The 48,228-nt window shown below is 58.4% G+C and carries 34 protein-coding genes and 10 pseudogenes; 28 read left to right on the forward strand and 16 right to left on the reverse strand.

Features of this window, described 5'->3' with window-relative positions; all coding sequences use genetic code 11:
* Positions 1-1,824 (reverse strand): annotated as a pseudogene (locus GGI60_RS29790) (hypothetical protein); the annotation flags it as partial.
* Between the two features lie 1,034 nt (positions 1,825-2,858).
* Here GGI60_RS29790 and GGI60_RS29800 point away from each other — a divergent pair.
* Complete coding sequence (locus GGI60_RS29800; RefSeq protein WP_183934982.1) at positions 2,859-3,047, forward strand: hypothetical protein; 189 nt, start codon at positions 2,859-2,861, stop codon at positions 3,045-3,047.
* A gap of 174 nt (positions 3,048-3,221) precedes the next feature.
* On the forward strand, positions 3,222-4,109 hold the full coding sequence (locus GGI60_RS29805) for a host specificity protein (protein ID WP_183920007.1): 888 nt from the start codon (positions 3,222-3,224) through the stop codon (positions 4,107-4,109).
* Between the two features lie 134 nt (positions 4,110-4,243).
* Here the strand turns inward: GGI60_RS29805 and GGI60_RS32310 are convergent.
* Positions 4,244-4,514 (reverse strand): annotated as a pseudogene (locus tag GGI60_RS32310) (nuclear transport factor 2 family protein); the annotation flags it as partial.
* A 765-nt stretch (positions 4,515-5,279) separates the two neighbouring features.
* Here GGI60_RS32310 and GGI60_RS29810 point away from each other — a divergent pair.
* Positions 5,280-5,859: pseudogene (locus GGI60_RS29810) on the forward strand (radical SAM protein); the annotation flags it as partial.
* Between the two features lie 210 nt (positions 5,860-6,069).
* On the opposite strand, the gene GGI60_RS29815 reads toward GGI60_RS29810, so the two are convergent.
* The 8 genes and pseudogenes from GGI60_RS29815 to tssK form a co-directional block, all read right to left on the reverse strand.
* A complete protein-coding gene (locus tag GGI60_RS29815) occupies positions 6,070-7,080 on the reverse strand; it encodes a LysR substrate-binding domain-containing protein (RefSeq protein WP_183920015.1) in 1,011 nt (336 codons plus the stop codon).
* A 192-nt stretch (positions 7,081-7,272) separates the two neighbouring features.
* Positions 7,273-7,599: pseudogene (locus GGI60_RS29820) on the reverse strand (carbamoyltransferase N-terminal domain-containing protein); the annotation flags it as partial.
* Between the two features lie 851 nt (positions 7,600-8,450).
* Positions 8,451-8,690 (reverse strand): annotated as a pseudogene (locus GGI60_RS29825) (SIR2 family protein); the annotation flags it as partial.
* Between the two features lie 99 nt (positions 8,691-8,789).
* A complete protein-coding gene (locus tag GGI60_RS29830) occupies positions 8,790-10,406 on the reverse strand; it encodes a hypothetical protein (RefSeq protein ID WP_096772076.1) in 1,617 nt (538 codons plus the stop codon).
* A 296-nt stretch (positions 10,407-10,702) separates the two neighbouring features.
* Entirely contained in the window at positions 10,703-14,308 is a 3,606-nt protein-coding gene (tssM, locus tag GGI60_RS29835; RefSeq protein WP_183920003.1) for a type VI secretion system membrane subunit TssM, read from the reverse strand.
* A 9-nt stretch (positions 14,309-14,317) separates the two neighbouring features.
* Positions 14,318-15,607, reverse strand: coding sequence for a type IVB secretion system protein IcmH/DotU (gene icmH / locus GGI60_RS29840; RefSeq protein ID WP_183919993.1), 1,290 nt, complete (start codon positions 15,605-15,607; stop codon positions 14,318-14,320).
* Positions 15,607-16,788 (reverse strand): type VI secretion system-associated FHA domain protein, encoded by a 1,182-nt coding sequence (locus GGI60_RS29845; RefSeq protein ID WP_210314612.1) that lies wholly within the window; start codon positions 16,786-16,788, stop codon positions 15,607-15,609. Before GGI60_RS29845 ends, icmH begins: the two co-directional genes overlap by 1 nt.
* 7 nt (positions 16,789-16,795) lie before the next feature.
* Positions 16,796-18,151, reverse strand: coding sequence for a type VI secretion system baseplate subunit TssK (gene tssK / locus GGI60_RS29850; RefSeq protein ID WP_183919989.1), 1,356 nt, complete (start codon positions 18,149-18,151; stop codon positions 16,796-16,798).
* A 659-nt stretch (positions 18,152-18,810) separates the two neighbouring features.
* Between tssK and GGI60_RS29855 the strand changes: the two are divergent.
* The 3 genes and pseudogenes from GGI60_RS29855 to GGI60_RS32320 all read left to right on the forward strand — a co-directional run.
* Positions 18,811-19,371 (forward strand): annotated as a pseudogene (locus GGI60_RS29855) (transposase); the annotation flags it as partial.
* An 809-nt stretch (positions 19,372-20,180) separates the two neighbouring features.
* Positions 20,181-21,176: a hypothetical protein gene (locus GGI60_RS32315; protein WP_246720528.1), complete on the forward strand. Its 996-nt coding sequence runs from the start codon at positions 20,181-20,183 to the stop codon at positions 21,174-21,176.
* A 283-nt stretch (positions 21,177-21,459) separates the two neighbouring features.
* On the forward strand, positions 21,460-21,864 hold the full coding sequence (locus GGI60_RS32320) for a hypothetical protein (protein ID WP_246720529.1): 405 nt from the start codon (positions 21,460-21,462) through the stop codon (positions 21,862-21,864).
* Between the two features lie 1,140 nt (positions 21,865-23,004).
* On the opposite strand, the pseudogene GGI60_RS29870 reads toward GGI60_RS32320, so the two are convergent.
* Positions 23,005-23,225, reverse strand: a pseudogene (locus GGI60_RS29870) (IS3 family transposase); the annotation flags it as partial.
* 123 nt (positions 23,226-23,348) lie between these two features.
* Here GGI60_RS29870 and tssA point away from each other — a divergent pair.
* The 7 genes and pseudogenes from tssA to tssG all read left to right on the forward strand — a co-directional run.
* The gene (tssA, locus tag GGI60_RS29875; RefSeq protein ID WP_183919982.1) at positions 23,349-24,341 is read left to right on the forward strand and encodes a type VI secretion system protein TssA; all 993 of its coding nucleotides are present in this window, start codon (positions 23,349-23,351) and stop codon (positions 24,339-24,341) included.
* Between the two features lie 33 nt (positions 24,342-24,374).
* A complete protein-coding gene (tssB, locus tag GGI60_RS29880) occupies positions 24,375-24,929 on the forward strand; it encodes a type VI secretion system contractile sheath small subunit (protein ID WP_183919980.1) in 555 nt (184 codons plus the stop codon).
* 2 nt (positions 24,930-24,931) lie between these two features.
* Positions 24,932-26,419 carry a type VI secretion system contractile sheath large subunit gene (gene tssC, locus GGI60_RS29885; RefSeq protein WP_183919972.1) on the forward strand — a complete coding sequence of 496 codons (1,488 nt, stop codon included), beginning with the start codon at positions 24,932-24,934 and terminating at the stop codon, positions 26,417-26,419.
* 115 nt (positions 26,420-26,534) lie between these two features.
* A complete protein-coding gene (locus GGI60_RS29890; RefSeq protein WP_007636660.1) occupies positions 26,535-27,068 on the forward strand; it encodes an Hcp family type VI secretion system effector in 534 nt (177 codons plus the stop codon).
* Positions 27,069-27,152: 84 nt separating this feature from the next.
* Positions 27,153-27,659 carry a type VI secretion system baseplate subunit TssE gene (tssE, locus tag GGI60_RS29895; RefSeq protein ID WP_183919970.1) on the forward strand — a complete coding sequence of 169 codons (507 nt, stop codon included), beginning with the start codon at positions 27,153-27,155 and terminating at the stop codon, positions 27,657-27,659.
* Positions 27,659-29,545: a type VI secretion system baseplate subunit TssF gene (gene tssF, locus GGI60_RS29900; RefSeq protein WP_183919969.1), complete on the forward strand. Its 1,887-nt coding sequence runs from the start codon at positions 27,659-27,661 to the stop codon at positions 29,543-29,545. Before tssE ends, tssF begins: the two co-directional genes overlap by 1 nt.
* Positions 29,509-30,480 (forward strand): annotated as a pseudogene (gene tssG / locus GGI60_RS29905) (type VI secretion system baseplate subunit TssG); the annotation flags it as partial. The gene tssF and the pseudogene tssG, both read left to right, overlap by 37 nt.
* Before the next feature lie 105 nt (positions 30,481-30,585).
* Here tssG and GGI60_RS32690 read toward each other — a convergent pair.
* A pseudogene (locus GGI60_RS32690) lies at positions 30,586-30,723 on the reverse strand (CoA ester lyase); the annotation flags it as partial.
* 550 nt (positions 30,724-31,273) lie between these two features.
* Here GGI60_RS32690 and GGI60_RS29910 point away from each other — a divergent pair.
* On the forward strand, positions 31,274-33,301 hold the full coding sequence (locus tag GGI60_RS29910) for a type VI secretion system Vgr family protein (protein ID WP_096772086.1): 2,028 nt from the start codon (positions 31,274-31,276) through the stop codon (positions 33,299-33,301).
* A gap of 468 nt (positions 33,302-33,769) precedes the next feature.
* On the opposite strand, the gene GGI60_RS32560 is transcribed toward GGI60_RS29910, so the two are convergent.
* Positions 33,770-33,898 carry a hypothetical protein gene (locus tag GGI60_RS32560; RefSeq protein WP_281414078.1) on the reverse strand — a complete coding sequence of 43 codons (129 nt, stop codon included), beginning with the start codon at positions 33,896-33,898 and terminating at the stop codon, positions 33,770-33,772.
* A 499-nt stretch (positions 33,899-34,397) separates the two neighbouring features.
* Between GGI60_RS32560 and GGI60_RS29920 the strand changes: the two genes are divergently transcribed.
* The 6 genes from GGI60_RS29920 (at position 34,398) to GGI60_RS29950 (ending at position 39,174) form a co-directional block, all read left to right on the forward strand.
* A complete protein-coding gene (locus tag GGI60_RS29920; RefSeq protein ID WP_097622224.1) occupies positions 34,398-34,703 on the forward strand; it encodes a hypothetical protein in 306 nt (101 codons plus the stop codon).
* 47 nt (positions 34,704-34,750) lie between these two features.
* Positions 34,751-34,894 carry a hypothetical protein gene (locus GGI60_RS29925; RefSeq protein WP_176439509.1) on the forward strand — a complete coding sequence of 48 codons (144 nt, stop codon included), beginning with the start codon at positions 34,751-34,753 and terminating at the stop codon, positions 34,892-34,894.
* Positions 34,895-36,653: 1,759 nt separating this feature from the next.
* Positions 36,654-37,025 carry a hypothetical protein gene (locus tag GGI60_RS29935; protein WP_088397077.1) on the forward strand — a complete coding sequence of 124 codons (372 nt, stop codon included), beginning with the start codon at positions 36,654-36,656 and terminating at the stop codon, positions 37,023-37,025.
* Positions 37,026-37,033: 8 nt separating this feature from the next.
* Positions 37,034-38,032, forward strand: a complete 999-nt coding sequence (locus tag GGI60_RS29940) for a caspase domain-containing protein (RefSeq protein WP_088397078.1) — start codon at positions 37,034-37,036, stop codon at positions 38,030-38,032.
* Between the two features lie 3 nt (positions 38,033-38,035).
* Positions 38,036-38,299: a hypothetical protein gene (locus GGI60_RS29945; protein ID WP_088397079.1), complete on the forward strand. Its 264-nt coding sequence runs from the start codon at positions 38,036-38,038 to the stop codon at positions 38,297-38,299.
* A gap of 281 nt (positions 38,300-38,580) precedes the next feature.
* Positions 38,581-39,174, forward strand: coding sequence for a hypothetical protein (locus GGI60_RS29950; RefSeq protein ID WP_088397080.1), 594 nt, complete (start codon positions 38,581-38,583; stop codon positions 39,172-39,174).
* Between the two features lie 605 nt (positions 39,175-39,779).
* On the opposite strand, the gene GGI60_RS29955 is transcribed toward GGI60_RS29950, so the two are convergent.
* A complete protein-coding gene (locus GGI60_RS29955) occupies positions 39,780-39,983 on the reverse strand; it encodes a cold-shock protein (RefSeq protein ID WP_007636633.1) in 204 nt (67 codons plus the stop codon).
* A gap of 642 nt (positions 39,984-40,625) precedes the next feature.
* Between GGI60_RS29955 and GGI60_RS29965 the strand changes: the two genes are divergently transcribed.
* The 8 genes from GGI60_RS29965 (at position 40,626) to GGI60_RS29995 (ending at position 47,533) form a co-directional block, all read left to right on the forward strand.
* Positions 40,626-42,212: an MFS transporter gene (locus GGI60_RS29965; RefSeq protein WP_183920013.1), complete on the forward strand. Its 1,587-nt coding sequence runs from the start codon at positions 40,626-40,628 to the stop codon at positions 42,210-42,212.
* Between the two features lie 375 nt (positions 42,213-42,587).
* On the forward strand, positions 42,588-44,225 hold the full coding sequence (locus GGI60_RS29970; protein WP_183920011.1) for an MFS transporter: 1,638 nt from the start codon (positions 42,588-42,590) through the stop codon (positions 44,223-44,225).
* Between the two features lie 119 nt (positions 44,226-44,344).
* The gene (locus GGI60_RS32565) at positions 44,345-44,473 is read left to right on the forward strand and encodes a hypothetical protein (RefSeq protein ID WP_280950648.1); all 129 of its coding nucleotides are present in this window, start codon (positions 44,345-44,347) and stop codon (positions 44,471-44,473) included.
* Positions 44,474-45,092: 619 nt separating this feature from the next.
* The gene (locus tag GGI60_RS29980; protein WP_183920017.1) at positions 45,093-45,263 is read left to right on the forward strand and encodes a hypothetical protein; all 171 of its coding nucleotides are present in this window, start codon (positions 45,093-45,095) and stop codon (positions 45,261-45,263) included.
* A gap of 178 nt (positions 45,264-45,441) precedes the next feature.
* Positions 45,442-46,065: a DUF3991 domain-containing protein gene (locus GGI60_RS32330; protein WP_312863480.1), complete on the forward strand. Its 624-nt coding sequence runs from the start codon at positions 45,442-45,444 to the stop codon at positions 46,063-46,065.
* A gap of 20 nt (positions 46,066-46,085) precedes the next feature.
* Positions 46,086-46,538, forward strand: a complete 453-nt coding sequence (locus GGI60_RS32335; protein WP_246720530.1) for a toprim domain-containing protein — start codon at positions 46,086-46,088, stop codon at positions 46,536-46,538.
* Positions 46,535-46,816, forward strand: coding sequence for a hypothetical protein (locus GGI60_RS32340; RefSeq protein ID WP_246720531.1), 282 nt, complete (start codon positions 46,535-46,537; stop codon positions 46,814-46,816). Before GGI60_RS32335 ends, GGI60_RS32340 begins: the two co-directional genes overlap by 4 nt.
* Before the next feature lie 216 nt (positions 46,817-47,032).
* On the forward strand, positions 47,033-47,533 hold the full coding sequence (locus GGI60_RS29995; RefSeq protein ID WP_183919965.1) for a hypothetical protein: 501 nt from the start codon (positions 47,033-47,035) through the stop codon (positions 47,531-47,533).
* On the opposite strand, the pseudogene GGI60_RS32345 reads toward GGI60_RS29995, so the two are convergent.
* Positions 47,454-47,669 (reverse strand): annotated as a pseudogene (locus GGI60_RS32345) (zincin-like metallopeptidase domain-containing protein); the annotation flags it as partial. The gene GGI60_RS29995 and the pseudogene GGI60_RS32345 overlap by 80 nt on opposite strands.
* A gap of 262 nt (positions 47,670-47,931) precedes the next feature.
* Positions 47,932-48,228: hypothetical protein (locus GGI60_RS31735; RefSeq protein ID WP_210314614.1), on the reverse strand; the 297-nt coding region annotated here is incomplete at its 5' end.

Here is a 48,228-nt window from a genome sequence, read left to right on the forward strand (position 1 = left end):
CTCGTCGCCCAGGCGCAGATGATAATGGGCTATCAGGGGATCGATAAGCCGCGTCCTGGCGGCGAGATCCGGATCGTTTCGCTGCAAGTCCTGCAATAGCAGCTCATAATCCGTCTGGATATGCTGGTCGCCCAGCCATTCGGTATGGTCGAGCGACAATCCGCTGCGGCCTTCGATCGGTGGATCAACCTGCTGCAGCGGCGAACTTGATCTGGACTCGGCACGTGGATCCGAACGGCCGTTCGGACCGGCCGGTTCCCGGATACCTGCCTGCTCAGGGGACAACCCCGACGCTGCGTTCGCCTCAACGACTTGCTGGTACTGCCGAAGCCGCTTGAAAGACATAGTGAGTTTTTTTCCCATGGCTTCGCTGAAGTCTTGGTAATCTATTTTCAACGACCATTGCTGCTGATCACTGCCGTTGAGCCGGCTCGCTATGCTCTCCCTACCCCTGGTTCGCAGCCAATCACTAAACCTCCGTTGATTGCTGGCCATATTCCGGGCAACTTGCCTCTTGGAAGTCGAGTCCGATCCGAGCTTGCTCAGCTCTTCGTTGGCGCAGCCATCAATCATGCGGACGTCGTCGGGATAAGGATCATGCTGTTTCAACTGCGACTCGGCGCCTAGATACTGCCGCAGCCGGTCGAAACTCACGACCACTTTTTTTCCTTCATCCTTGGTAAAGGCCCTAAAATCGTCCTTCAACGACTGTTGCTGCTGATCAGTACCCGTGAGTCGGCTGACTATGCTCCCCCTGCCCGTCCTTTTGAGCCAATCGCTAAACTTTCGTTGGTTACTGGTATTTTTCTGAGAATTCGGCACCGGTCCGAACTTACTCAGCTCTTCCTTGGCCAAGCCATCAATGACGCGGGCGTCGTCGGGATAAGGATCATGTATCTGGCGCCCCATCAGGCGCGGCCCAGGTCCAACGGCTTGGAGTTCTTGCCCCTCAGACGCGAGCCTCCTGAAATGAGACAGTGCTGAGTTAAGACGGTTCTGATCATCCCCACCGCTTTCCCAATAATCCGCGATATCAACGGCTAGTGAATCTGGATCGTTTAAAAACCGAGAAGCCATCGAATCTCTGTTCGCTGCTCGGAGCCAACGAGCGAACCCCCTAAGAATACCTAAAATGGGCGCCAAGGTACCCTCGGGAACCCTTCCGTCCCCTCGGCCGATGCTACCGTCGGGTAGAATTTCGTAGTCTCGGACTGCTTCCGCGAACTGGTTGATGCGGGACTCGTCATCGGGATGCATGTCCCGGTCGGCGGGGCGACCACGCTTGGCGTAATCGACGCGAACCTTGGTTGAGACCACGTGAGTCTCCGTTGCGGCATCGACGTCTTGCTGCCCCGAACCCCGCGACGACGTCTTGCCGCTGCTCAATCCGAACGCCTTCTTGAACCCTGACGCCATGCGCGACTTAAATCCGCGGCGTTTGCCCTGCGGCGCCGCGGCGACTTCGCCCGCCTCCGCCATATTGCTCGATGTCTTGCCCCCCGAGCCGCCGAATCGCAAGCTGCTGGAGCCCGCCCGAGAGACGTCTATGCTGTGGCGGGCGCCGCTCAACGAGTTCTCCGGCGCCAGCGACTGCGGCGTCACTCGCATCGAACCGCCCACGGATCTGCGACGCGGCACACGATCGCCGGCGTCACTGTCGTGCGAACCGAGGCGCAAGTCGCTCAGATCCTGTTCCACGTCTCGTCTCAGTGAATAGTAGTCCCGGATCCAGGCGTCCGTATCGAAAGCTCCGGTCACGCCTTCGATCCACTCACTTACTTCGCGAGAATCGTCATCGCGCGGCTGGTTCCGTCTTGGGTACATCGATGCCGTCCTCCGGAAATCAAATTTGGAACCTCCATCCTAATGCCTGCCGACCGCCGCCCAGCATGCAAAAGCCAGATCCGATCATGCCCTCAAGGCATGGCCGAACACCTTATGCGACGGCTTGCCGACAGTCGTCTGCACTCGACCATCAGGCCGGTACATGGCTTGAGAGGCTCGCCAGCTTGCCGCTTGCCATGCGGAGCCCGCCAGAATTGGCCTTAATTTAAGCAGTTTCGAGTGATGTGTGGGACATGCAGCGTGAAGGGTGCCGTCAGCATTTCCGATTCCAACCAATCTTTCCGCCGGCCTTTCTGATTTCGCCGCCTCAGTGCGCGGCGACAAACAAGGTGAGACTCAGCCAGATTGTCGCTCTACAGAACCCACTCGGCCTTCCGTGATCATTCAACTTTTGAGGCTCATTCCCGCACCCGTATCTGTCTACACTTCAGCCCCCCCGTTACCGCGACGCCCGCAAGACTCGCCCCGGCTTCGCCGCTGTGACTTTGGCCGGATGGGACTTGCGCCGCCAAGCAGCTATCAGCTTGGCATGACGTATTCCCGAGCGGAGGTCCATCATCTCATTGGTCATCAGTGGCCTTGTATCGGGCTGTGCTTGAACAACCAGACCCTGCCGAAAAACCACTGATGCCCACCTACTCCTCAGAACCTTCACCACCTAAGGGGACTCCGTGGATCCGCTTTTCCAAAGCATTTTGGAATATCGATTTTGCATGATGGCGGCCAGTCCGGTTGCACTAGCATATGCGTAATCTGCAATTGGAGACCAACAACGGTGAACACAGAACAGGCCCGCGGGGCGGTAAATCCTCCGAGGACACCTCTAACATTCAAGCTAATCTTAGCCCTGCCGCGGCGCAGACACCTCCGACGGACTTCGACGATGGTTTGGCGAAGGGACCACGCTTTCACGAATCCTCGAGGCTTGGGCTGAGGAAAGGGATCAGGAGGAGACGAGGAGAGGCTGGAGGCGGTAAGACGAACTATAACGTGGATGGACGCTGGCGATGTTAATGCAACTACAATCACTGCGGCTGGCCAAGCCGCCGGCACTGTTCCGCCAGAGCTCCAGAAGCTCGCGGACGACAACCGGCTGTGAGCAGCTTCTCGAGCGGGTCCGGACGACGCTGGCAGAACCAGTGATCGCATCGGGCTATATGGGCCCCGCAGGTCGTCTTTCCGCCCAGTTCGCGGAAGTTTAGTCCCCTCTAGGCGAGACCAGGAGCCGCGCATGCAACGCGTACCCCCCGCTTCATCGAAGCTTAGCAGTCACGTATCCGCTTTATAGGCCGGACATGTGAGCGCACCGTTCCCACATGTGAAGCGACTGAAAAGGATGCGCTTCATCACACCTTTCACTCTCAGGAGAGACCGCCATGGATAACTCAGAACGATCGCTGCGCTACAACATTTCCGAGGAAGATGATCGCACCCGGGCCATGGCGGGGTGGATCGAGAATATGACCGGGGCACAAACACTTACGGGCATGCCGTCCCGATCAACGTCAGATCCCCATGCTCGTTCGCCTTCGTCGCCAACGCGGCCATACTCGCTCTCTTCCGAACCTCCAATTAAGGTGCTCGACAGATCGACATTTGCCAGAAAAGTGAGGGAATTTTACGGTGATGATATCAAGCACATTTCCGTCAATCCACAAGAGTACTCGCCCTTCGTGTCCTCTAAAGCCCTGCGTACGGCTACCATCGCTCGACTCTACGGCGGCACCGACATTGATACGCCCAGCGCGCGATATTTCAGCTATGATCTGGGAGAACGAAGCGTTGGGCTTTTAAGAACAGAGGATGGATTTAGCATCGAAAACGAGGCGTGGCGGGAACTATTTCCCGGTCGAAAAAGAATCACTTCGATTGTAGACCTTCGCGTTACTCATCCGCTTGTCGAGAACGCAGGCGATATTCTGCTCGAACATCAACTTCAACTCGACGGCGAACAGCCGTTAATCATGTCACGTCCCGCTTCGCCAGAGATGGGAGCCCGTCTAGAGCAGATGGGTTTCGTTGACGTGGGTCAAAATCGCTGGGTGCTCGACCCTACGCAACATCCGGACAAGTGGACAAAGAATAGCAAGGGTGGATGGCAGCGCGCAGGCAAACCTTGGAGTTATCTCTCTAAAACCGTGGACTATCTTAGCGACGATGAAGCAGGTGTCGAGGGGCATTCGAGTGAAGCCAGTGTCGAGACAGATTCATCCGATGATGACCCGTCTTGGTACTTCGAACACCTCAATTTGAACCGCGAATAAAAGCTTGCCGTCATCGTGATGACTTTTTGCGCCGCCGGCCGAGTTGATACGCCCCTCTATTACGAGGACGCAGGCGAAGATTAGAGACTGCAATCTTGCTGCGACTGTCTGCGACGGCCCGCCTCATGCTGCACTGTGAAGTAGCTCTCGACAGCTGCTTCAGTCGGGCTGATAAACTCAATCAGAACTTTCGTGATCTGGTGGATGTTGGGCGGTTCGGTCTTGAAGACACCAAGCGCGAACTCAATGAAGCCTCGGCGGAGCCCGTATCCGCTCCGTGATTGTCCTGCGCATCGACCCAGAAGGAGCTGCGCAGCGCCGCCTCGTCCGCCCGCGGCAATACCGATAGAGACAGTCGCGGATCGTTTCGCGATCATGCAATTCGACCATTTTCTTTTGGTCCATGGCCCGTCGCAAGTCTAGTCTTGAGTTGAAAGTGGCGTTCGGTGCATCTGCGAACGGACATTCGCGCCGTCGGCGCTTGACCTGGCCTCGCAATGCCGCTTCCCAGGGAACGTCTGTGAACTTGAAACCGCGTGCGTAGGACAGCAACTCTCGCGCAATCAAGGACCATTGCTCCGTTGGATTTTGCCTGCAAGAACAGCCAGTGCCTCTCTGCGCTTGTGTGGAAGGGAGCTAACGGTCCATTCGGCAACAATGCGATTGACGAGTTCGCCAGAAAGAGCCCAATGTCGACTGAATCCCGTTTGCGGCCGCCGGGCGCGCCGGCGCCTGCCTCGGCGAAGCCTCCTCCAAAGCCTGTGATCCGAACGATCCTGCCTGACTCGCAATCGGTGCGCGTCTGACCGAGCGGGAACGGCTGATCGACGCGATGGAGAAATCTGGGTGGGTTCAGGCCAGGCGGCTCGCCTCTCGGCTTAACCCCACCTTAGGTTGGTTATGCCATCCGCGGGCATCAAATCGGGGTGAAAGAAAGTTCTAAGCCTGGTGTGGTCGAACGGCCCGACCTGCCCTCCTCAACTCATGCACTCGAGGCGAGCTGCCATTTTACCGGTGTCTGTCTATTGTCAAATGCCTGACAACTTTATGTCGGGTCGCAAATGGAGGGAACCGGACAAAAAACGCTAACATATTGAAAAAAAGTAGTGATTTTCATTGGCATGACCCTTGCTTCTTGAACCGCGACGTTAAGCAGCAACGGAACCTTCAATGTCCCCACCAATGATTCCGCACAAGAGCCTGACCAGCACGACAACCATGAACCGGCTGCTGGCCACAGCGAAGTCCACTGCTTGCGCCGCGTCATTGTGCGGTTCGTCCGCAAAGCCGGCCGACATGGACCAAGCTATCTGGGCGAAGATCAAAAACCACCCCTGCTATTCAGAAGAAGCTCACCATTATTTCGCGCGCATGCATGTCGCGGTCGCACCAGCCTGCAATATCCAGTGCAACTATTGCAACCGTAAATATGACTGCGCCAACGAAAGCCGGCCTGGGGTAGTCTCGGAAAAGTTGACGCCAGACCAAGCGGCGCAAGGTCATTGCCGTCGCCAATGAAGTGCCGCAGCTTTCCGTGCTCTTTATCGCCGGAACAGGCGATGCCTGTTATGACCGGAAGAATACAAAGGCAACATTTGAACGCGGAGCCACAGAGAACCCCGCTATCAAGCTGTGTCTTTCAACGAACGGTCTGGCACTGCCGGACCGTCTCGGAGAGCTTGCTGACATGAATGTTGATCACTCGACGATCACCATCAACATGGTCGATCCGAGAGTCGGCGCGAAGATATCCGCGCCACTGCCGGGCCGTGCCGCAGCTCAGCAGAAGCCCGGACACAAGCAGGCCCCGCGAGCACATAGGCAGCCAAGTCTCGATATTCGTCCAACATGCCTGGCACTCTCGGTCGCAGCAGCGCTGGGGCCTTGGTCATCTCCCCGCGCAAAATGCCCGGTTGCTCTCTTTGATGCTTCAGGAGCATCCCGATCACCGCTTCTTGTGTCAGTCCGCTCCCGTCTCCAACGCGGCGGCGACCTCCTTGCGCAGCCATTTATGCTGCGGGTCGTGATGGCACCGCTCGTGCCAGATGAGCATGACCTTATACGGTGCCGGCTCGAGGGGTGGATCAACAACCCTAAGCGGCAGCATCGCGGAAACTTGGGTCGCAACGCGGCGCGGGACGAGCAATACCAAATCCGTTGCCGAAGCTACCACCGCTGCCGTGAGAACGCCGGAAAACAGTATGGGACTACGATCCGCTCGCAGGTTGGGCAAGTGGTCGTAGATCGGGCCGAAGTGGTCGGGGGAGTCCGTACTGATGGCAGCGTGACGCAAGGTCGCGAAGTTGTCGATCGTCCATTCCTGCGCCAGCGCTGGATGGTCGTGGCGCAACAAACACGCGAAGCGGTCTGTATAAAGACTGCGCCGAAAATAGCCAGGCAGTTGCACGTCGATATGCCCAACGGCCAAATCAATATCACCTTGCTCAAGCCCCCGCACGGCACGATCAAATGGCAAACAGGCGAGTGTGTCGAGATGAGGGGCACGCTCGCGTAACCACGGCAGGAGGCGCGGTAGTACAGCCAAAGCTTGATGATCGGGGATCGCCAGCGTTGCCCCCCTCCCCGATTCTTTTGAGATTACGCTGCGGCTTGTCACCATCTCTCGGATCGTACGCAGTGCCGACGGCAGCCTTTGAGCCAAATGTTCGCCTTGCGGCGTTGGGATCAAACCCGTTGAAGACCGCACCAGGAGATCATCATTGAACAAGCCGCGCAGCCTTCCCAGTGCGCGGCTCATCGCCGGTTGACTCCGCCCGATGTGCTGGCCCGCGTGCGTCACGTTCCGGTATTCGAGCAGAGCCTCGAGCGCCACCAGGAGGTTGAGGTCTATTGATGCTAGGTTTATCTGGTGTCCAGTGAGGCGCTCTCCTCTCCAATCTTGCAACATCTTTCGCCTATAAGCGAGTTGATCCGTCACCTCTTGTTCTACATTGCGTTTCATGAAGTTCATTCCTCAACAATCAATTCCGGGTCCAACGTTTTCGAGTTCATCTCGGCGGTGGAGCGTGGGTGACAACCTCCATGGCATTGTGCCAACACGCGTCCAATGGGCGGCCAGATCTGTGTGACGATGGCGATCACATGGAACATCGGGGTGTCCCACAGGAATATAGAGCCCGTGTCGACCTCCCCGAGCCCGTTGCAACAGCCTCGCATCCGATACTGGGGTGCTTGGGTGAGAGAGGCGCACGCGCTCGAGCACAGCGTTGCAATAGGCCTCGGTTGCATAATACGCGATGCGGTCGATGTCGCTGAGCTGAACACCTGCAGATGCGAGGCAATATTGAATCGAACGAATTGGTAGCGTGTTGGAGTGCTTGATTCGGTTAGGCCGTTCCTCTTCGACAGCCGCTATCACTCGGCCGTCGCGAACGCGAACCGCAGCCCCATCGTGCATAAAGCTGTTCGGTAGATCGAACGAATTTTCGTAGACTCTGCTTAGACGCCCACTCAGCCCTAGACACAGCATGTTGCTCTCCAGTCCGTTTCGAAAGGTAGGTCGCTCTGGCCCGACCGCCGGCTTTCGTAAGTTCAAAGCTTGTGTTTGACGTGTCAGATAGAGCTCACAGGCGAAGCCGATACTAATAGCGACCGGCTCGGCGACATTGCCGACAATCGATGCTGCGCAACCTTCTTGATGCTATAGTTGCGACGCCGCACGGAAACCCTGACCGAAGCATTTGCAGCAGAACTGCCACGTAACCTATCCACATTACTCAGTCCTTCATATTTCGGCCCGACAGCCGCAAGAAAACATCACGAGGTTTGGTGTTCCTGCAAAAGGCGCAGATCATGTCCTTGCGGCTGCGAGCGCGCCTGCTCTGGCTTCTAGTCATTGTGAGGGATGCACTCACAGATTTAGTCGACCAGGCAACAGTGCTTCTTGTGAGAGTCCATTAGCACTGAAACGGCAGAAGCAACGGCCAAGATTCTGCCCGATCACGTCCAACGTGATAACAATCGAGGCCAGGCAACTGACAGAGTGCTCCAACTCGTTTTCCAGCACAGTCTCTACCGAACCTGAGGACCCATTTTCAGAACTCCACACAATCGTTCTGCACAGCGCTCTTCAGCGTTTTTTCTAAGGGCAATTGTTTTGACCAGTAAAATTGTTTGTTTGGATGGAATGCGTGCATAAAAGGGATGGGTGGATTGATAGGAAGGCGAGCGGCACTACCATCCTTCCTTTCAAATGGCGGCCGTGATGATCAACGTTTACGGCAAATCCGCCTCCGACGTCGGTGTCGACCGACCGACCGACCGACCGACGAAATCCTCGTGTATCGTCGCATCCGCAATACTCCTTCTCTACTCTAGTTTTCAGCCGACAAGCCGAGCCGCAGCTTCGCCAGTCTGCACGTCGATAAGCGTGATCGGGCTTGCTGCAAAGAAACGACGTTCGTTGTTGGTCAGCGCTGCCGCATCCAGCACCGCCAAACGTGGGGCGTTGGATCGCTTCGTGATCTGTCGGGCGTAGGTGCGCAGCATCTGGTCGTTGAAGCGGCAGCCGATGAAGAAGAAGCCTCTGTTGGTGCGCCGCTCCTTCACCGCTTCGCTGATCCACCTGAGCGGCGGAACTCCTTCCGTCGCTGATGCAGCCGTTGATGGCGTGCTCGGCCGGCCTTCCGGTGGGCCGACCGGCATCGAGGCAGGCGATCACTACGCGGCGGGCGCGGCGCGCGAGGTTTCGATGCGCTTCAGTCCATCGGTGATGGCGGCGAGCCCTTCCCGCAGCGTCTGCCCTATAGTGCCCGGACCGATGTCGATTGGAGGATTGTCAAGCATGGCTACAATGTCGCTGCCGTTGAGATAGTCGAGCTTCTTCTGGACTGTGGTTCTGACACGCTCGGTCGCGCTCGACATTGCGTCACCGTTGCGTTCGGTGATGGCGGAGAGCTGATCCGAAAGCTCTCCACCGAACTGCAGGAAGATGTCGTCGACATACCTCCACGTTCCGCCGCGGGCTTCCACATCGACCATCTGGTTGATCTTGCTCTTTACCTCATCCCTCAGCGTCAAGGCAGTGTCGAGATGAGCCTGCCATGCAGCTATGATACTTTCGACCGAGTTTTCGACGGACTTGGTCCTTTCGGGCTGGTCTGTGATGCCAAGAAGGACCAGAAGTTGATCATCGTTACCGAGCCGCGGGACCACCGCTGCGATCAGACGCTCCACAACCGCGCGCCTACGGGCTGCATCGCCTAGTTCCTTCGGCCATTGCGACGACACTATCTTCGCAATCCTTTCAGAATTCGCGTTCTCTAGCGGATAAGAAAGCTGTCGCTCCTGAGCCTTTGCCTTGATCAGACGGAACAAGGACTCTACTACCTCGTCTTGATCGAGAGCACCCGTTGGGACTCTGTTCAGATCGATCCCATTCACCACGACCTCTTCGCGGCGGTCGCCGTTTGTCTCGCCCTGCCCCGCCCCATCGGGCATGTCATCCACATATTGAAGATTTCGCAGATTCTCAGGATAGGCCAGCATCAACAGAAGCCGGCCGGCGAAGTTGTGCAGCGTTGCCTCCTGCTCTTCCTGAGGCGTCGCAGCCAGCACACGTTGCAGCCAATCCGCGATCTTCGTGGTCAGATGGGACAACTCTGCGGTCTGTCCCGCGCCAATTTGCGCGCTGAGACTTACTGCGTGATTGGAAATGGTCGCTGCCGCGGCGGCAATGCCCTCCTTCACTTCCGGGAGAAGCTGCTCCAGGAGCTCAGCCCCGCCTTCACGCTTGCTTCTCTCTTCAGTTTCCTCAACACTCCCTGCGGAGTTCCCTTCCGCGCTATCGAGTGCCGCCATCGGCCGATTTAATTCTTCAGAGTCATCGGGTGGAAGAAATTGAGAGTTCTCCTCGGCGTTCATCTCAAACTGCTGAATGTCTTCTTCAGTTAAAATTCCTGCTTCCTGCATGTCAGGCAGCCTCATGCGGAAGTTCACGAAATACTTCTTCATCACCTTTTGGACCTGCGGGAACCCGGCCTTTCCACCATCAGCCAACTTGACGAGGATAACGCCGTTTTCGTTCATCCTGCCCGTGCCTCTCCGCAGAAGCGAAAAGGTCTCCTTACCACTATCCTCATCATCTTCAAAAGGCATGCTTTTCAAAGTTTGTGCCAATCCATTGAGCTTTTTCTTACTCACCAGGACAGCAGGCTTCCGCAGATCGCCAACCGTGCCAACCGCAAAGCAGAACTCCAAATCCGCACTGTTCCTCGTCTGGTCGATCAACTGCATAAACTTCTTTGCTCTTGTCCTATTGTGCTTCATTCCGGCCATTATATCTCTCCAGTTTCCTGTTCTAGATCAGTGTACGTCGGTTGATAGGATGGGACAGGATCTGATCACCCAACTTCCCGAAGATTTGCCTGATGGAGGTGACCGCGCTCTCCAGCGGTCTAGTCGAGCCGGAAAGCGGCGCGCCGAGATCAAGCAACGATCGCCGCCAGTCGCAGCCGTGACCGCCTCCGATCCGGCCGGCAACCGAAATGCCGACCTCTCCCGCCGCAGACCTGCGTGGGCGTCTCGTGATCCCATAGGGCCTTCCCAGCGCAAGTCGGATGCTATCCCGGCGGTCATAAGAAATCTGGACATCGGAATTCTGACAGCAGATTGCGGGACAACGGGCTCATCACGCTGTCAGGCTGGAGGTTAAAAACCGCCCAATGGTCACCGGACACCAGTCGTACCTGAATAAGGTCCCCACCTCCTAAGGGCCGCTTGTCCGCCTCATTTAAGAGGCGAAATAGCGCCCAATGGCCGCTCTTGGAGAGAATGGCGCCTCGAAAACCGATGAAAGCGACGGAAGCGCCGCCGACGCCGCTGGCCGTGGGCCAATGGAAATGCATGGCCGCGGCGGCCGTTCCTCGTCGATGTTCGAGGCGCTGGCCGTCGATGTCCACCACCACCTGGTCTGTCAACGGATCGGTCTCGGCGACGGTGAGCAGGAATCCAACTGACAACTGGCCGGTATCCTCGAACATGGTGTCGCGGATTGTGGCTGCCCGTTGGAACTGGGCCAAGGTATTGCGGCCGATAGGGAAATCGACACCGCTCGTTGGCCGAAACTGCCACGAACCTGTGGATTTGTCGACGAAGGGGGAAAGGTTCTCGGCGAAGAAAGTGTCGATCTCCGCCTTGCGGCCGAACAGTCGGGCGAAATCGCTCAAAGGGACATCCCGGCGGGATCCGCGCGCGAAGGGATACCGTCCTTCCGTAGCCCGCCGGCACAAATCGCCGGGGCCGCCCGCCCAACCGCTCGCCAACTCGCGCCTCACGCCGCTGACGGTTAGGTCCGAGCTGTGGCGGCTGAGGCCGAGGATCCATTGCCGGATGGGTTCGGGCAGATTGGTCGCTCCCGCCTCGATCTGGTGGATGGCGACGCCCGCCTGCCCGTTGTGTTCCAAGATGTTCGAACCCGCCAGCCCCTGCGCCTGGCTGAGGGAGCGATACAGTTCGCCCAGATCGCGGAGAGCACTGTCGATCGGCGCCTGCGCGCCCGCTTGGCTGTTCGACGGCACTTCGACCAACTGGTGCAGCCACTGGAAATGATCGTCCATATAGAGCCGGACGTGAGCTTCAGGCGTGTCCGCGGCCGGTTGAGAGCGGAACAGTGCCTCGAGCTCGCTTGGCAACACCTCGCCTTGGGGGACACTGTCACCTTTCGTCAAGCCGTCCTCGGGAACATGTGGTTGCTTGAGCTTTAGCTCCTGCGCCGCCGCGAAAAGGAACAGGCGCATTGGTGACGTCGGCGCGGACAGCGTGTTCAAGGTGCGCAGCGCGTCATCGATGCCCCCAAACGGGTGGATAGACATATCGCCAATGAGCTGGTCCCAGCGCAACGCGAACTCCTGAGCGTAGAGATCCGCCGCCGAACGCCGCAGCTTCTGGCTCACATCATCGGCTGCGGTCGGCGCGACTACCTGTGCATCGAGAACCCAGCCTTCTGCAGCGACAGCGTCAGCCACCTGCGGCAGCAATCGCAGAAAAATTCCGTAAAACCCCGCCCTCGTGTAGATGCCAGGAACCCCCTCGCTGAGCGGCTGTCCCGATTTGCGAGCCAGGACGCCCTGCGCCAGCGGCCCGGCATGGTCGGCCAGACGCCAGGTTGGCGCCCGCGAGGCTTCGGGACTGGTCGCGATGATGTCGAGGACGCGGCGCGCCATCGAGACGGCCTGGAGCTTCGCGCGGCTCCTCTCGATCAGTTCGCCGTTAAGCTCACTATGGGGCAGCGGCCCTTCCATGAGGGCATCCAGGTGATCAGCGAGCGCGCGGCGCAGGCCGGCATCGGCTTCGGCCGGAAACATCACTCCCCAGTCGGCAGCCATCCAGTTCATGACGACCGCGCGCTGGAGCGGACCCTGCTGACCCAGCATCAGGTAAACCTTTAACGCCTGGTAGACGAACTGATCATCGTCGTGCCGCTCGGCCAGTAAGGTTTCCAATCGGAAGATCAGCCGCGGCAGAAGGACGGTGTTCAAGGCGCGGCGGTACGCCGCGAGCGTTTGAACCTTGATTTTCTTACTCTGGTCGAGACCCGAACTTGATAGGCGGTCGCCCGCGCTGTCGCCGTTAGAATCACGCAGCCGCTGAAGCAGTGGCAGGATGGGTCGAAGATCGGCACTCTCAACCCGGTCGAGCTTCAGCTTTTCGGCCCCTCTGACATAGCTGCCAGCCATTAGGCGAACGCTCTCGATCCGCTCAACATTCCGAATATAGCTGAACGTCCACAAGACGCCGGCGCTAACGATGACCGCCGCTATCATCGTGTAGGCGCTATATCGGATCCGCCGCTGGCGCCGATCGAAGCGGTGATTGGCACCGACGAGCCCAGCTTCGGCGAAAACGACTTCGCGCAGCAGCCGGCTGATGAAATAACCACGCCCCGGGCCACGAAGCGCTGTACAGGGCGGCTGAGCGATCTCGAAGGTCTGAGATCTGGCGTTCGCAACTCGATCGAAGGGCATGCCAATTTGCGTGCCGCTTAAGAAGTAGACGCCGCGGAGCATAAGCGGTTCCTGGAACGAATTCCCGCCAAAGGCTTCCTTCAAGAACTGTTGCGTCAGGTGCTTGAGGCTAGCGACCTGCTGTGGGAAGCCGAACATGAGCGCGCGACGCTGGAGGTTGCTTTCATGCTGCATTCGTTCAAGCAGCCTTTCGTTTAGGCGGCCAACCAGCGCATCGTATGCTGCGGCAAACGCCATCGGATCGCCTTCGTCCTCCGAAGCCTCTTGCGCAAAGCTGAACCCCCACACCGCCTCCCGCCCCTCGCGACCCAGATCGTCGAAGAATTCAACAAATCCCGCCAGCAGATCGCTCTTAGTGAAAAGCACATAAATCGGCAGTTGCAGGCGAAGCTCCCTGTAAACTTCGAGGAGCCGCTCACGGATACAGCGCGCGCGATCGGCGAGCACTTCCTCGGATGTCGAGTTCAGCTCGCTGATCCCGATCGTGACTAAGACCCCGTTCAGCGGCTGCCGTGGCCGGGAGCGTCTGAGCATACGAAGCAAGCCACGCCAAACCGCTTTGTCCCGGTCTGCATCACCTTCCTGTATCGTGTAGCGCCCAGCAGTGTCGACGAACACCGCGTCATCGGTGATCCACCAGTCGCAGTTTTCCGTACCCGCGACCCCACCGGCGGCTCTCAGACCGGACCTTGCAGCCAGCGGAAAGCTGAGCCCGGAATTGACTATTGCTGTGGTCTTCCCCGAGTCGGGCGGACCGATCATCACATACCATGGCCGCTGATAGAGCCACCGCCTGCTGATACCTCCTGCGTAGCGGCGCCCCTTGAGTGTGGTAAGGGCCTCGCGGAAACGATGACGAATCGCCTCAAGCTCTCTTTCAGCAAGCGTGCTGGCTTGGCCCACACTTCGGTCGGAAGGCCTTGGGTCTCCCTTCTTCTGCTCGGCCCCAACCTCGTCCAGGGCTCCCGACACTCGTGATTGGACGAGGTCTTCAAAATAGGCCTGAACCTTGTAAAGCTGGGACTGGATCAAGTAGATCACGGTGTATCCGACCGGAATCAGCATCGATGCCGCGATCTGGCTGCGAAGGCTGTCAAGCGGCGCAAATCCTCCGACCGAGATGTGTGGTCCGAGCGTGAAGATTAAGGCACACACGATCCCTGCCCCGCCGACACGGAGCCATTGCCACCTAAGCGCTTTTTTGATTGACTGCATGGCCTGCCTTCATCGTGTCTTTGTGATGATGATTTCAATCCGACGGTTCCGCGCGCGGCCCTCAGGCGTATGGTTCGAAGCGACCGGTTCACCGCTCCCTCTGCCCTCTTCTCGCACGCGGCCTGGGTCATCCATGATGGATTTGATAATCTCGGCAGCTGTCCTCGCACGCGCGAGCGAAAGGGAATCGTTTGAAGGGAAGGCGAGCGATTGCACCGGCATGGCGTCGGTGTGCCCGGTCAGGAGGATTGCTCCCGACTCATCGTTCAGAGAACGACCAATTCGTAAAAGAAGCGGCAGGAACATTTTCTTCACTTCCGGACTAGCAGAATCGAACATCCCGGAGGCGCGAATGGTAACGACGATCTGCTGTGGGTCCTCGGACACAGTGACAAGCCCTTCGCGGATTTCGGGCTCGAGGAAGTTACGCAGTCGGCCGCTGCTCATCACAACCTTTGGCGGCAATACGATTCTCACCGATCTGACAGCGCCGTTCGGCGGCAATGTCGCGAGATCGTTGAAGACAGCATCGGCGCGGGCATTTAATGCATGCAGAAGTCCGGTATAGATCGAGAGGAGTAACCCTGCCCCAAACGCTACGACAGCCCAGATTGGAACGATTGTGCGGCGTGGCTTCGGATTATTAGAGTTCCTCCGCCAGTGCGGGGATAGTTCGCGCTCGAAGTCACCACGGGCTGCTCGGATCAGGCGGTAGACGTCTTCGCACAGCACACTGAGCTCTGCGGCTCCTCCCGCAGTGACGCGGTAGCGGCCTTCGAAGCCCAACCTCATGCAGTAGTAGAGCAGCTCCAGCAGTTCTATATTGATGGCCGGTTCATTTTTCAATTGCGTCAGCAGATCGAAGAAACGCTCGCCGCCCCAGGTATCGCTGAACAGCGATCCCACCAAGCTGCGCGTCGTCCAGACGCTGTTGCTGCCCCAGGCTGTGTTCAGAACGATGTCATCGATGGTCGCGCAGAGGGCGTATTTGCAGACCTTGATCGCTCGCGATGGCAATCCGAGCGGCGTGATCCGACGCTCAAAAGCATCGATCTCCTGCAGCACTCTAAGGCGCAGTGCTTCAACGTCAATATGGCTAGCACTGCTCTTGAGCTGAGCGCTGAGACCCAGCAGCGCCGCCGCGGCGGCGACCAGTGGATTAAGTCGGTCGAGCGCAAGCATCTCCCAGGTAAGTTCGTCCGGCACTGGCGATGACGGCGAAGGGACAGCCAACTGCTCCTCGGCGTGGAGGAGGACGAGTGGCTGGGATTCTGGCATCGTTTCCTCAATCACCATCATCAACCCGCCCACTTCCCTTCGGAGCGGACGCTCTCATCGTGGGATCGGCGGGCGGGTCGTCGACGCTCTCGCACTGGGCGCGCGAAGTCGGCGCCGAAGCTCCGGAGCAAATCAGTTTCGATGTTCGATACGACGTCATTGAAGACACGCACGTACGCACTCCGGTTTCGCGCCTTATGGTTGCGGTGCAAAAGGGAACGGGTCCGCCCCATCGCCTTCTCGATCCCTGCTAGGGACAAGCGTGCACGGACGCTGGACAGAGCCTTCTGCACAGCCGCGAAAAACACGTCATGCGTCCCACGGTCGGCGAAGGCATGCTCAATGGCCAGGTCTCCGCGGAGGAACCCCCTGACATCCGGAACGAACCTCAGGGGTTTTTCGTCGGAACTCTTATTTCTGAATGATTGTTCGCCAGCTCTCGCTCGGAGTGAATGTTGTGCAGCGCGGCGGAATACAGAAGCATTTTCCCTGCACGATCCAGCACGCTTACGATGCCGGCATTCCGGACATCTGCCAATGATAAGCCACAGGCGGCAAGAAAAGCCGTGACGGCCGCCCGATGATTCTTGTCGAGATGATTGATCTACCTTGGGTTGCGCCAAGATGGGGGCCCGATCCGGCACACTGTCTGCGTAGATATCCAACGGACTTCTCATCATGCCCGCCAGCGCGTCAAACCGAGTGTCTAAGACTGGCAATGGTGGGAACTCGCCGTCCCTCAGGTCCAGCAGCGCTTCTTCACCCCGGGCGCGCTTGCCCGCCAGGAGCGACGAGGCCATTTCGCGGGGGCCAAGAAAACTCAACTCCTCACTTGTCGCTGCAAGTTGTCCCTCCGGTTCGGCGGCACTCTCCGCAATGGATATCGAAGGCGACACGACGACATCGATCCTATAGGCGCCGATCTGAATAACATCGCTGGTTTTCCGGGCGACCGGCGCCTCTGACGGAAGCGGCACAGCCTCGTCACTCAGGCATGTGTTGCCGCGGCCTCGGTCGATCAGTCCGTATCGCCGTGCCATGCATTCGATTGAGCAGTGGTATTTCGAGACCATCTGCTGATCATCCGGCAGAACGAGGCTGTTGCCTGCTCGGCTGGTAGTCAGCCCACCAGCCGCGTCGCCAGGCACGAGATATTCCGGAAAACTGCATCTATTGCTGTGTACACGTAGCGTGAGGGGCATTGGTGGGCTAACTCAAATTTGGGTTCTGTCCGGCTCGGATGGCCCAAAGAGCCATTTCGAGATTTGGGAAGTCGCCAGCAACGTGCAGCGCCAAGCCAGCGGATTGGGGCATATCCTTCCAGAAGCGGCTATTTTGATCGATCTCGAAATAGCTGAATCCAACATGGAACGGGATCTGACGCGGCGCGACCGGTAGGGGATTGATGATAATGCCGGGCAGTGCGACATTGACGAGTTCCGTGATTTTCTCCGCCGGGCCGATCTTAATCTGAGACGGGAACTCGCGCCGGAGGCGCTCGACCTCAATATCAGCCCGAGCAGCCAGCACGAAGCTCGAGGTCGTAAAGAGAGAGCGGTCGGCCACCTCAGCCACATGGATACCGTATTTTTGCCGCTGCAGCGGTACGGAGACCGCAGTCTGCTCAATCACTGCACCCAGCGAAGCCCGGATCGACTGGATCACTGGCAAAAACGCCTCCGCGAGAGAGTCGTGCTTGTAAACACCAAGGGTCGGGGCACGTTTATCGAGGCGGGCGAACGTGGCTAGTTCACCCGCCAGCTGGAGCATGAGAACATACAGCGATTCCGGATTTACAACGGCGGCCTTGGACAGGTGGCAGAAGTACGGCTCGTACCGATTGATCGCCTGCAGCAGAAGGAAGTCCGCGAGCTCTGCAACCCGGTTCGTGCCCGACTGGGAGACCCGAGTAGCCAGAGCTTCACCACGATGGTGAAGCAGGCCGGTGATCTCAGTGATGTAGTTCGAGAGGACCCGGGAGCTGGCGCAGTCGGGGGTTGGCGGCACGTGCGTCTCGTCCAGAATGATCTGTCCGTCGGCCCGGACCTCTATGATACGGGCGATTGGGATGCAAGTGTAGCCAGACCGGTCTGCCGCGTCCGGCAGCAGTCGAAAATCCAGCCGCGCTACGTCGATGGAGGCGCTGCCCCGCTCGCCAGCGTTGGTGTCGACAACATCCTCAGTGGAGACTGCGAAGCGGATAGGTACGTCAATTCCCGCTTGAGCGTCGGTTTCAAGAGCGCCGGGTTGATAAAACGGTACCGCCAAGTGAATAAGCGAATCTCGAAAATCCCGCGGAACGTCGTAGGGAGTTGGCTGGTTGGCTTCGTCAGGAATACTGAAGGGCATGCCGTCCTCCAAGACGCCGCGAGCCACTTCGATGGCGATCTTGCCGAGACCAAGTAGCTCTCGATTGAGCCGCAGCTCGCTGATACCCCACCCGTACCCATGCAAAACCGCCGTCCTGCTACGCACCAGCTGTTCGACGTGACGATCGGCCTGCTGAAAATGCTGCGGGCGGAGGAATAAGCCCTCCGACCAGACGACCCTATTATTCCACGACATTCAAGACTCGCCTCGCGTCCACCTGACAGAACGGCTTTTCTCCGTAAAAAGTAGCAGAGCTTCACTGCCCCCTTGCATGCACATCTGATATCCAACAATGCGCTGGTAGAAGAGCATCGCGTGTCGAGACAGCTCAGATATGCAAGTGCCGAAGCTCATCAGGATTGGTCATGAGCCCCCTTGCAGCGCGACAAGCAAGGGATCTCATCTAGACTGTCGCTCAGTAGCCCGTTGCCCTCAGAGCCTTATTGGTCGTTCATGTTCACACTGACCTACTACGTGCCAATTCGGCCCGTCCTGTCGCTCGTACGGGATGAATCTTGCAAATGACCGCCCGGAAGCCTTGAGAGCCGGCGCCGCAAGTACGGGGCCAAAAGTGCAGCGCAACAGGCAAGGTGACACGTGATGCGCATTGCCTCGTCGAAAATGTTCCTGAATACGCCGAAGGCATGTGCCGCCGCCAACATCGTCTTCACGCGCCGCCGCCCCTAAAGCACCTTGACGACTAGTTTAGCGATTAGACAACCACCTCCTGGACACGATCCACGAACCGGTTGCAGTCCCGGTTCGCGCCAGGTGCGGGGTAGCAGCCCTGGCGGCATGGATCATTCATGCGGCGAAGATAGGCTTTTCCACATTTGGTGAGGCCCAATAGCTAGCGAATGGGATATGCGCTGCGCCTCATGTTGGCGCGCGAGCACATGCTCGATGGCACGGTGAAGATCGACCGTTTTCATCTCGGTGAGCGACCGAGAAAGAATCCGGACGGTCTACCGCCTGGACGTGGCCGAAAAGGCCTTTCGATACGTGCAGGGCGCGCGACGGCGAAAAGGGATCGAACCGCATGCCTGCTTGATGGGCGGTGAGGCGTTCATGGCGATTGGCAAGAGCTTCGCTACGCATGAGAACGTAAAGCATTCGAGCCGCGAATTCGTTCGAGACGCCGCCCACGTCAACTCGGTGGGAGGTTTCAAGTCCCGGGTCCGCCGCACCATTGCCGGCGTCTTTCATCATATCATATCAGCCCCCAGCATGCCTTGCCTTTCCACGAGATCGGCTTCCGCTGGTCACAGCGCATTGTTACGGGCCAGGCAGTGCGGATACTGGTCACGGGTGCCGCCGGCGCTGCGATTGCTGCAAGTCTTTCGCGCTATTACCGGCCGGCAATGCGCAGAAGTCCGGATGCCGGGATTATCGTTAAATCTCCCAGTCTTTTGTGATAAGGCCGCGTTGTTTAGCGGAAGCCAGCAAAGAGTTCGAAGACGAAGCGCCGACCTCACTGGCGCCGCAATTGGCGACAGTTGCCACTACCCTGGGATCGGTGGGCCAATCAATCCCACCATAGAAGAGATTATAAGATTTTCGCGTCGTAACCGGCTTGCGCGGCACCGGCGGCCGTCAGCGTTGATAGCCAATCCGTGCCGATCGCCACATCAAGCACGGACCTCCAGTCTGGAGAACGGGTCGTCGCTGCATCTCTCGAAGGATCGCCGCTGTCGTTATGGGTTACGCAGGAGCTGCGCCATAGCCGCTCACTAACTGGATGCGAGCATATCACCTGTGCATGCAATCCAATGCCGGGACTGCGCTAGTTTGAATCGCGGGCTCTTCTCCGTGGTTTTCGATGTTCTGCTGCAATGATGCGTTCACGCCACCAGCTATCAACGGCCTGGCCATGTTCGGGATCTGCCGGCCTCCCGTCACCTGAGCTCGATTCCGCAGAGCCGCCCCATGCCACAACAGCAGCAAACGGGACCCACGGTGATTGAGCGGCGTCCGAACGAGGCTCGGCAACCTGGAGCGGTCGATGGTTGCAGTCGCGTCCCTTGCGATCTGGTTAAGTCGCTTGAGCCCCTGATAAATTCTGACCTTCCGTCAGCAGTCGGTGCTCGACAGCTGACCCCTTGTTTCCTGAAGGCCATATCCCAGGGGGGTGAGCATGGTTGACAGGGACCCTCGGACTAGAGGGCAGGGCTCTTCGCGCGCGAAGGAGGGCCGGCACCCAGCGGATCAAAGAGCGCAGTCTTCGGTGGCGCGTGTCGATCACGTGGCCGACAACTTCAATTCGGACGACATCTGGCAAGAGAATCCGATGTTGCGTTACGTGGAAAGGCTAACGGGGCTTACCCGAGTACCCGTCGCCCCGGCAGAGACCGCGTTCAACCTCGCGAGCGCGACAGCGGCGGGAGCCAGCCCTCGGCAGCCAATGGATCAAAGCACGCAGCCTTTAGTGGCGTCTGCCGATCAAGAGGAGCTTTGGCAGGCGGTGGATCAAGCCGGTTCGCCGTCGGCCGCGAGCTTCAATTCACAGGACTTCTGGCTGGAGCCTTCTGAGTGGGCCTCTTGGGCTGCGTTAAGCGTCGACCAGCCAAGCCCGCCGACCGAGCTTCAAAGCCCTGAAGAACTAACCCCGCAAATGATGGCTGACATGACGGAACTGATGAGAGTTCCGGTCGCCCCGGCAGAGACCGCGTTCAACCTCGCGAGCGCGACAGCGGCGGGAGCCAGCCCTCGGCAGCCAATGGATCAAAGCACGCAGCCTTTAGTGGCGTCTGAGGAGCTTTGGCAGGCGGTGGATCAAGCCGGTCCGCCGTCGGCCGCGAGCTTCAATTCACAGGACTTCTGGCTGGAGCCTTCTGAGTGGGCCTCTTGGGCTGCGTTAAGCGTCGACCAGCCAAGCCCGCCGACCGAGCTTCAAAGCCCTGAAGAACTAACCCAGCAAATGATGGCTGACATGACGGAACTGATGAGAGTTCCGGTCGTCCCGGCAGAGACCGCGTTCAACCTCACGAGGACAACAGATGAATACAATAATGCCGATCGCATTATTCACCTCGTCGAGGGCCAGCCGCTGGAGACTGGCCCTCAGCGCAGGGGGCTGCATGGCCTTGGGAATTTAGAAGCCTCGGCGGTTGCCAGGCCGACCGAGGTGCCGGGTGAAAGAGAGGAGCATTCGGCCCATGTCCGAGGTGCCCGCGGAGCCCAGCGATCCGACCGGTGGCGGGCGCAAGAGGCAGACTACTGAGAAGGGCGCAGATCCCAGGCCCAGCCGCAAGCAAAAGTTTTATAATTTTGAAGCTTCGGCGGTTGCCAGGCCGACCGAGGTGACAGGTGAAAGAGAGGAGCATTCGGCCATGTCCGAGGCGCCCGCGGAGCCCAGCGATCCGACCGGTGGCGGGCGCAAGAGGCAGACTACTGAGAAGGGCGCAGATCCCAGGCCCAGCCGCAAGCAAAAATTTTATAATTTTGAAGCTTCGGCGGTTGCCAGGCCGACCGAGGTGACAGGTGAAAGAGAGGAGCATTCGGCCATGTCCGAGGTGCCCGCGGAGCCCGGCGATCCGACCGGTGGCGGGCGCAAGAGGCGGACTACTGAGAAGCACGCAGATCCCAGGCCCAGCCGCAAGCAGAGGTTATATGCTCAAAGGCCGCTGGCGTTGGCGCCTGATCTCAGCGCCGCGAATGCCAGCATAATCGTGGGGGGCTCAACGGGCGATCTCGTCGATCGAGCGGCGTTCAAGACGGTGTCGGCCCAGGATCAGGCGAGGCTGGACGAAATCGCCAGGCAGACACCGCGGCAGTCGAGGCAGAGCAAGGGGGCGTGGGCGGACTCGCTGAAGGCGGCCCATCCCGATCTCAGCGCCGCCGATGCCGCCATAATTGTGGGTGCCTCAAAGAAACGGATAGCCAGGAGGGCAGCGTTCAAGGTTATATAGGGCGGCTCATGACTCATCACCACATTCCCTAGGAACTGCACCATCATGTGCGTTGGTTGTCCACCACGGGATTGCATGAGCATGTGAGAGCGCCGAATTTTTCTTCAGCCTGGAGGCCAATACCTGGCTCGAGATCGAGATTTAGGGGCACGACGGCCGGCGCATTCCGGCTGATTAACACGCCGAGAGCGACCTCGGCTTCGACGGCGCGGATCGCAGAATGTCGGCTCGCATGCCGCTGCGACCATCGGCCTGCTCCTCGCAAGATTGGCGCCAAGGCCGCCGTCGAACGATGACGAGGAGGCAAGTTTTCCCAAAACGTTCTTTAGCATAGAGGTAGAAGGATTGGCGGCGGGATTCGATTCCTTTTAAAAGATCACGCAAAGCCGCATCACACCCATTGTCAATAGAATATACCGCGACGATGGTTATTAGACTTCGACTTCCGTCGAAAACGGCAATGGCGCTCGCGAAGGAGGCCGGCCGCTGCGAAACCCCGCCATCTCCGCACCCCACTCGTTCGCTCCAACTGGGAGCAAAATTTAATGAGGCAACGTGCGAATCTCGGGGAGCATCGTTACATGCGGTCAATACGGATCTCATCTAGATTGTCGCCCTATACGCCTCGTGCGGCGGTCCGGCGGAGCGCAGGAGATTACATGCCGTTGAAGTGCTCGAGCCGTTCTACCACTGACGCCGGGTCGCTGCACGCGCGATGGACCCGCCGGCTGGCCGCTCGTTCGATGTGGGTCCGCGCCCCGACACCCCCAAGACCGATCGCCGACGACGCCATCCACCTTATGCAGCACCCATTGCACCCTCTGCGCTTCGAATCCTCCACTAGGCAGAGCGGCAGACGGCCGAATGGTTGCAACTCCCAGGCTTTCTCGCGTTAGCAAGCTAATGCGTTTGACCGGGTGCCGTGGACCTCTCACGTCGGCAATCTCGTAGCCTCATCAGGTCAATTCGAGGCCAGCTGGCGTTGAGCTTCACATGTATCACACCACGCCCGTCGCCTTGGTGCGGACCCTGGTGCTGGCGCGGAGGCGGCCGCGCGAAGACTCCGTAGTTGGAGGCCTTCAGGATCACGTTTGCAACGGTACTCCGCAGGTTGCCCTTTGCAACGACTGCCCCCGCGCTATCGGTGAGTTGATCCGACACGTAGTCCAGCGACCAACGATCATTGGCAGCCAGCGGGATCAACACCAACGCTTTCCTTTCGCTCGTTTCCGGCCACGGCGCTTGCGCATCGTGAGCTTCTCCTCCCGATGGAGCCGGAAGAGCTTCTTGTGGTTCACAAGGTGTCCCTTGCGCCTGAGCAGCACATAGCTGCGTCAAGATCCGAAGCGGCGGCGTTCACGCCCCAAGCATTCACGACATATACGAATGTCGATTGTGCATGAGCAATCGCGTCTGCTCATTGCTAAACATTGAGAAACAGAGGCGCGACGATCTTTAATGTCGGGAAAACTGGGATTTTGGTCATGCTCGATGCAGATCATTTATTAAAACCGATCAGCGACGGCAACGCATGCGGGGATGCTCTCGATTACGATCTGAGCTTCCTGGAGCTCGAGATAGCGTCGCATGGCAAGCCGCACCAGCAGATAGGCGACTCCATCGCCACCGAGGAGGCTCCCAATTGGACAGAGGTGTGGCGGCTTGGCCTCGACCTTTCTGCCCGCACTAAGGATCTAAGAGTCGGCATCTTGCTCACACGATCCGCCCTCAGTCAGTTCGGCTTCCCTGGTCTAAGTCAGGGGCTTGAGCTGCTCGCGGCCTATGTCGAGCTCTACTGGTCAGAGCTACATCCGCGACCGGATCCAGAAGATGACGGAGATCAGACCGTTCGCCTCAACGCTCTGGCAAGCCTCTGCGATCTCTCCGGGATCTTGGCGGAAATACGCCAAGTTCCACTCACCGCCTCCAGGCAATTCGGGACATTTACGCTCCGCGATTGGGCTGGTGCGCTACGGTCGCAGTCTGCGGAAGTTGATCGTTCGACTATCGAGCTCGCTTTCACCGACACCGACCCACTGCAGCTCGAGCAGATCAGCACTGGTCTCGACGCCAGCCTAGCAGCCGCCACCGATCTAGACGCGAGTGTTCGGCGGCACGTTGCGAGTGACGAGGCCGTTCGATTCGACCCTCTGATAGTGCTACTCACCCAGGCCAAGGATCTGGTCGACGTCCATCGGAAAAGGGCCCAGCCTGCAGCCGCGGCATCTTCCTTGCCAGACTCCAGCAAGGCCCCATACCCCGAAGTGATCCGCAACCGCGATGACGTTGTCGAAATCCTTGGCCGCATTTGCCACTGGTACCAGGTGAACGAACCCGCGAGCCCGCTATCAGCCCTTCTGGAGCGCGCACAGCGACTTGTCTCGAAGGACTTCATGGCTCTTGTCAAAGAGTTGGCGCCAGAAGGGGTTGCCCAGTACCGCTCGATTGCCGGCCTGGCGGTCGATGAGGGCACGTGACGTGCGTAATCTTCCTAATCAGGAGTGGAACACATGACAAAGGCGAGTAGTCAAAAGTTCATCGCGCGGGTTCGTCCGCCTCGCGTACAGATCGAATACGACGTGGAGACTTATGGCTCTCAGAAGAAGGTTCAGCTTCCCTTCGTGGTCGGCGTGATGTCCGATCTCGCTGGCAATGCTGCCGAGCCGCTTGCTCCTGTCGCGGAGCGTAAGATGATGGAGATCGATATCGACAATTTCGATGATCGGCTCAGATCGCTGAGGCCCAGGGTGGTGATGCGGGTGCCGAACCTATTGACCGGAGAAGGCCAACTCGCTGTCGACCTGACCTTCGAGCGGCTCGAAGATTTCTCGCCGGCGGCCGTGGCGCGCAAGGTCGACAGCCTTAGCAGGCTGCTCGAAGCGCGAACGGAGCTCTCCAATCTGCTGGCCTACATGGACGGGAAGAACGGTGCCGAAGAGTTGCTCACCCACTTCCTCGCCGATTCGGCACTGCTAAGCGCCCTCGGCAATGGCATCGAGACTGAGAAGCCTGATGGAGTGGTTGCCGCTCCACCATTGGCATCCCCAGACACAGAGGAGAACTGATCGTGACGCCTGCAGATGCCACAGATGTACAGGTCGCCACCGTTGATCTCGGCGATTTCACCCGCATGCTTCGATTCGAGTTCAGGATCCGCTCGGACCACTCCCGTGACTTGGTAGAGAGTGCCGTCCGAACACTGGCCGAGCAGGCACTTCAAAACACGTCGCTGATCAGCGACGATGTCGTCGCGACTATCCAAAAAATGATTGCTTCGATCGACCAGAAGCTTTCCGCGCAACTCAACGAGATCCTCCATCACGAAAATTTCCAGCGCGTGGAATCAGCTTGGCGGGGCTTGCATCACCTTGCCCTCAACACCGAAACCGATGAGACGTTAAAGATTCGCGTTCTCCCAGTTTCAAAGTTGGAGATGTCCCGAACTTTGCGGAAATATAAGGGTGTCACCTGGGATCAGAGCCCGCTATTCAAAAAAATCTACGAAGACGAATATGGCCAAATCGGCGGTGAACCCTATGGCTGCCTGATTGCCGACTACTATTTCGACCATACCCCACCGGACGTAGAGTTGCTTTCGGGACTCGCGCAGATCGCGGCGGCGAGCCACTCACCGCTTATATCTGCCGTCTCACCACATCTGCTGCAGATGGATTCTTGGCGTGAGCTTGCGAACCCGCGTGACATCACAAAAATCTTCCTCACTCCCGAACATGCTCCTTGGCGAGCGTTCCGCGAAAGCGAGAACTCGCGGTACGTGGCCCTGACCTTACCACGCACCCTTGGCCGACTGCCCTACGGGGCCAAAACCAACCCGGTCGATGAATTCGCCTTCGAGGAGGACACAGACGGCGGCGACAGCGAGAAATACCTTTGGACGAACGCAGCCTACGCCATGGGCGTAAATATCACGCGCTCGTTCAAGCTCTATGGCTGGCTCTCCAGAATTCGTGGCGTCGAATCCGGCGGCCTCGTCGAGGGCCTGCCGGTACATACCTTCCGCAGCGACGACGGTGGCGTCGACCTAAAATGCCCCACTGAGATCGCGATCAGCGACCGCCGTGAGGCCGAACTGTCCAAAAACGGTCTTCTACCGCTGTTGCACCGCAAGAACACGGACCTCGGCGTATTTATTGGCGCTCAGACTATTAACAAGCCGGTCAAATACGAAGACCCCGACGCGTCAGCGAACGCCGAACTCAGTGCCCGGCTACCCTACATCTTCGCAACCTGCCGCTTCGCACATTATTTGAAGTGTATGGTCCGGGACAAGATTGGCACGTTCAAGGAGCGCCACGAGGTCGAGGAGTGGCTCAACCAATGGATTCAGGGCTACGTCCACCCCTCGCCCGAGCTTGGGAGCGAAGAGAGTAAGGCACAGCAGCCGCTCTCCTCGGCCGAGGTCAAGGTGGAAGAGGTCGAAGATAATCCCGGATATTACGTTGCGAGATTTTACATGCGGCCACACTACCAGCTCGAAGGCCTAACCATCTCTTTGAGACTGGTCTCGCGCCTGCCATCCGCCCGCAAGGACTGAGAAAACCCGCAGATGATTGTGCTCCGTTCTCGGCGCCAAAACTCGGGAATGGCTGCCCTGGGCGGGCCGATGCAATCCAGGCCCAATCAGATCAACGAGATAAGGAAAATCCATCATGGCGTTCGACGCGGTTATAAAGTTCACGCAGGCGTCCAAGGACGGCATTTTGCCCAAGGGCGAATCTATCATTCTAAAGGACGGTATCACGCTAGCGGACGAATGGAGCTTTTCACTCGAAAACAAGCTGAACATTGGGCCTCATACCGCCGGGGCGGGCGCGGGCAAGGCCGAATTCGAGGTCTTCACTATCAAGAAGCAGGTGGATACGTCATCGCCCTCTTTGTACGTTGCCTGCGGTCGCGGCGCCCACTTCAATAACGTTGAACTAAAACTTTTCAAAGCGACGGGGAGCGGACAAGCTACATCAGAATCGAACCTGTTCTTGCATTGGAGTTTCAACATGCTGGTAGTCGAGAAGGTCGAGTGGTCCTATGCGGAAGAGGCCCCCGAGGAGACGATCACATTCCGGTTCGGCGCCTGCAAGGTCATCTATTACAGGCAGGATGAAAAAGGCGCTCTTACCAAAGCAGGCGAGGGCATCTGGAACCAGATCGCGAACAGTACCGACTTCAATAGGCTCGTCGGCTGATGGCGCCATCGGGAACGGGAATATTCCGGGCCGCGCGCGAAAACGGCGGATCGCCTCTTCGATATTGCACCTGGAGATTGTAACATGGGCAGAGATGTTAAGCGGGATCTTGTGCAACCATCCCTCCTGGACCGGCTTACGGACGATGAGCCCCGCAACTCGTGTGAAGCGCAGGACAAGCGCAGTTTCTCTGTTCGCCAACTGGAAGAGGTGATTCTACGCGATGTTTCCTGGTTGTTGAACACCAACCAATTGGGTGCAACCGTAGATCTACAAGCGTACCCACACGTAGCTGCCAGTGCACTTAATTATGGTGCCTGGCCTCTTAGCGGACAAATTCGCGAAGGCATGGATAAGAGCGCATTGCGCGAAGCGATAATCGAGAGCCTTCAGCGCTTTGAGCCGCGTCTCTTACCGGACACCCTCAAGGTGACGGTCCTGGACGATGGTCAGGGTTGCGGCACTTTTCGCTTTAGGATCGAAGCCGATCTGTGGGCGCAGCCATTGCCCGTGCGAATGGTGATGCGTACGGAGGTAAACTCCGAGCTCGAATCCGCCCGCGTCCTTCATCTCGGTACAGAGATAAGCTGATGGATCCCCGGCTCCTGCGACTGTACAACGATGAACTTGCTTACATGCGCGAGATGGGGGCCGAGTTCGCCCGCGCATTCCCGAAGGTCGCCGCCCGGCTCGGGATGGAATCGGTGGAGGTCGCCGACCCCTACGTCGAGCGGCTTCTGGAAGGCTTCGCTTTCATGGCGGCGCGGGTGCAATTGAAGCTTCAGTCTCGCTTTCCGGAATTCACCCAGCACCTCCTGGAAATGGTCTATCCGCATTTTCTACCGCCGCTCCCGTCGATGACGATCGTGCGCTTCGAGCCCGACCAGGAGGCCGGACGACTTGAGAATGGATACGTCGTGCCGCGGGGAACCAAGCTTTTGGGCCGTCTTGCTCCGGGTGCCGTCACACATTGCGAGTTCCGCACGGCCCATGATGTGCATCTCTGGCCAATTGTGGTAAGCGCTGCCGATTATTTTTCGACGCCGGGGCAGATCGCCGCACTGGATCTTCCGGCCCGGCAAGATGCGAAGGCTGCTTTGCGACTACGCCTTCGCACCACCAATGGCATGCCGTTCAATAGACTCGCACTAGAGGCTCTCACACTGCACCTAACGGGCCCCGGTGGCATCGGCGCCGCACTCGCCGAACAGCTTCTCGGTGACGCATGCAATATCATAGCCCGTCCGGTCGGCCGGCCCATCCCTTGGCAGGAAAAGATTCCGGTTCATGCGCTGCAGCAGCGCGGTTTGGAGCCGAGCTGTGCTCTCCTGCCCGAGGTGCCACGCTCTTTCGACGGGTACCGTCTCCTACAGGAGTATTTCGCCCTCGCGGAGCGGACGTTGTTCGTCGAGGTTAGCGGGCTGGCAGACGCAGTAGCCCTGTCAACTGCAGAGACCCTTGAGATCGTCTTCGCACTTGGACGTGTCGAGCCACGCCTGGAACGACAGCTCGGACCCCAAAATATCGTTCTCTTCGCAACGCCCGCGATTAATCTGTTCGAACGCCAGGCAGATCTCGTCCACGTGAGCGACAAGAACACCGAGCATCATGTGATTGTTGACAGGATGAGGCCGCTCGACTTTGAGGTCCACTCGATCCTCGAGATGAGCGGAGACGGGGCGAAAAACGAAGCGGCTCCCGTGAGGTTCTACCCGTTCTATAGCATCAGCGCGCACGGTCAGGAGGAGCAGCATTCCAGATACTACTCGATCCGGCGGGAGCAGCGCCTCATGTCGGAGCACCAGCGTCTAAATGGCGCGCGGACTGGCTATATCGGCAGCGAGACGTTCGTTTCTCTGGTTGATCGCCAGGCGGCTCCCTATTCGGCGGAACTCCGGCATTTGTCTCTAAACTGCCTGTGCTCGAACCGGGATCTGGCGCTGCTGCTGCCGATCGGCCGGGACGAGACAGACTTCACCCTGGAAATCGGCGCTCCAGTTACCGCCACCCGGTGCGTATCGCCCCCGAGCCGACCGAGCCACTCTTTCGCCAATGGCGATATCACCTGGCGATTAATTAGCCATCTCTCACTGAACTACCTCTCGATCAGCAATTCCGATAGGAACGACCACCGGGGCGCAGAAGCGCTGCGTGAACTCCTCCGCCTCTACGTCGATCCAGTCAATGCCTTCGCCTCACGGCAGATCGACGGGATCCGGGAGATCCGGTCCAGGCCTGCGGTCAGGCGATTGTCCAGCGGTGGACAAGCCGCCGTAGCACGTGGGATTGAGGTTGGCATCATCCTGGACGAAGCCGCCTTCGAAGGCGTTGGCATCTTTCCGCTCGCCTCCGTGCTCAACCAGTTCTTCGCAAAATACGTATCCATCAACAGCTTCACCGAGATGGTCGTCTCGACGCTACAGCGCGGGGAGGTAATGCGATGGCCGACGATGGCCGGCCGCCGGGCGATCCTTTGATTTCGGGGGCACTCGGCGACTTCCTAAGCTCGCTTGGGGCCGAGCCGCATGCCTGCGACTTCTTCCAGGCTCTGCGGCGGATCGATGCAATCAGCTCAGATCGGCCTCGGCTGGGAGAATCGAGCGGTCCCAGCCTGGATCGTGTGCGGATCGCCCAGCAGCCCTCCCTTGCATTTCCGACTCGATCGATCGCGGGCGTGACTGCGCACGAGGAGAACGATCCCGTAATCTCCACCTACGCCTTCGGCTTGTTTGGACCCCACGGTCCCCTCCCATTGCATCTGACGGAGTACGCCCTTCTCCGGCAGCACAACGCGGCGGATGAGACGCTGATCCGATTTGCTGATACCTTTCATCATCGAATGGCCTCGTTCTTCTTCCGCGCATGGGCGGAGAGCGAACCGACCGTGAGCTATGACAGGCCACAAGAAGATCGATTTGCCCTTCAGCTCGGCGCGCTAGCCGGCTTCGGGATGACCTCCCTGCGCGCGCGGGATGCTATGCCCGATCAGGCCAAACTCCACTTCACCGGCCGTCTCGCCTCACACACCCGCAACGCCGAGGGGCTCGCTGCCATACTCGCCAGCTTCGTCGAGGCGCCGGTTGATATCCGTGAATTTGTCCCAAAATGGGTCGAGCTGCCCCGCATATCGCTCTGCCTCCTGGGCCGCGACCCGGGCACGGGTACGCTGAACAGCACGGCTGTTGCAGGTGCGAGGATCAAAGTGTGGCACCATCGGTTCCGACTCATTGTGGGTCCCCTCAGCCTGGCTCATTACGAGTCGCTTCTGCCCGCAGCTCCCGGCCTCAAGTCGATAGCGCAGATCATCTCCAACTACCTTGGAGATGAACTGGACTGGGAGATTAACCTCGTTCTTCGTCAGGAGCAGGTCCCGGAAGTGCAGTTGGGTCGCTGCGGCAGACTCGGTTGGTCCAGTTGGATGGGCAAGCGGAAAAGGCGCCAGCACGCCGATGACTTGACAACTACCCCAACTGACCGCGGCCCACCGGCAGCCGCATGGCACTCTCCCGAAACGGACATCCATGATGCGGCGGGCCCGCTCGACCTTCTTTTCGGGCGGGGAGAAGATCTCGTTGGCGAGATCGATCTGGATCGGATGAATGGCCCACGTGCCCTCGATGCCAAGTGCGGCGGCACGGCGGGCGGCGGCTTGGAAGGCCCGTTATGACAAGCATCGGAAGCCAGACTATCTTCAGTAAGCTCAACGCAAACTGCAATGAGACCGCCAAGGCCCTTTGCAAAATTCGCCGTGACGCCTCTTTGGAATGTTCTCGCCATTTTGACGCCCTTGAGGCTTCAGCAGCGGAGAGGCCGATCGAGGCGACGATCGCGGCGAAACTCGACCACCGTGGTTGTCCGCTAGGGCGCTGCGCCCTGGGCCTGGCTGAGAATTCCAGGAGATACGTCGTCGCTAGCACCGCCGGAATTCGCCAACTCATCGAAGTTCTAAGGCCGCATGGCGCGATTTGGGTGGGAGTTAGCGTGGGTGAGTTCCAAGAGGCCCACACGCTTTCTTCGCCCCGCCCCCCCCCCGCTTGGCTCTGACGATGCGGGCCAGCAAGACATCTTGGCTGAGCAACGGTCGGCGATTTCGATGCACGAGATAAACGCCTTTCTGCATCTTCGCCGATGGCTTCGGCGGCATCTTACTCACGCTATCGGGCGCAACCGCGCCTTCTCATCAAATCTGCGGAACACACACCACCATGGTCCTGTCAAGAATCGAGAGTCTCTTAAGGCACAATCGTTTTGTTGCGGTCACTTCGGCCGCGTCCGAGTTGAATGAAATCTCTCTCCGACGGCTCAGTGGCACCGAGCGGCTGGGGGAACCTTTCCTCTACGAGGTGAAGCTCGCCAGCCGCAATCCAGTTCAGAACTTTGCTACGATTCCCGGTCAAAGCCTGACAATCGGGCTTAAGCTCAAGGACTCGCAAACGCGCTTCTTCAACGGAGTTGTTACGCGCTTCCAATATCTCGGCCTCGACGATACCGAGCACCTCAACTACGTGGCGCAGGTGCGGCCGTGGATTTCATTGCTCGAGCATCGCTCTAACAGTCGGGTCTTTCAGAACAAGACCAGCATCGAGATCATCACCACGATTTTTCGAGAACATAAAGGCAATTTCAAGAATCAGACCGCCCGACGGTTCCCAGAGCGCCCATATTGCGTCCAGTACGATGAAACGGATCTGGCCTTCGTCAGCCGCCTCATGGAGCAGGACGGCATCTACTACTATTTTGAACATGCTGAGGACCAACATGACCTCGTGCTGGTCGACAACGCCGCGAGCCACATGGCCTGCACGCCTGAGATCGTGGAGACCCACCACAATCTCAGGCCTGCCCGAAGTCTTTACCAAGAAGACGTCATCCTGCATTGGGACGAGGTCGTTTCGCTACAGCCGAACAAGGTCGTTCTCAGGGACTATGACCATGAGAAGCCGATGGCAGAACTCACGTCTGTCGCGCGCGTTCCTCCCGTGAGGACAGGCGGCATTCCGCCCCGCAAGCTCACGGGAAGCGCCATCACCCGACCGCCGGAGAGCGTGGCGGTCAGAACGGGCGAGACCTCGTCGGGAAGCAGCGGCTGCACGGCAATGCGGGAGGTCTTCGAGTATCCAGGCCACTATACAAAAAAAAGCGATGGCGATTTCTACGCCACCATCCGTGCCGAGGAACTCGCCTGCAACGCTTATCGCGCGCGGATCGAAAGCACTGCGCGCCAGATAACGACCGGGTCATTATTCAAGGCCGCAAATCCCTTCTACTACGGCCAGGTCGGTTCCCGGCCGAAACCCACCGATCGCTTTCTGGCAGTCGGACAGGACTTCACTGTCATCGGAGAGGTGGGGGACGATCTCACTGCGGACACCGTGGGGGGGAAGGGCGAGCGCTTCCTCTATCACAGCAACGTAGAGATTATCCCCGCGACCACCCAGTACCGCCCGAGGCGCCGCACATCGGCGCGGTTGATTCACGGACCGCAGACGGCCGTCGTCGTAGGCCCCGAGGGCGAGTCGATCGCGACGGATAAGTACGGCCGTGTGAAGGTTCAGTTCTTCTGGGATCGAGAAGGCGAAAAGAACGAGAACAGCTCCTGCTGGATTCGGGTGGCCCAAAACTTCGCTGGTAAGGGTTTTGGCAACCTGGTCGTCCCACGGATCGGCCATGAGGTCGTCGTTGATTTCATCCACGGCAATCCCGACACGCCCCTGGTGACCGGCGTCGTATACAACGGCTCAAATCTGCCGCCTGAAACCCTGCCGACTGACAAAACGCGGTCGACTTTCCGGACGCATACCGATGGCGGCGCCGCTAATGCGTACAATGAACTGCGCTTTGAGGACAAGCAAGGCCGTGAGGAGGTCTATTTGAAGGCGCAGAAGAATCATACCGTCGAGGTCGGGAATATCTACAGCATCGACGTCAAGAGACACTTCCTCCTGACCTCGGGCGTCGCCGCGCCCGCGTCCTCTGCCGCAGCGGCCTTGGGTAGCCGCGTCGAGGTAACACCCGACAAGATCCGCCTTGTAGTATCGGGCAGAACCGGCCCCCAGGCCATCGAAATCAGCGCCGATGGGATAGCCATTATCGGCACGATGATTGGCGTTATGGCAACGCCTCCGCGGCTCGGGTCCATCGTCTCCATGCCGCCGCCGACACCGGGTCCACCCACGCCGTCGATAATGAAGCTTATTGCGACACTCGGGCTGCCGCCTGTGACGCCCGAGTGACACGATGTCAAGGTGAACTGGTTCTGGGTCTGGGCTGTCCGGCAGTCGTTGCCTTTAAGTCGTCAGGGCCCTGCAGGCGTAGAGATCAACAGCGGAACGGCTTCGGCGTCGTAAGCTGACCTACCGAATCAACGCGACACCGCGAGATTGCCCGAAAATGAGGAAAGGTTATGGTGCGTGAGCGTTTGTTCCGGGAACTTGCGCCTCAGTTGATGGAGTTGCCTCGCGAAATCGGCCGCAAGCGGCTCCAAATGCGTCTAGTTTATGTCTCCACCAAGCTGGAGTATAGCCCATCGATGAGGATGAAATACCTTTATCACTCGGCGTCACGGAATTGCGATCAGGGCGCGGGCGGCGCAAAAATCAGCGTTCTCGATCTGGGCGTCATAGCGCTGCTTTGTAGGGCGGGCTCTCGCCTCGAAGCGCTTCTGGCGGAGCGTGGCCGCCTCGAGCAGCAGTCGAAGCCTTTCACCATGCTCGAAGGTGTCTCGCTTCCGTTCGCGTTTCGAGTTTCTGATGGGCGCTGGCCATGCCTGTCAGGCCGAGTTCGCGCAGCATGTCAATGGTGGAATTGGTCAATGTCGCGATAAGAATCATGCGCTGTCCAGCTCGAGGAAGGACGCTGGCCATGCCCCCGAAGCATAACGGGATACGAATTTGGTATTGGAAGGAAAGGTCGCGACGGAAATAACATCAGCAGTGACGCAATGACCTAAGGAGCGACGCAATGTACGGCAGAAGGCAGGGGGTGGTGGCAATAGTTCCGAACAAGGAAGCCCAGGCTCGGCACTTGTGTCCTTCGGGCGAACTTGCATGCGAGCCACTTTGTAGAAAGGATTACCCGCTCTCGCGTATCAGAAAGGTGCGATGCTTATGGCCTAGAGGCCTTGCTGCCGGTTGGAAACCTCGCAAGCTGGACCCGATACCAACAGTCCTCAAGCGCATCGGCCATTTCCACATCCCAGCATCGCGTATTCGTTGATCTAACTACCCGAGACTCCAGCCTACGGGCCTTTTTGGATTCATCGGCGATCGAGGACTCTGTCGCCTATCAGTTGAAATAGGGTTTCGTGGCGAGCCAGCAGAGGGACAGCCCATGGATGAGAAAAACAGCCCCATTGTTTGCATCTCGGGTGTGGACGAACGAAAGCTCGGCGCCGCTCTAATCGCGGTCCAATCGGCATTTAGTGTCGCGATTGCGGAACTATCGAAGCTTCACAAAGGGAACAATCCTCAGTGGTTCGAAGACCTGGAGGAGGTGGTAATCGCTAACGCAAAAGGCACAGTCACCGAGGGCATCTCGCTGGATGTCGAGGTAGAAAGCCTCAAATTCGGCATCGACGTCCTTCGGGCGATCTTGGATGTAAGCCGCGTTGAGCTAGGCTTTGCAGCAAAGGAATAACCCTTTCGCCCAAACGAGGTGTCGATCTTATTTGGCGCGTCCAAAACATGCTCAGCCTGGACCGTCGACGCGCCTGCCTCTCGGAGGCGCTGGACAAGCATGCGCTGCTGCTCAATGATCACTTCACCGCGCAGCAAGTGGCGCTCGACCATTTCGAGTGCGGTCTCGACAGGGGTCTCCATAACCAATAAGCCGCTGACATTCTGAGCCACGGATCGGGGGCGGCAGCAGCCTCACCGATTTTTTCATCAATGGTGGCAATGTCACCATTGCCCCTAACGGCGGCCTTCCCGCGATCCTGTAGCAACTGGCGTGGCTTGCCGGATTGTTGCCCACAATCACCGCGGCAAGACCAGCAGGCTTGCCGATATCAGCTTGAAACCCCTTGACCGCGTCGATGACCGTTGCAGCCGTGGCCTTGCCTCGATGATAATTGTCATGTCTTTCGGCGCTCTCAATTTGGCGATTAATTGAATTCGAGACTCATCTGACTAGATCGTTCCAGAGGCTCTCGGCGAACCCGCGCATCAGCTCGAACGTCTCATCACTTGTGGGGTCATGTGCGCTCTAACGTGGCCGATGAGCGTCACGGCAGATTCACCGATCGGGAATACCGGCAGGGAGAGATCGACAGCCGTACCATTTGCAGGTCCCCGAGCGACCATCCCGCCGCTGATCGAAACGCGGGCTCGCCCGTGGCTCTGATCGACATGTGGTCCTTCGACTTGAGGATTCCCTCAATGGATTCCGGCTCGGCCATTGCGGATTCGCCAAGTTAAAGCCATTGGCCGGGAGCGATCGGGCGAATCGCGAGGCCTACGGGTGTCAGCGCTCCGATGAACTCGCTGTCCGGCACAAGAGCAGCTGAGAACCTGACGGACCGCGCCTTCGGGCGCGGGTTCGATGCGGACGGTCTCCTTGATCAGGAGATACCGGCGTGCGAGGGCAGGACGAACAGTCAGTTTGAAGTGATCCATTTGCGTCAACCGGACTAGACGTTCGGCTTCGTATTATACGGTGCCTTGATGACTTCCTTGTCCTTCTCCTGTAGGGCTTGAACCGTTGTCCCGTCGCCACGGCAAGAGCGCCGCGGCTGATCGGGCGCCTGTGAAGCGTGCGCCATCGACAGGTTTGTGAACGAGTGCAGCGATGGGCGTCGAGGCCGTGGCGATGCTGCCAGGCAGGGTTGCTTCGGCATCGGTGCGATCACGACCGGCGTGTTCCTCTGGCGAGGTCGCAGTGGCGACAAACATACTTGGACCCGCGTTCTTCAGGCCTTTGAGTGGACCTCAATATTTGAGGACGCTCCATACGACGCTAAAACGCTACACTTTCTGCGTGACCGAAAACTACTGTACCTTTCATTGTCTCCCGTTTCTTCCCGGCTAGAAAATGCATCAAAACCTTCAGCTAGATATTCAGTCCGAGGGTTTAGACCGATTACGCGGGTGGCTAAAGGAGCAGTCTCGTGAGCCAGTGATTGCATGGCGCTGAGGCATTCGCCAATGAGGCAATACGAACATCTGTCTACGGTCGATGGGTCGTCAAGGAGCGCTCTGCGTTTACTTGCAGCATTCCTGCGGACTCGCCCGAAAATCGCCGCGGACCTGCAGAAACTCCCTATTAAACGCTGCACATTGTCTCAGGCGCGGCAGTATTTTGCCGTTGTGAGGGCTCCGACGAAAGTGTCCGGCTGAGGACACATCAATGGGGGACACGTCGTGACCATCGATATCAGTGATATGGCGGTATAAGAACTACGATACCGGCTCGCATCCTTTGATGCAGATCAAGGACTTTGCCATGGGAAGCTCGGCCGGCCGCCGATCAGAGATCGCATGGCAGCTGTCGTCGGTTTGCGGGACTTCACCATTGTTGTGGCTGCGATTTGATTCTCATCAATGCAAATAAATCATTTTAGTGCCGGGGATCGGCGATGGAGATTATCACATGGCAACTAAGAAAGTCATCTTCGTGGCGTTTGCCATCGAAGACGAGAGTATTCGGGACATGATAAAAGGTCAGTCGCTGAACACGGGCACGCCGTTCGAATACATCGACATGTCGGTGAAAGAGGCATACGAATCCGACTGGAAAAACAAAGTGAAGACCCGAATCTTGCGCTCGGCTGGGGTTCTCGTGATCGCGACGAAAAATTCGATATCATCGACAGGCCAAAATTGGGAAATCGCGTGCGCTCATGAAGTAGGTGTGCCTGTACGGGGAATCTGGGCCTACAAGGACGATCACACTCAAATTGCCGGCGTCGAAACAATGGAATGGACGTGGGCAAATATCAGCAATTGGATCGATAGCCTGTAAGGAGCCTCATGCGTAAAGCGTTGATTGTAGGTATCGATCATTATGAGCATATTGCATGTCTGAATGGGTGCGTAAACGATGCTCACTCTGTCCGTGCAGCCCTCGAACGTAACGCAGACGGTACAACCAACTTCAAGACGCCCAAGCTAATTACCGGTACCGGACGGGGCGACATTGTAGAGCGAGCGGAGCTTAAGGAGGCTGTCCGAGCGCTTTTTGCCGACCGGTCCGAGATTGCGTTGTTCTATTTTGCCGGGCATGGCTACATCGAGGATACAGGTGGCTATTTATGTGCGGGAGATTGCAAGGTAGGAGACGATGGTCTTTCCTTGAATGAGGTCATGACCATCGCAGCCAACTCCCCAGCCACCAACAAAGTCATCATCCTGGATAGTTGCCACAGCGGAATCGCTGGTGAAAACCCGACTATGAAGGGTGTTTCCGAAATCGTGACCGGGATGACCATACTCACCGCGTCAACCGCAGAACAGTATGCACTTGAAATGAACGGACCCACACCGGGTGGCGTTTTCACGGGCCTCTTGATAGACGCGTTGGCTGGCGCAGCCGCCAATCTTGTCGGAGATGTCACGCCGGGGAGCGTCTACGCCCATATTGATCAGTCGCTCGGGCCTTGGGCCGGTCAACGGCCGCTGTTCAAAACTAACGTCAAAACTTTCGTGTCTTTGAAAAAGGCTGACGCCCCCATTCCTCTTGCGGATTTGCAGCAATTGGCGACCTTGTTCCCTTCGCAGGACTACGTATTTCCGCTTGATCCCGAATACGAGCCCGAACGCAATGACGAACAAAAGAACGATCCAGCAATCCCAAAGCCAGATCCCGCAAAGAATTCTGTTTTTGCGATCCTTCAGAGATACGTGAAGGTCAACTTAGTCCGGCCGGTAAACGCACCTCATATGTGGCACGCTGCAATGCAGAGTAAGGGCTGCGAGCTGACCGTGCTAGGTGAGCACTATCGAAAGCTTGTTGGAGCGGGGATGATCTAAGCAATGGCCCTTGACGACATCCTAGATGGCCTCGTGGACGAATTAGCCAGCATCGAACACGAACGTTGGGCCCACTGGCAGAAATATGTGCACGGCCAATCCCTTAAGCAACCTGATGGCTCTATCGTCATTCCTGCAAATCTTGTCGCCAAATGGGAACGACAGATTGCTACGCCGTTCTCGCAACTTTCCGATACGGAAAAGAAAAGCGACCGCGAGCAGGTCCAGAAATATCTGCCATTGCTAAAGAACGCTCTGCGGAAGTAGCAAGATCATAAACGGCGAATTGTTCATTCATTTCAATGCATGATAGCTAGTTTATCGGAAAGAGAACCGTTGATTGCCTGATGGAATTGTCACTGTCTATGCTGCTTCCGGCATAGATTCTCTAAACCAAAACGAGTTGGAAAGAAAACTATGTCAGACAAACGCTCGCCACCGCCACCGCGTCCTCCGGCGCCTTCACGGCCACCCGTTCATATCGAAAAAGGTGGAACACGGCATGTTGGAACTCAACCACCGCCGCCACCTCCCAGGAAGGGATAGAAATGACCAACGTAGAGGATGACTGCTATAACGAGGTGCACGGCATTCGCCACAACACGCTGCGCAACGCGCTTTACCATATTGCGCGACGTGCATGGTTGGAACGCGTCAGCCGATTTCTCAATTTGGCAGTCATTCTCGGTGGAACGAGTTACGCAGCGCAGGTCTTTATCAACAGCCCACGAGGAACGTTTGTGTTAGGTTTGGCTTCGGCTACTCTCGGAGCTGTACAACTCATCTTTGATTTTAGTGGAAAGGCACATCACCATGAGCGCCTACAAAAGCGCTACTATGATCTGCTCGCATCTGTCGAAGAGACACGCGGGCCTACGATGGACGATTGTGCAGCGTGGAGGGCTGAATTAACGAGGATCTATGCGGACGAGCCGCCCACGCTCCGCGCGCTTGATGCAATTGCCGACAATCAGGCTACCGCTGCCACGTATGGATCAAGCAACCCGAGACTGAACGTGTCTTTCTGGCAAAGCTGGACTCGAAATTTGTTTCTTCATAACGCTGGGAGGTTCCCAGAGAGAGACGGTTGGCGAATTCAGTCTGACGCTAGTCAGTCAGCTGTGGAACCGTACCCTCGGTAGCGGCGTGCCAGCCGGCGATCCACCCGCACGTCTCCTTGCCCACGCAGTCCAGAAAGATGAGGGGCAAATCCGGCCTATTGCCGTAGGCGGACCGCGGGCAAACGCCGTGGATCCACAAGCTCTCAGTCACGGCAAAGGGTCAACTTGCCTGGGTTGTAGATCATTTTTGTTTCGATGTTTCCCTCAAGTTCGACATGGGAAATTGCATATTGGGACACCCCTGCTTTGCCAGCATTTGTGAGATCGCGATCCGCTTGACATCATATAATTAGATTTATTGCGTCACGTAAGGCAGTACCTTCAACCGCGCCACGCGGCGGCGGAAATCCGCGGGTATGCACTAGTATGCGGGAATAGAAGCTTACTCTGGACAACGTACCCGCTGCGCCCTCTTCGTCTGGACGTCGAGCTTAAGTCCAAGTGAAGGAATGTCTAACTGCTGTATTTCGAAGCCGACACACAGCTCCCGGAGGGGATTTGGGAATCAACTCCTCGAAATACTTGAAGCCCGAAGGACAGGATTCGAGCTCCAATCTCAGGATTTCGCCCGCAACAACGAACGGCCTGCAAGGCCAAGTTCGATGGACAAACTAGACGATCGCAAATCAAAGAACGCGTACGTTTTCTGCCTTCGATTTACCAGTCTTCCGATCCTGACCGACATCGTAGCTCACAGTTTGCCCTTCGCTCAGATTGCTGGCGCCCTGCAAAGCAGACACATGCACAAACACGTCAGCGCCTCCATTGTCGGGCGTAATGAAGCCAAAACCCTTGTCTCCATTGAAAAACTTAACTGTTCCGGTGGCCATGAACAAATCCTTCACGATTGCAAAGCAGATTGCCGCTGCAAAAACCTTTAAGGCGACGAGGTGCCATCCGCAATATGTTTGGCCTGATTTTTAAGCCATCGGAGTGAATCAAGGTTTTCGCTAATCACTTCTAGGCACCCTTTTTCTGACCTTGTGGGGAGCCTCTCGTGAGGTCCTTAGCGATAGATGATATGGTCATGGCTGCTGCGAAAATTCGCGGCCCGTTACCCTAACTTTATTCCGGATTGTGCTTACTTCCGGGTCGGCAGCCGCATCCCGTGCGCGTCTGGCGAGCCACGGCTACCATGTCGGGCCGTTGCGCCTCGCGCGATTCCGTCTAGGGCCAAATCCCGGCGAGTATGGGAGGCGCATGAGGTCTGGGAAAGCCTTTGGCAGTTGGCCGAACCGGCAGTGCCGTGCGTGAACTCTGAAGGGACAAATTTCGGCGGCCGGTTCAAAGATTCGCGAGGGGGAATATCAGGCGGCCCGCCTTCACACCGGCGCTACGTGCCTGGTGTCTCTCCTGCTCGATGCAGTGTTCCTGCGCCAAGCAGCTGAATAACGCCGGAAATCATATCGTGGTTACGGATAAGCTCCTTCGTCAGCGAGATGATGGGAAGCGTCAGAGTAACCTAAATGCAGATGCAGATCGAAGACGTTTTCATGACCGGGGCAACCACCCCTGCTCCGCTGCGCAACGCAGCATTCTGTTCGATTTGGAGTTCAGCGCAAGTCGCAAATCTCAGATGGCTTGTGCAGACCGTCGCGATTGGTTGGCTGATGGTGACGATCACCGCTTCCGATCTGACGGTCGCGCTCGTACAGGCGTCGACTACGCTTCCGGCATTCATACTCTCCATCATCGCCGATACTCATAGCCGCCGATCGGTGATGATCATAGGACTGTCATTGATCGCGCTAGCGTCTGTCGCACTGGCAGGTGCCGCCGCCTTCGGCTTCCTCAGTCCCTGGCTCATTATCGCAGGCTGCGGATTTGCGCTGAATGACCCCGCCTGGCACGCCTCCGTGGGGGATATCCCGGCCGCGGTGACGCTTATGTCTACTGGATATACCATGACGCGAAGCGTTGGGCCGGCGCTGGGCGGGGTTATTCTCGCCTTTCTCGGACCATTGGCCGCCTTTCTCTTCTCCGCATGCAGCAACCTGGCGCCTCTCGCCGCGGTATTGCGTAACAAGTGGCACGCGCGCCCGTCTCCTCTGCCTGCGGAGCGTATGTCGACCGCAATCCGAGATGGCATCCGGTTCACGGCGCTTTCGTCCGATATCCGGGCGACAATCATGCGCGCAACCCTCTTCGGCCTTGCCGCTATTGCTATCCTCGCACTTCTGCCGCTCGTCGCCCGCGATCGTTTGGCCGACGACCCCATCGCCTACGGCGTTCTTTTCGCAGGTTTTGGAACGGGCGCCTGCGTGGCCGGATTGAACAACCGGCTCTTAAGGCAGGAATGGCTGATGGCAATTGCTTCCATTGCTTGCGCGGTGTGTTGCATCTCACTTGCCTTCACCTCCTCTGTGCCTTCAGCAACACTTGCGCTTGCTTTCGGCGGCGCCGGCTGGATCATCACCTGGACCGGCGTTGACGTCTGGGTGCAATTGGCAAGTCCGCGCTGGGTCGTCGGCCGCACGCTCTCGATCTATTATGCATTCCTATCCGGCGGCATGGCAGCCGGCAGCTGGATCTGGGGCAATGTTGCCCAGTCATATTCGCTCGCTTCTTCTCTCGAGCTGGCCGCGGCCGCCCTGCTTGTTGTTGCTGCGTCAGGGTTGGTCTTGCAGGTGCATCTGGGGGCGGAGGGAGACCAGCAGGGCGCGGTTTTTCCGGCTCCATCGGTGGCGCTTGATCTGAAGCCGCAAAGCGGTCCGATTGCAGCGAGGACAGAGTATTCCATAGACGAAAGCGACTTGGACAGCTTCTTCGATCACATGCGCACTCGCAGATACGCCTTAGCTCGCGCAGGCGCGCGCGACTGGACGCTCCAGCGAAATCTTCGAAAGCCCTCCCATTGGACGGAAACGTTTCACACGCCGGCCTGGATGAGTTTCCGGCGTCTGCATCATCGCCTCTCTCTATCGGATCAGGACGTCTCCCAGCTTCTCGCCGCTTTGCATTTGAGTGAAAAGCCTGCGGAAACTGAGCTCGTTATTGAACGTACAACGGACGCGCGACGAACCCGGAGCCATCCAGTCCCGCGCGTTTTGCGTCCGTGAGGTGATTAGTGATGAGACCATCCGTCGAGCAGCAACGGTTAGAAGGCGGCGCCGACCAAAAACAAAACCTCACGATCACTAGGACTGCGGAGAATAGCTGCAAGCCCAACACAGCTCCTGGCCTGGGAGTGGCATCAACCCCTGCCATCCAGGTTCACTCGGCTGTCGTCGATCCCTGGTCGACGACAGCCGCTTTTTCCTCTGTTTTTGATTGTGGTCTTGCCGCAGCCCGCCGAAGCGGAACTTGCGACCCTCTGCTCACAGGCTCAAGGCCGGAGAGAGGAAGTAAGGCCAACCCAGTTCCCACTGCCCTCCCTCATCGCCGCCGCCCCGCAAAGACGGCCGAAGTGCCCCGTCCGAAAGAGACCGAATGACATGCCATCAAATGAAGGGACAGCATCCGTAGGCCTACTGGCGCCACTGAAGAATTCGACGTTCCGTTCGATTTTCTTCGCGTCGCAGCTCTCCAGCCTGGGTTGGCTGATGCAGACGGCGGCTCTCAGCTGGCTGATGGCCACCGTTTCCACCTCGGATGTGATGGTCGCCCTTGTCCAGGCATCGTCTACCCTGCCTGCCTTTTTTCTTGCGATTTTCGTTGGCGCGATTGCCGACAACTACAGCCGGCGCATGGTCATGATCGTCGGCCGAAGCCTGATGATGGCGGCCTCGGCGATGCTGACGATCCTGATGGCTTTCGGCATCACCGATCCATGGATGATCCTGGCGTTCAGTTTCCTTGACGGCTGCGGTATCGCACTCAGCGATCCCGCGTGGCGCGCTTCGCTTGGCGACATGCTGGAGCGCCGCCATCTGCCGTCGGCCGTCACCCTTCTCAATGTCGGATTCAACACGGTCCGTAGCGTCGGTCCCGCGCTTGGCGGCATCATCGTTGCGATTTTTGGGCCGCTCGTCACTTTCGCGCTCACCACGCTTGGCTTCGTCGCGCCCCTCACCGCTCTGTGGCGAAACAAGTGGACCGTGAAAGCGTCGCCCCTCCCTCGCGAAGCGCTCATGACGGCGATCTATGATGGACTGCGGTTCACGGCGATATCCTCGGAAATCAAGGCAGCTATTGTCCGCGGTACGCTGTTTGGGCTGACCGGAACCTCGATGCTGGCGCTCCTGCCGCTCGTCGCAAGAGACTTCTTGAAGGGCGGCCCAATCGACTACGGTATTCTCATGGGTGGCTTCGGCGCCGGCGCGCTGATCGCGGGGCTCCTGAACCCGCCACTCAGGCGCGCGGTCACGCAGGAACTGCTGATTGTTCTGGCATGTGTCGCGTGCGCGGTATGTGCGATCTCACTTGCGCTGACGTCTTCCCTGATCATCGCAACAGTCTGCCTCGCCTTCGGCGGCGCCGGCTGGGTAACCGGATGGTCGGGCTTCGGCGTCAACGTGCAGTTGGCAAGCCCGCGCTGGGTGGTGGGTCGCACGATTTCCATCTACAGCGCTTTTACTTATGGGGGGATCGCCGCTGGCAGTTGGCTCTGGGGAATTATCGCCGAAAACCATTCCCTCTCCTTATCCTTGGCATGTTCTGCTGCCGCCTCGTTGCTGGTCGCCGCACTTGGGCTCAAGCTGCCGATCAGCAACCGCTTGGAGTCTGAACTCGAAGCCTCCGGCGCCTTCGATGCGCCAGTACCTGCACTCGATCTGAAGCCGAGAAGCGGCCCAATTCTGGTGACGACGGAATATGCGATTGCCGAAGAGAACGCCGCTGTCTTTCTTGAGATCATGCGCAGACGGCGGCATGTTCAAAGCCGAGCCGGCGCACGCCATTGGACCCTCACGCGCGACGTTCAGCAGCCTTCGCGATGGCTCGAGACCTTCCGGACGCCAACCTGGACGGATTACCATCGCCTTCATCACCGCCTCAACGAAGCGGACAAGCGCCTGGGCGATGAGCTCAAGTCGCTGAGCGTGGCATCCGACCTCCCGCGAACAATCGTTCTGGTGGAGCGCCCGACGGCTGCGCGCAAGTCCACGCCCGTGCCGTACGTTTCCCAGAAATGAGCACGCTATGCGACTCCGAGGCAACTCATCCAGCAAGAGAGGATCGTTCGATAATGGATACGTCGAAGCTTTGCCCCCTCCAGTTGGCCTCCCTCCGATGGCTGAAACAGAGCAGAACGTTGGAAGAGATCGCGCGGATCGAGGACCGAACCGTCGTCGATATCGAGCGATGCCTGCAGGATGCTTTGGTGCTGCTCGGCGCAGACTCGATTGAGGCGGCCATTCGTATGATCGAAAAGACAGCTTGAAGTGATGGCGATCTTTCGGCGCGCTGCTTGAGGCTTTGAAAATTCGGATTCGAGCGCACGGTGGAAGGAGCCGCGGGAACGCCGCCTGTATTAGGTCGCGATTCCAGGAAATCCGGAACCGGTGTTCGATTTTATTCTCGGCATTCCCGCGCGAAGCAACTCGGCGAAGGAGCTTCTCTTCCGTTGAGCCCTTCGTGAAAGTTATCCTTGCGGCGGCAGTCCGAGACCTCCCCGGTCATCCGGTCCATCGTCTGGAATCGCAATCGACCGATGATCGACATCCGCCCCTTCGTCGCAGCGATTCACACCAAGTGGATTTGACCTGGACAGCGACCGCTCGCGCTGAAGCGCAGAATATCGGCGGCGCATTTCATCGGACGCAATCCTCCCTGCCGTCCAAAGAGCGACCAGTTCCATGAAACCCGGGTCTTCATCGAGCCGAATTCCCCGTGCATTCCAACGCGCGATGACCCGCTCGGCTATGTCCCTGCGTGAATCCATTACCAACTTCCCTGCCCGGCCTGCCGCCTACGCGGTGAGATACCAAGTTGCTGGGTTCTTCGCCAGTTGAAAGCGTCCGATATGTCACGCCGGGTGCCCGCGATCTGTTTTCGGGAGCTTGTTAGCTGGAGCTATCGAGATCGCTAAGACGCACTTTCCAGCTCTCTCCGACCTGATGGCCCCCGCCACCATCTTTTCCGTCGACCGCGAATACGGCGTCCTACCGTCCGACGAAATCGACGTCGACGACGATCTTGAGATCGTCCATGAATACACGCCTTGGCATTGAGCGGGCGGCGACATGGCCTGCGGCCGTGCCGCTTGCGAGCGGCGGGCCGCAAGGGAGGCTTCGCCGCGGCCGACTTTGTATAATTCACTAGGTTGCCAGCCGCGCCGTTGCGGCCTTTGCTCTTCGCGGCCGCTGAAGCGGCTAATAGATAACGCTGACGAGCAGGAGGCGATCACTCGTGATCGGAAGGAAAATGAAAAGAAGAGAGATAGAGGGCCTTCGCGAGGCCGTATCCTGCGCCGCGGTGCTGGAAGAGGCCGGTTTTGCCGTTGACGCCAAGGGGAGCACCCGTCGGGCAGTGAAGTTTCGGCGCAGCAGTGAGATTGTCATAGTCACGCATGAAGGGCGGGGATGGTTCGACCCCCTAAGCGAGGCGAAAGGCGATGTCTTTGGGCTCGTCGAGCACCTCGATCGCGCCGGCTTTCTCGAAGCCGTCGAAAAGGTCGGGAGTCTCGTGGGATTCAAAATTTCCGCGCCAGGATGGCAATCTCGAAGCTTTGTCGCCAACTCCGAGTTTTCCGTTTCCGATCGTTGGCAGGCACGTCGCCGCCCGTGGCAAGGCTCATCGACCTGGCAATACCTGCACAACGAGCGCTGCCTTCCGACATATCTGCTCCGCACGGCGATCGAACGCGACCTCCTTCGAGAAGGCCCGAACGGCAGCCTTTGGGCCGCTCATACGAACCATGCCGGCGACATCACCGGATGGGAGGCGCGCGGCCCGCAATATCGCGGCTTTGCCACCGGGGAGCGAAGGTCCTGTTCCGCTTTGGCTCGGACGCTTCAATGCGCCTGGCTGTGACGGAAGCTGCGATTGACGCCATGAGCCTTGCCGCCATCGAAGGATTGCGTGATGGAACGCTTTATCTCAGCACCGGCGGCGGCTGGTCTCCGACCACGGCCGCAGCCCTTGGTGCGCTTGCTTCACGTCGCAATGTCCAACTCGTCGCTGCGACAGACTCCAATCCTCAAGGCGACATGTTTGCCGGGCGATTACGGGCGCTTGCCGACGGCGCCGGCTGCGACTGGATGCGGCTCCGCCCACCGCGAGAGGATTGGAACGAGGCTCTGAAGCTTCGCGTGAAACAGAGGAATGAGAACAGGAAAAGGGTGGGTGGGAAAGAGAAGGAGGCGTGCCGCATGCGCCCCAGCCGCGTCGAGGCAGGCTCCGCCCGGTTCAAGCCGACCCTGGACCCGGCCGGTCGCGATGTCGGCGGAGGAAAGGGGCACATGAAGGACTTAGGTGCCGAACCGCTCGATAATTGCTGGAGATGACGCGCCGATCGAAGCCCAGGCTAGCCGGCAGGACCGCACCGGCTGATCGCCGCGGCGCGCGCACGCCAAGCGCACGCCGGCGGATCGCGATCTACACCAACCGTCGGCAGATCAACGAATTGCGCCGCGCCAACGATTGCAAGGTCGTGCCCGAGAGACTCGCAGCGTGGGAGGACAAGCTCGCCCAGCAGCGATCGCTGATCCAGGTTCTACAGGTCGAGGAACGACGGCCCGTCACAGAAAATGCCATTCTACTGAAGCGTTTCCTACGAAGCTGAAACGGAGGTTGATCGCCGGCGGCATGCCCGACTCCTCGCAGAACGCGCCAAGTGGCTCCTCTCGACGGCCCTTGTCTGGATCACATATTTCTTCGCGCTTCAAATGATCGAACCCGCTGTGGTCTTCACAGTGTTTTCAGGGCTTATAGTTGTTAGCGTCCTAGTTGCCTCCGCTTGCGGGGTTCCGGAAGCCGCAACCGGGTCGAAGGGGTCGGCTTGATCGCCATAGTAATCGGCGTCGGTTATCTGGCGACGATCACGATGCTCGGACAATCAGGCTTCGTGCGAGGCGGCTGGGCTGCCGCGATGGCCGGATTGCTGCTGACCAGTGTGTCTGCCGTTAGCCTCACGGCGATTATGGTCTACAGCCAGCGACTCAACGGCCTCGGTATCGCACCGGCTGCTCAATATGGGCTGCGGTTTCCGCTGTACGTAATGATGGCACTCCCAGCCGCGTGGTTCGACCTGGATGGGAAAGGTCCGGTCGATCTCAGTGGGCTGCTTGCTGTCATCATGATCGGATTGGCGATCATGGCGTTTCCAGTTTTTGCGATGCAAAAGGCCATTTCGCTGATGTCCACCCTGTCGCTGGCCGCGATTACGGCGCTTGGTCCACTATTCGTTTTCCTGTTCCAAATCATTGAAGGTCGCGTGGCTTACGCGCCGGCCACGATGATGGGTCTGATGATTGTGCATGCGCCGCCGCCTGGAAGATAGCCCGTCGGTCGCGTCGCTCAGGACCTTGAGCCAGGAGCCAAGGTACGAGGCGTGATCGGGGGGGCTCGAGCTCGAGCTCGAGCTCGGGAGCAATGCCAAGATCGGCGCACAGGAAGCAGCTGCCGAGGTCGGCGATATATCCTGACAGTCAAGGAATATCGACGTCTGTCGCCCGGAGCGGAAATGAATGGGATGAAAACTTCCTCGCAAAATAGTGACTTCTGCGAGCAATTATAGCCAACTTAGGAGTTCTGCGGCGGCTGTCGCCGCTTGTGAGCGTCCGACAGGCCGGCTCCACCATATGCCGCCAGTACAGCTCCTGCGAAATAGATCAGCTAAGTTTCCTGCACTCGCTGCAGCCCGAAACCGCTGGCGAGCGGCTCGCTGCCTGAGGACCATCAGCGTCGGTCGTTGGTCTCGCCAGCGGCCGGCACCTGTTCAGGCTTCAACGCGGAGAGCGTGTCAGGATCAGCCGTAAGGTCCAGTTTGCCCCAGATCGAGGTTTTCCGGTCGATCGGCTTGAGCTTCCGGGACGGCTTGATTTCGACGACAAACGGCTTTGGCTGCTGACGCATAGATCCTCCAGGCGACGATTCGCGCGCACGACGATAGCCCGAAGAACGGCCAAAGCAACGCCCTGGTTCGGCTGTTCCCGGACGTCTGATTTTGACATGTGGACGGGGCGGCAGGTCCAC

Source organism: Rhizobium lentis (genome assembly GCF_014200175.1).
GTDB classification, from domain to species: domain Bacteria; phylum Pseudomonadota; class Alphaproteobacteria; order Rhizobiales; family Rhizobiaceae; genus Rhizobium; species Rhizobium mulingense.

Excerpts from the sequence above, each read along its gene's own strand:
- GGI60_RS29800 (WP_183934982.1), top strand. The coding sequence starts at position 2,859 with ATGCAACTACAATCACTGCGGCTGGCCAAGCCGCCGGCACTGTTCCGC.
- GGI60_RS29805 (WP_183920007.1), top strand. The coding sequence starts at position 3,222 with ATGGATAACTCAGAACGATCGCTGCGCTACAACATTTCCGAGGAAGAT.
- GGI60_RS29815 (WP_183920015.1), bottom strand. The coding sequence starts at position 7,080 with ATGAACTTCATGAAACGCAATGTAGAACAAGAGGTGACGGATCAACTC.
- GGI60_RS29830 (WP_096772076.1), bottom strand. The coding sequence starts at position 10,406 with ATGGCCGGAATGAAGCACAATAGGACAAGAGCAAAGAAGTTTATGCAG.
- tssM (WP_183920003.1), bottom strand. The coding sequence starts at position 14,308 with ATGCAGTCAATCAAAAAAGCGCTTAGGTGGCAATGGCTCCGTGTCGGC.
- icmH (WP_183919993.1), bottom strand. The coding sequence starts at position 15,607 with ATGATGGTGATTGAGGAAACGATGCCAGAATCCCAGCCACTCGTCCTC.
- GGI60_RS29845 (WP_210314612.1), bottom strand. The coding sequence starts at position 16,788 with ATGCCCCTCACGCTACGTGTACACAGCAATAGATGCAGTTTTCCGGAA.
- tssK (WP_183919989.1), bottom strand. The coding sequence starts at position 18,151 with ATGTCGTGGAATAATAGGGTCGTCTGGTCGGAGGGCTTATTCCTCCGC.
- GGI60_RS32320 (WP_246720529.1), top strand. The coding sequence starts at position 21,460 with ATGTCCGAGGTGCCCGCGGAGCCCGGCGATCCGACCGGTGGCGGGCGC.
- tssA (WP_183919982.1), top strand. The coding sequence starts at position 23,349 with ATGCTCGATGCAGATCATTTATTAAAACCGATCAGCGACGGCAACGCA.
- tssB (WP_183919980.1), top strand. The coding sequence starts at position 24,375 with ATGACAAAGGCGAGTAGTCAAAAGTTCATCGCGCGGGTTCGTCCGCCT.
- GGI60_RS29890 (WP_007636660.1), top strand. The coding sequence starts at position 26,535 with ATGGCGTTCGACGCGGTTATAAAGTTCACGCAGGCGTCCAAGGACGGC.
- tssE (WP_183919970.1), top strand. The coding sequence starts at position 27,153 with ATGGGCAGAGATGTTAAGCGGGATCTTGTGCAACCATCCCTCCTGGAC.
- tssF (WP_183919969.1), top strand. The coding sequence starts at position 27,659 with ATGGATCCCCGGCTCCTGCGACTGTACAACGATGAACTTGCTTACATG.
- GGI60_RS29910 (WP_096772086.1), top strand. The coding sequence starts at position 31,274 with ATGGTCCTGTCAAGAATCGAGAGTCTCTTAAGGCACAATCGTTTTGTT.
- GGI60_RS32560 (WP_281414078.1), bottom strand. The coding sequence starts at position 33,898 with ATGATTCTTATCGCGACATTGACCAATTCCACCATTGACATGCTGCGC.
- GGI60_RS29920 (WP_097622224.1), top strand. The coding sequence starts at position 34,398 with ATGGATGAGAAAAACAGCCCCATTGTTTGCATCTCGGGTGTGGACGAA.
- GGI60_RS29925 (WP_176439509.1), top strand. The coding sequence starts at position 34,751 with ATGCTCAGCCTGGACCGTCGACGCGCCTGCCTCTCGGAGGCGCTGGAC.
- GGI60_RS29935 (WP_088397077.1), top strand. The coding sequence starts at position 36,654 with ATGGCAACTAAGAAAGTCATCTTCGTGGCGTTTGCCATCGAAGACGAG.
- GGI60_RS29940 (WP_088397078.1), top strand. The coding sequence starts at position 37,034 with ATGCGTAAAGCGTTGATTGTAGGTATCGATCATTATGAGCATATTGCA.
- GGI60_RS29945 (WP_088397079.1), top strand. The coding sequence starts at position 38,036 with ATGGCCCTTGACGACATCCTAGATGGCCTCGTGGACGAATTAGCCAGC.
- GGI60_RS29950 (WP_088397080.1), top strand. The coding sequence starts at position 38,581 with ATGACCAACGTAGAGGATGACTGCTATAACGAGGTGCACGGCATTCGC.
- GGI60_RS29955 (WP_007636633.1), bottom strand. The coding sequence starts at position 39,983 with ATGGCCACCGGAACAGTTAAGTTTTTCAATGGAGACAAGGGTTTTGGC.
- GGI60_RS29965 (WP_183920013.1), top strand. The coding sequence starts at position 40,626 with ATGCAGATCGAAGACGTTTTCATGACCGGGGCAACCACCCCTGCTCCG.
- GGI60_RS29970 (WP_183920011.1), top strand. The coding sequence starts at position 42,588 with ATGCCATCAAATGAAGGGACAGCATCCGTAGGCCTACTGGCGCCACTG.
- GGI60_RS32335 (WP_246720530.1), top strand. The coding sequence starts at position 46,086 with ATGAGCCTTGCCGCCATCGAAGGATTGCGTGATGGAACGCTTTATCTC.
- GGI60_RS32340 (WP_246720531.1), top strand. The coding sequence starts at position 46,535 with ATGACGCGCCGATCGAAGCCCAGGCTAGCCGGCAGGACCGCACCGGCT.